Here is a 56036-nt window from a genome sequence, read left to right as displayed (position 1 = left end):
TGGACCGGAAAACCTCCTCCTGCGAGTCCGTGTCCAGAGCGAGAGCATCGGGTCGCTCGGCGAGCACGTGCGCTGCAATGTCGGCAATGTATTCGCCCGCGTAGCCGTTGTCGGGTGCCGGATCACCCTTGGCCGCGGCGATGAGCGACTGAGTGAAGCGCGCGATCTGAGCGCCGTGATCGTTGAAGAAGTACTCGCGGGTGACCTCTGCACCATGGGCGGTCAGGATGCGACCGAGAGCGTCACCGACGGCCGCCCACCGAGTACCGCCGAGGTGTACCGGACCGGTCGGGTTGGCAGAGACGAACTCGAGGTTGACTTTCTTGCCTGCCATCGACGATCCGTCACCGAATGCCGCACCGGCAGCCAGCACACGCGCAACGATTTCACCCTGAGCTGCGGCAGCCAGCTTGATGTTGAGAAATCCGGGTCCTGCCACGTCGGCGCTGGCGATCGCGGCATCGGCTGCGAGCGCTTCGGCGAGCCAGCCGGCGAAGTCGCGGGGATTGGCTCCCGCCTTCTTCGCAACCTGCAGCGCCACGTTGGTCGCGTAGTCGCCGTGCTCGGGATTGCGGGGACGCTCGACGGTCAGCTTCGCAGGTAGAACGGATGCGTCGAGCCCACGGTCGGCGAGCACCTTCGCGGCGGTCGCGTGCAGTAGTTCGGCAAGATCGGCGGGAGTCACAGGTAGCCATCCTATTGGCTGGTGTGCGGCGTACTCGCATGCACTGCCCGTCCGCCTTCGAGCCCACGCGGTCGATCCGGTCGTTGCAGGCTCTGAGCACGCTCTCAGGCAGAGAACGTACAGTAAGGGCGCTCTGCCCGGACGGTGCGTCGTCACCGCCGTCACCAGCAGATACGCACCACCAGCGCTACCGACGACCAACTTTCCCCGACTGAGAGAGCAACTACAGCGATGCCAACGGGTCCCGACAAAGGCAATCAGAACAAGTCGGCTGCGAAGGCAGACAAAGCCATCAACGCAGCCAACAAGAAGTCAGCTCGTAAGAAGAAGGGCGGCGTGCCCGTCGCCAAGGGGAGGCAGATTCCCTGGCTGACGGTTGCCGGTGTCGTTGTCGTGGTCGGCCTCGTCGCGGGGCTCGGAATCAACCTCTATCCGAAGTACCAGGATCGTGCCGAGGCGCAGAAGTTCGCGCCCAGCGAGAGCAATCAGGATCCGTCGACCGGAATCGACGGCGTCACTGTCAACGAGTATCCGGCGGCGCTACACGTCGCGCGTTCGCAGCGGGTCGCCTACGACCAGTCGCCGCCCTTCGGCGGACCGCACGATGCCGTGTGGGCCACCTGCACCGGAATCGTCTACCCCGAGGCCATTCGCACCGAGAATGCCGTGCATTCACTCGAGCACGGAGCCGTCTGGGTCACGTACAACCCCGACGAACTGGACGCAGATCAGATTCAGACGCTGGCCGATCGCGTCGACGGCGAAACCCAGATGATGATGTCGCCGTACCCCGGTCTCGACCACCCGCTGTCGCTGCAGTCCTGGGGTCACCAGCTCAAGCTGGACAGCGTGGACGACGAACGCATCAGTCAGTTCATCTCCGCCCTGCGCCTGAACCGTTTCGAGTACCCCGAAGTCGGTGCCAGCTGCGCGTCGGTGCCGGGAACGGGTGACAACGCCTTCGACCCGGACAACCCACCCCTGTTCGACGCCTCCGCACCCGGACCGGACGCGGTACCGATGGACGGCGGCGGCATCACCCCCGACACGAGCGAGACCAGCGGAGCAGGCGGAATGCAGCTCCCCAGCGATCTCCAGATCCCGTCGAACTGATGACCGACTCGACAACGCCCGACAACGCGACCACGAACACCGAAACGGCCAAGCCGAGTCAACGCACCGCGCTGGTGGCGCTGGCACTGATCGCCGTCCTGGCGATCGGTGTCGCGGTGGGCTTTCTGATCCAAAGTCCGTTCCGGGACGGCGACAGCGCACCCGCAGCGGACTCGGTGGACGTCGGCTTCGCTCAGGACATGACCGTGCATCACAACCAGGCGATCGAGATGGCGGCGGTGGCGTTGACCAATGCCCCCGATCAGGCCGTCAAGAGCTTGGCGTTCGACATGCTCACCTCACAGCAGAACCAGGTAGGGCAGATGCAGGGCTGGTTGGCCCTGTGGGACCGGGCCCCCATCGCAACAGACGGCTACATGACGTGGATGACCGAGGACGACGCCCACGGCCACTCGACGGACGGTATGTCCATGGATCCCGGATCTGCCGATCCCACCAGGGCGATGCCGGGCATGGCCAACTCGACCGAACTCGCAGAGCTTCGTCAGGCCACCGGCTCGGACGTCGACGTACTGTTTCTGCAGCTCATGCTCCGCCATCACGAGGGCGGCTTGGCGATGATGGAGTACGCCCAGGCCCACGCGCAGTCGCCTGCGGTGATCAACTTGGCGAAATCCATGGTCGAAACCCAGAGCAGCGAGGCGACGCTGATGAAGCAGATGCTCGCAGCGAAGGGTGCGCAGCCGCTGCCCATGGGGTGATTTCGGCTCCGGTCACGCATGCGCTAGTCTTTCGTACAGCCCAACAGGCACACCGGTTCGCCGGTGCGCCCCCGTAGCTCAGGGGATAGAGCGTTCGCCTCCGGAGCGAAAGGCCGCAGGTTCGAATCCTGCCGGGGGCACACATCTTTCACGCACGTCACTTCTCGAGGTGACTGCTCGAATGAGACGGTGGACCCCGATGTCCGAGGATCTCCCGCACATCGACACCGTCGTCGACGACCTCTATTCGTTGACACCCGCCGAGTTCGTCTCGCATCGGTCGGGGTATGTCGCCCAGTTCAAGAAGTCCGGCGACAAGGCCGGAGCCACCCGCATCGGGGCTCTTCGCAAGCCCACGGTGGTGGCATGGTTGGTCAACGGTCTCGCCCGACGGGACGAATCGGCCTTGGCGGAACTGTTCGACGTCGGCGAGCAACTCGAACGAGCTCAGCAACGCGGCGATGGCCACCGGTTGCGCGAGTTGTCCACTGCTCGAAGCGCTTCGATACGCACGCTTACCGACAGGGCCGTCTCGATGGGACGCGAACTCGGCATAACCGTCGGCGACAATGCCGCGCGCGAGATTGCCAACACCCTGAACGCGGCGATCGCCGATGTAGATATACGCGACCGCGTCCGTGCGGGCCGAACCGTGGTGGCCGAAACCTACAGCGGCTTCGGACCTGCTCTGCTCACGCTGGTTCCGGACGCCCCCGACGATGACGGAGTTGCCGACGGCGGGCCGGAAACCGGCGATGACGCACCCGAGGACGAGGACACCGCAGACGTCCAGGGGATGCGCGAGGCCGAACGTAACAGACTGCTTGCCGAGCTCGAGTCCGCCGAAAACGAGTTCGATGCTGCGCGCGCTGCGGCCGACGCAGCCCAGTCCGAATCGAAGCAGGCCGAGTCCGAAAATCGAAGCGCTGCAGCAGAAGTCGAGCGCATCGAGGCCGAGCTGGATGCAGCCAGGGCGAAGGCAAAGTCGGCGCGGGCAGCGGAGAAGACAGGTGTCGAGCGAGCGCAGTCGACAGCGGAAGCGCTCGACACCGCCCGCACTCGGGTCACCGAAGCCCAGGCGGCTCTCGACGCGCTCACCTGACCGACCCTGACCTGACTTACCCTGACAGGGTGACCACACGATGGCAGGCCGAGAACTCAGCAGACGATTCCGAGCGTTACATCGAACGATTCGACCGCCTGGCCGAGCAGGGTGTGGACCTGCACGGCGAAGCCCGCATGGTCGACGCGTTGGTCTCCCCCGCGTCGAGCATCCTCGATGCCGGATGCGGGACCGGCCGGCTCGGTGCCGAACTGGCCCGACGGGGGCACCGGGTGACTGCGGTGGATCTCGATCCGGTTCTCGCCGAGGCCGCCCGGGCACGTACCGAACTCGAGGTACATGTCGCAGACCTCACGACACTGGATCTGGGCCGAACCTTCGACGCGGCCGTCGCTGCGGGCAACGTACTCGTCTACATGAATCCGGGCACCGAACGCGCAGCGCTCGAACGTATTTGGGCGCACCTGACCGAGGGCGGGGTGTTCGTGACGGGCTTCGCCACCGATCGCGAATACACCGTCGACGCTCTCGACACCGATCTCGAGGCGGTCGGATTCGCCGTCGAACATCGTTTCTCCACCTGGGATCTGAAGCCCTGGCGCGCCGACGCAGACTGGGCCGTGACCGTGGCACGAAAGCCTGCACTGCTGGCTTGACCCAACATGGATCGAGCGTCGAAGATCGACGACCGCGTCATTCGGTAGACGCACGAACCGGACATCGTGGGAGGATGGTGTGTATGCCAGCACCGTCTCCGCTTCCACTCGATCCCATTGCAGAGGCCCACCGCCAGTGGACCGAGCACGGGTGGTCCGAGGCCGCCGACGGTATGGCGGCGGTGACGTCGTTGATGCGTGCGCAGCAGATCATGCTGGCTCGGGTCGAGGAAGCGTTGAAGCCGACGGGACTGACTTTCTCGCGCTACGAGTTGTTGACGCTGCTGACGTTCACCAAGAACGGCGCTCTGCCGATGGCGAAGGCGAGTGCGCGTCTGCAGGTGCATCCCACGAGCGTGACCAATGCTGTCGACCGCCTCGAGTCCGTTGGATACGTTCGCCGCATTCCGCATCCGAGCGATCGACGCACCACGCTGGTCGAAATCACCGAGCAGGGACGCACGTTGGCAGTGCAGGCGACCGAGCGCTTGAACTCGCTGGTGTTCGCCCGTCCAGGCCTCGCGCGAGACAAGATGCTCGCGCTGATCCGCATCTTGGCGGAACTGCGTTCGGATGCAGGCGATTTCGACAGTGACGACATAACAACATCGTTCTGAGTTCAGTCGTGACTCGTCACAACCCAATGGCACACCCGTACCGTTCGTGGTGGAATAACTCTGCGGACGGAGCGGAGTCGTTCTGCTGAAGGGCGGGTCTGGGTGCTGGTATTGGGGGTCGGGGCGGGTGCACACGGTGCACGCGCGATTCTGACGTATCTGGACAGCCCCCACCGAACACCCATCGTGTCGCGAACGGTGCGCCGCGCTCCCGGGCAGTCGTTGGCCACCACGATCGCGACGGGCGTCGATGCCATCCACTCCATCGCTGCAACCATGTCACTGCCGGTGCAGTTCTCCGCCATCGCGTACCGAGTTGCTACCGATCCAGGGTCGGTCGCCACCCAGGGAACGGCCCGCAGTGCGTCGTTGGTACCGGAAACCGCTGCGCAAGTGCGCTATCTACGTTTCATCGGGCTGGTACCCAAGCACGGTGTCACCGTGCTGTGCGATATCGGCAGCACCGGAACCACTGTCACCGTCATCGATCTCGCGTCCTCCCGGACGCTCATGACGCGCCGAACGGCCACGTTCTGCGGCGACGATCTCGATCACTCGGTTCGCCGGCTGCTCTCGTCCAACGGCGTCCGCGTCGACATCGATGCCAGCCGAGCCTTCAAGGAGCAACTCAGCGTCGACTCCGTCGTCAGCACAATGGATCCCACCGGCGCAGCGCGGCATGTACTGACCCGGCGCGACTTCGACGATCTCATTGCCGGGCCGGTGCGGTACGCGGGCATGCTCGTGGAGCAGACCCTCCAATTGTCCGGTGCGAGAGCTCAGTCCATCGTCGTGGTCGGCGGCGGTGCGAACATCACCTCGATAGCGCGGTCGCTGGAGAAACGAACGGGCTTGACGACGCTGGTGCCGCCGATGCCCGAGCTGGTCTCCGCGCGCGGAGCCGCCCTCCTGTCTCCGGACAGGTAGGACGGCCTGGCACCTGCCTACCGATGCGCGAAGTTCGGCGTCCGCTTCTCGATGAACGCCGACATACCTTCCTTCTGATCCTCGGTTGCGAAGGTCGAATGAAACGCGCGGCGCTCGAACAGCACACCCTCACGCAGGCTGGACTCGAACGATCGGTTCACCGCTTCCTTCGCCATCATGGCGACCGGCAGTGACATCTCGGCAATGGTGGTCGCTGTCGCGACGGCGTCGTCGAGAAGGTCCGCTACCGGCACGATGCGCGAGACGAGCCCCGCCCGCTCGGCCTCGTCGACCTTCATGTTGCGACCGGTCAGACACATCTCCATCGCCTTGGCTTTGCCTACCGCACGGGTCAACCGCTGCGACCCGCCGATTCCCGGGATGACGCCCAGCTTGATCTCCGGCTGCCCGAATACCGCTGTGTCCGAGGCAATCAGCACATCACACAGCATCGCGAGTTCGCATCCTCCACCGAGCGCGTAACCGGACACTGCCGCGATCAACGGAGTACGGGCCGAGGCCAACCGATCCCATGCCGCGAAGAAGTCGTCCAGATACACGTCCATGTACGACTTCGGCTGCATCTCCTTGATGTCGGCTCCGGCGGCGAAGGCTCGCTCGGATCCGGTGATCAATATGGCACCGATCCCGGAATCCGCTTCGAGTTCCTCGACCACCGAGACGACCTCACGCATCAGCTGAGAATTGAGCGCGTTCAACGCCTTGGGACGGTTGAGCGTGATGATGCCGACGCGTCCCCGACGCTCGAGCAGAATCGTCTCGAAATCACTCACTGGTCTGCTCCGTTCGAGCGTTCACGAATGTCGTTGATGATTGCCGAGAAGTCGACATCGGTGCCGCCCCCGGACGTTCCCTTGAATCGTGCGTACAGCTCGGCAGCCTGTAGGCCGAGAACACCCTCGACGCCGTTGTCGCGCAGTGCATTGGCAGCCAAGCTCAGGTCCTTGTCCATGAGCGCCGCAGCGAACCCGGGCTTGTAGTCGTTGTTGGCCGGACTCGTCGGAACGGGACCGGGCACCGGGCAGTTGGTGGTCAGTGCCCAGCATTGACCGGACGCCGTCGACGCCACATCGAAGAGCGCCTGGTTGCTCAGACCGAGCTTCTCCCCCAGCACGAACGCCTCGCTGATGGCGATCATCGATACGCCGAGGATCATGTTGTTGCAGATCTTGGCGGCCTGGCCGTTGCCGGCCGACCCGCAATGCACGACCTTGCGGCCCATCACGTCGAGAACTGCGGCGGCAGAAGCAAAATCGTCCTCGGAACCGCCGACCATGAAAGTCAGCGTCCCGGCTGTGGCACCCCCGACACCGCCCGAGACCGGCGCGTCGAGACTGCGGTGGCCGGCCTCGTCGGCGAGCTGGTGCGCGGCATGGGCGTCGGCGACGTCGATGGTCGAGGAGTCGATGAACAACGTTCCCGGTGCAGCCTCGGGCAGCAGGTCTGCGTACAACCCGAGTACCAGCCTGCCGTTGGGCAGCATCGTGATCACGGTGTCGGCACCGGCGACGGCAGCGACGGCCGATTCCATGACGGTGACACCGTCCTTCGCGGCCTGTTCGAGCGCCGCAGGCACCAGATCGAAGCCCTGCACCGTGTAACCGGCCGCGGCCAGATTGGCGGCCATGGGCCCGCCCATGTGGCCCAGGCCGATGAAGCCGATCGTCTTCTCGCTCATGACTGCTCACCTTCTGTGTGTGCGTTCGACAGGCCGAGCTCCGCGTCCCCGAGTGGGGCGAAGTACCGGTCGATATCGTCGGGCGTGACGTCCGCCAACGTACGCGGTTGCCACTGCGGGTTGCGGTCCTTCTCCACCACCTGCGCCCGAATTCCTTCGACGAGGTCGTGGCTGCTCAGCGACGCGACAGACACGCGATACTCCTCGTCGAGCACGGCCTCGAGCGACGGCAACGTCGCGGCCCGGCGCACAGAGCGCAGCGTCACCGCCAGCGACACGGGCGATTTGGACGCAATGTCCTGCGCCGCCTGCTGGGCCTCCGGTACCGAGCTGGCAGCGAGCGCATCGATGATCCCCTGAACATCGTCACCGGCGTAGCACTTGTCGATCCATTCCTGCTGACCGACAACGGCGGAGTCCGGTGCAGGCTCACTGAACGTCGAGACGGCCTCACCGACACTGACGGTCCCGAGTGCCGAGTAGAAATCTTCGAGCTTGTCCGACGGGATGTAATGATCGGCGAAGCCGGCTGCGATGGCGTCGGCGGCGTTCATCCGTGCCGTGGTGAGCGCGAAATGAGTGCCGATCTCACCGGGAGCGCGCGAGAGCAGGTAAGTGCCGCCGACATCGGGGACGAAACCGATTCCGACCTCGGGCATCGCGATCTTCGAGCGTTCCGTGACGATGCGTGTGTTGGCATGCGCCGAAAGGCCGACGCCCCCGCCCATGACGATGCCGTCCATGATGGCCACGAACGGCTTCGGAAACCTGGCTATCGCGGCGTTGAGGATGTACTCGTCGCGCCAGAAGTCCTTGCTTCCGTTGCCACCGTCCTTGGCGTCGTGATAAATCGACACGATGTCGCCGCCCGCGCACAGTCCGCGCTCGCCGGCACCGGTCAGCAGAACGGCGTCGACGGCGTCGTCGGTCGCCCACTGTGCCAACGTCGGTGCGATCTCACGCACCATCGCGTGATCGAGTGCGTTGATGGCCTTGGGGCGGTTGAGGACGATCCGGCCGACACTGCCGGAGACCTCGAGAATCACGTCGCTCATGCCGCACCCACGATCGACCGAGCCACGACCACGCGCATTATTTCGTTTGTCCCTTCGAGAATCTGGTGGACCCGTAGGTCACGAACGATCTTCTCGACGCCGTATTCGGCGAGGTAGCCGTACCCGCCCAGCAACTGCAGCGCTCCGTTGGCTACCTCGAATCCGGTGTCTGTTCCGAAACGCTTGGCCATCGCGCACATTTCGACCTTGTCTGCAGTGTCGTTCTGCAGGGCGTCCGCGGCCCGCCACAGCAGGGTGCGCGCGGCCTCGAGCTCGGTCTTGAAATCGGCCAGCCGGAATTGCAGGGCCTGAGCATCGAGCAGTCGTGCCCCGAAGGCCTTACGCTCGGCCAGGTACGCGACGGCCTTGTCCAGAGCGGACTGCGCGCCGCCGATCGAACACGCGGCAATGTTGATGCGGCCGCCATTGAGCCCGTTCATGGCGATCCGAAAACCATCGCCCTCGTTGCCGAGTAGATTCTCGGCCGGGACACGAACCCCTTCGAGAACGACCTGCCGAGTGGGCTGTGCGTTCCACCCCATCTTCTTCTCGTTCGCTCCGAACGAGAAGCCCGGCGTGCCCTTCGGCACTATGAACGCCGAGATGCCTTTCGGCCCGGGTGCACCGGTGCGCGCCATGACGACGTACACCTCCGACGTCCCGGCACCCGAGATGAACTGCTTGACGCCGTCCAACACATACTCGTCACCGTCTCGAACGGCCTTGGTGCTCAGCTTCGCGGCATCCGATCCAGCGCCGGGCTCGGTGAGGCAGTAGCTCCCCAACTGGTCCATCGCGCACAGGCCCGGAAGCCAGTGCCGTCGTTGGTCGTCGCTGCCGTAGGTGTCGATCATCCAGGCGACCATGTTGTGGATGGAGATGTACGCCGCGATCGACGGATCACCGGTGGCCAGTTGCTCGAATATCCGCACCGAGTCGACTCTGGTCAGCCCTGATCCGCCCACGTCCTCACGAATGTAGATGCCGCCCATTCCCAGACCCGCCGCCTTGCGCAGGACGTCGACCGGGAAGTGCTTGGTCTGATCCCAATCGATGGCGTTGGGGGCCAGGAACTCGTCGGCGAATTCGCGAGCGGTCTCGTTGATCGCCCGTTCGTCCTCGTTGAGTGTGAACATCGCTCGATCAGTCCATGTTCGGAATGACGAAGTGATTCTGCGCAGCTGCCTCTTTGGTGCCCGACGGCCAGCGCTGGGTGACGGTCTTGGTCTTGGTGTAGAAGCGAATCGAGTCGGGTCCGTGCTGGTTGAGATCGCCGAATCCCGAACGCTTCCAACCACCGAACGTGTGGTAGGCGATCGGCACCGGAATCGGCACGTTGACGCCCACCATGCCCACCTGCACGCGGGAACAGAAGTCGCGAGCGGTGTCACCGTCGCGGGTGAAGATGGATACGCCATTGCCGTATTCGTGCTCGGTGGGCAGGCGGAGCGCGTCCTCGTAGTCCTTGGCGCGGACGACGATCAGGACGGGTCCGAAGATCTCTTCCTTGTAGATCCGCATATCGGTGGTCACTTTGTCGAACAGTGTTGCGCCGGCGAAGAATCCGTTCTCGTGGCCGGCCAGACTGAAGCCGCGTCCGTCGACAACGAGCTCCGCGCCCTCGTCGATACCGATCTGGGTGTAGTCGTTGACCCGCTTCAGTGCATCGCTACCCACGAGCGGACCGAAGTCCGCGTTCTCGTCGTCGGAGCGGCCGATCTTCAGCTTCGCCACCCGCTCGGTCAGCTTGGCGACGAGCGCATCGGCGGTCTCCTCACCGACCGGAACCGCGACGGAAATCGCCATGCATCGCTCGCCGGCCGAACCGTAGGCAGCACCGAGAAGTGCGTCGGCGACCTCGTCCAGATCGGCGTCGGGCATCACCAGTGCGTGATTCTTGGCTCCGCCGAAGCACTGTGCGCGCTTGCCGTGCTGCGCTGCCGTCTCGTAGATGTACTGCGCGATGGGCGTCGAGCCCACGAAGCCGATGGCCTTGACGCGGTCGTCGGTGAGCAGCACGTCGACGGCGTCCTTGCCACCGTTGACCACGTTGAACACGCCGGGCGGGAGTCCGGCTTCGAGGAAGAGCTCGGCGAGCTTGAGCGGAACGGACGGATCACGCTCGGACGGCTTCAGGATGAAGGCGTTGCCGCAGGCGATGGCCGGTCCGGCCTTCCACAGCGGAATCATCGCGGGGAAGTTGAACGGGGTGATTCCGGCGACGACGCCGAGCGGCTGACGCATCGAGTAGACGTCGATGCCGCCGCCCGCTCCCTCGGTGTACTCGCCCTTGAGCAGGTGCGGAACACCGACGGCGAACTCGACGACCTCGACGCCGCGCTGCACATCGCCCCGCGCGTCCGCGATCGTCTTGCCGTGCTCGGAGGACAGCAAGCGCGCGAGTTCGTCCATGTCACGGGTGACCAGAGCAAGGAATTTCATCAGTACGCGGGCCCGACGCTGAGGGTTCCAGGTGGCCCACTCACGTTGCGCCTGTTCGGCATCGGCGATCGCGGCCTCGACCTCGGAGACGTCGGCCAGAGGTACACGGGCCTGCACCTCACCCGTGTTGGGATCGAAGACGTCCCCGAACTTTCCGGAGGTGCCGGCGACATGCTTGCCACCGATGAAGTGCGTGAGTTCGCGAGTCATGGAGTTCGTCCGTCCTGGAGCGTGAAAGTGAAGTACGCCCATCCTATAGTCGGATGTCCATGTAAGTCCACACCGCACTACATCCGGTCGTAGAACTGTCTCAGGTCGGCGCAGGCCGCACTGACCTCGGCCTCGTTGGAGCCGTCGGCCCGGAAGATTCGACGCAGGATCAACGGGTCGAGATCGTCCATTGCGGGAGCGAACGACACCTGGGGAAGTTGGGGGAAGGACGCGTGATCTGCGAACCAGTCGTCGGCATCGAACTCGTCACCCCCGTCTCCGACCCCCTCGATCAGCTGATCGAGATCGACCCCACGAAGTGTCAGGATGGTGGCCGCAGACGCGTCGATGTGTTCTGCTGCGATGTACATCAGCGCCGCCGCGTGCTTGCACGGCCAGCCATCGTCGGGGCACGTGCAATCGAAATCGAGCTGTCCCTTGTCGTGCGGCAGCAACATAGCCGCCAAAGCCTGCGGAATGGCATTCGATGCCAACTCGGCCAGCATTCCAGGATTCGATCGAACCCGGTCGACGAGCGCGGCAACCTCACCCTGCGAGAGCGGATCGACGGTGACCGAGGCCGAGAACGGCTCGAGCTGACTGCCCTGCACCTCGCCGTATATCTGCCCGCGCTCGACGCCGAGATTGAGCACCTGCCCCTGGCGCGCATAGGTTCTGCCCCGTGCAATACGACCCGGATCCGCCAGGTCTTCCATCGCAGCGACGAAGTGTCTACCCCACCAGGTCTGCCCGAAGGCTCCACGTTTGTTTCGGGACTCGATTCCGCCCTTGGCTTTTCGCCGTTTTCCGTACTGCGAGAAGTCTGCCATCACTCCCCCACCGCATCCTCACTGAGACGGAACAGTTCCTGCAGTTCCGCAGTGTCCATTTCGGTCACCCAACTCTCGCCGGTGCCCACCGCCAGATCAGCCAGGCCCTGTTTCGAGACGAGCATCGAGTCGATCCGCTCCTCCACGGTGCCCACACACAGCAGTTTGCGCACCTCGACGTTCTTGCGTTGTCCGATCCGAAACGCCCGGTCCGTCGCCTGATTCTCCACCGCTGGATTCCACCAACGATCCAGATGCACAACATGATTGGCAGCCGTAAGATTCAATCCGGTACCACCGGCCTTGAGTGAGAGCATCATGATCGGCGGACCGTCCGCGCTCTGAAACTTCTCCACCATTGCATCGCGCTTGCTCTTGCTCACACCGCCGTGCAGGAACGGCACCTCGGCTCCGAACCGGTCCGCGAAGTACGGTGCCACGAGCTCGCCGAACTCCCGGAACTGCGTGAACAGCAACACCTTCTCGTTGTCGCCCAGAATCGAATCGAGCATGTCCTCCACCAACCCGATCTTTCCGGACCGGTGCTGGCCTCTCTTGAGCACAGGCGAGCCGTCGGACAGGAAATGAGCCGGGTGGTTGCACACCTGTTTGAGGCGAGTGAGCGCGGACAGCACCGCACCCTTCCGCTTCATCCCCTTCGCGTCCGCGATCTGCGCCATCATCTCGTCGACGACCGCCTTGTACAGCGCTGCCTGCTCGGCTGTGAGGTTGGCGCGCACTGTCATTTCGTTCTTGTCGGGCAGATCCGAGATGACCGTCGGATCGGTCTTGACGCGGCGCAGAATGAACGGTGACGTAATGGCACGCAGCCGCGAGACGGCGTTCTCGTCGTTCTCACGCTCGATCGGCACGGAAAATCGTTTCCGAAAATCGGACGGCCGACCCAACATTCCCGGATTGGCGAAGTCGAGAATCGATCTCAGCTCGTCGAGACGGTTTTCCACCGGCGTTCCGGTGAGCGCCAACTTGTGTTCCGCAGGAATGGCTAGCGCGGCCTTGGCTTGCACGGTGCCCGCATTCTTGATGTGCTGAGCCTCGTCCAGTACCACGCGCCGCCATGTCTGCTCCGACAATTGCGCACGATCCTTGGCCATCAGCGCATACGTGGTGACGATCAGATCGTGTTCGGCGATCGCCTGATCGAGCTCGTCCCCCTTCGACCGAGCCGGACCGTGGTGCACGAGGACGCGTAGTGCGGGCGTGAACTTGTGCGCCTCGCGCTGCCAATTGCCCACCACCGACATCGGTGCCACCAGCAGCGTCGGCTTCGAGCTTCGTTCGTGGGCAAGCAGTGTCAGCACCTGCAGCGTCTTACCGAGCCCCATGTCGTCGGCCAGCACCGCCCCGAGTCCGAGCCGACTCATGAACGCGAGCCAGTCCAGTCCTCGCTGCTGGTACGGCCGAAGAACTGCGTTCACGCCGTCGGGCACCGGGATCGACTCCGGCACCGCCCCGGGCTCGAGCAGCGTGGCCGCCCATCCGGTGGCGCGGATGTCCTGAACCGGTGCCGGGGGTGGATCGGCCAACGTCATCTCACGCATCAGCGTGCTCAGCGCAGTCCCGTCGCCGTGATGCTCGGCGACGTACCTCGCAGCCCGGGCGAGCTGTCCGCCGTCGGCCAGCACCCATTGACCACGCAGCCGTACGAGATCGCCCTTGGCGACGGCGAGCTTGTTCATCTCCGCCTCGGTGAGCACCATGTCACCGAGTTGGAGCTGCCAGTCGTAGGACACCAACTCGTCCATGCCGACCGCGCGGTCAGCGGCAGCTTTCGTCACCGCAGGGGACTCGACTCGCAGCCGCATCGACGGGTCCAACCGAGTCCAGGCCCGCGGCAGCAACACCGTCGTTCCGGCGGTCGCCAATGCCGTGGCGCCATGTTCGACGAGATCGATGACGACCGAGGTGGGGAGCAGCAGATCGAGGGTGCCTTCCTGGGACGGCAGATCCCGCAGCCTCGGGTAGGCCGCGACGGCCTCACCGAGCTTGCGCACGGCGATCGACAGCAGGGCCGCATCGACCTTGCGGCTCATCGGAACCGGACGTGGCGCTTCACCGTCCGCGCGCAGACACACCTGGAGCGTCCAGAACGACTCCACCGACTCGGTGCCCTCGGGTTCGTTGTCATCGGTTTCGTCGTCATCGGGTTCGAGCAGACGCAGCACCAGAGACGGCTCGTCGACGGTGAGACTTCCGCGCCAGTTCTCCAGTAACGTCGAGATCTGTTGGGTGCCGTCTGCATACGGGTCGTCACGAATCAGAGCAGACAGCAGCGGATGCTCCGAGTCCGGTCTACCCAGAAGCGATCTGACTATCGGATCGGTGAGCTCCTCGACCACGTCGTCGAGGACCTTCTTGGGCCGCTCCGACGCACGCTGCACCGACGGCATCGACACGGCGAGTTCGCTGAGCCAGGCGCGTTGACGCTCACCGCCGACCAAACGCCAGCGCGGCCACCATTGCCCGTCCATCAATTTCAGCGCAGGAACCACCCGGCCGCCGCGGACCCAGCGTTCGATTCCACGCGCGACGTGCGCCAGGAACAGCAGATCACCGGAGATCAGCGCGTGGTCGGGTGGCGTCCGCAACAGCAGGTCCGCTGCATCGTGCGGGGCGAGTGCGATCGCCGGAACCTGAACGGGTGCCCGCGCGGTCGCGCTGTGGCCGGCCGACGGAAACGACACCGACGCACGGTGCCGAAACGTCCTGGTGAGGATCTGAGAGTGAGTTGGAGGGAGATCGGGTTCGTCGCCGGTGGTGACCTCGTCGTCCCACAGCATCAGCCCCGCACCGGGAGACCACAGACCGTGCAACATCGGTCCATCCAACCAGGACGCACCGACATCTCCTCGGCGAGGCAGTCCGACGCCACCGCTCGGTCCGGTCCGTAGGGCACAGTGTTCACATGATCGCGTACGGCTTCAGCGAATACGGCGGACCCGAGACCGAGTCCCTGCTCGACCTACCCATCGCAGAGCCCGGGTCCGGGCAAATTCTCGTCGCGGTGCACGCAGCCGGGGTGAATCCCGCCGATTGGAAGGTGCGGGCGGGCAACCGCAAAGACACCGTGCAGATCACCCTGCCCGCGGTACTGGGGCGGGAAGTGTCGGGCACCGTCGTCGGGGCCGGCTCCGGTGTGGCCGAGTTCTCGGTCGGTGACGAAGTGTTCGGGGCGACCGCGTCGGGATACGGCGGCTACGCGCAGTACACCGTGCTGAACGCGTCGAGCACTGCGCACAAGCCCGATTCGGTGTCCTGGGCAGCCGCAGCCACTCTGCCGGTTGCGGCCGGGACCGCCTACGACTCTCTGCGCGGGCTGGCGTTGGTTTCGGGCAACACGCTGCTCGTGCTCGGCGCTGGAGGCGGGGTCGGATCGTCGGTTCTGCAGCTGGCGCGCGCCGATGACATCGACGTTCTCGCCGTCGCGAGCCCCGGCAAAAGGGAATGGATCGAGAGCCTCGGTGCCGAGTTCGTCGCCGCCGGCCCCGACTACGTCCATTCCCTTTCGCGACCGGTCCACGGCATCGTCGACCTCGTCGGCGGTGACACGCTGCGCGCGGCCGCGTCCAATGTGCACTCGGGGACACCGATCGTCAGCGTCGCCGACCCGACGCTGGCCGCCCGGTGGGGCGGGTCCGGAGCACAACGTGATCGCACCACCGCCGCATTCACTCGGTTGGCAGATCTGGTGACGAACGGCGTGCTTCGACCGCGCATCGACCACGTCTTCCCACTCGACCGCGCCGGTGAGGCTCTCGCTCTCGTCGAGAACGGGCACGCTCTCGGCAAAGTCGTCGTCGAGGTTCGTTGACTCCGGCTGTCAGCGTGCGGAGTCACTGTCGGTACCGTCCGGCACACTGCTACCCCGAAGGCCGAATGCACAGATCGAAGATGGGGTGTGTGTGAAAAAAGTGTGGGTAGCCGTGGCGCTGGTGATCGCTGCGGTGGTGATGGCCGGCTTCGGGTCGTGCGACCGGCCGGTGATCCCGGGCTTCGCTCCGGCCGCGCCTGCACCTGGTAGCCCTACCCGAGTGCAGATCGACGAGCTGCTCGCCCAGGTACGCGTGGTCGCTGCCCGGCCCGACGCCCTCGGGTACGAGCGCGGATGCAAGAGCGGTGAAGGGTGCGTTTTCGGGCCTGCGTGGACGGACGACTACGACGGGCCGGGCGGCCACGACGGCTGCGGAACTCGCGACAATGTGTTGGCGCTGTCGATGACCGAGGTCGAGTTTCGAGAGCGCACCCACAACTGCGTCGTGCTGTCGGGCATGCTCTCCGATCCGTATTCCGGTGAGCGACTGCAGTTCACCAAAGCCGATGCCGGGCAGATTCAGATCGACCACGTCTACCCTCTGTCCGCCGCGTGGGACATGGGAGCGAACACATGGTTACCCGACAAGCGCATCAGATTCGCCAACGACATCACCTTCAACCTCTTGGCGGTCAACGGAGCCGACAACCAGAGCAAGAGTGACAAGACACCCTCACAATGGATGCCGCCGAATGCGGCCTACCACTGCTTCTACGCGGGTAAATACCTCTCCGTTGCCGCTCAGTACGAGCTACCGATCACCGAGGCCGACAACAGTGTTCTCGGCTCGGTCGCGTCGACGTGCCAAGGGTAAGGTCAGAACGATGTCAACGGCACCGTCGCGCAGCTTCCTCAACCGTGAGACGCAGCTGTGCATGTCTCTGTCCGGCCGACCGAGCAACATCGGGACGCGCTTCCACAACTACCTGTACGACGAGCTGGACCTGAACTTCGTCTACAAGGCATTCACCACCACCGATCTTGCCGCCGCCGTGGGTGGCGTTCGCGCGCTGGGCATTCGAGGCTGCGCCGTCTCCATGCCGTTCAAGGAAGATGTCATCGACCTGGTCGACGTCATGCACGAGTCCGCGAGCGCGATCGAATCCGTCAACACCATCGTCAACGAGAACGGCGTTCTGCACGCGTACAACACCGACTACCAGGCCATTGCGAATCTGCTCGCGACACAATCCTTTCCGCCCGATTTGTCGGTGGCCGTCACCGGAAGCGGCGGCATGGCCAAGGCTGTCGTTGCTGCACTGCGCGATTCGGGTTTCACCCGTGGCACCGTCGTCGCCCGTAACGCGAACACCGGCTCTGCCCTCGCCGAGAACTACGGCTACGCCTGGTCTGCCCAGGCAGTGGCCGCAGACCTATTGGTGAACGTCACCCCGGTGGGGATGGCCGGTGGACCCGACGCAGATTCCGCACCGTTCACCGACGAACAGATCGGCGCGGCACACGCGGTGATCGACGTCGTCGCCATGCCGTCGGAGACGCCGCTGATCGTGGCCGCCCGCGCGGCGAACAAACCGGTGATCACCGGCGCGCAGGTCATCGCCCTGCAGGCGGCCGAGCAATTCGTCCTCTACACCGGTGTGCGGCCGTCGGACGAGCAGATCGCGCGCGCATCGACGTTCTCTCGCAGCTGACTCAGAGGTGTTGCCACCGAGGCTTGTTGGCGTAGGCGTAGCGGTAGTACTCCGCCAACGCCAGCGACGACGCCGCGGCCTCGTCCAGCAGCACGCTCACGTGCGGGTGCCACTGAATTACCGATGCAGGGCAGTGCGCCGACAACGGCCCCTCGACGGCGGCAGCCACCGCGCGCGCCTTCGACTCCCCCGTCGCGATCAGCACCAAGTGACGTGCCTCGTCGATGGTGCCCAGGCCCTGCGTCAGTACGTGGTGTGGCACGTCCTCGGGTGCGTCGAAGAAGCGGGCATTGTCTGCGCGCGTCTGTTCGGTGAGCGTCTTCACCCGAGTCCTGGACCGTAGCGAGGATCCGGGCTCGTTGAATCCGATGTGCCCGTCGGTGCCGATTCCCAGGATCTGAACGTCGATACCACCGGCTGCTGCGATCGCCGCGTCGTACCGCTGCGCCTCCACCGAGATGTCGTCGGCTTCGCCGTCGGGAGAGAACACCGCGTCGTCGTCCAGATCGACGTGGTCGACGAAGTTCTCCCGAATGAACGAGAAATACGACTGCTCAGCACTTTTCGGCACGCCGATGTACTCGTCGAGCAGAAAGGCCCGACAGTGCGAGAACGACAGCCCCTCGTCGCGATGCCGTCTGGCCAGTTCGCGATACGTGCCCACCGGTGTGGATCCGGTCGCCAATCCCAATACCGTCTGCGGGGTACGAACCGATCGCTCGACGATGTCTGCGGCGGTGCGGTCCACCTCGGCGACCCCATCGTGGATCACGATCTCCATCTACTTGTCCTCCTCGATCGCAGCTCCACCTTTGATGACGTGCACCGGTTCGAAGTCGGAGTCGACTACGACTACGTCGGCTCTCATTCCCTTCTCCAGGCGGCCGATCTGGGAACCGAGGCCGATCGATCTGGCCGGAGTCGACGCCCCTGCGCGCACCGCCTGGACCAACGGCACACCGGCATTCTTCACGGCCCGGCGCAGCAGATCCAACGCGGTCGCCGTCCCACCCGCAATCGGCGCCGTCTCGGGATCTGCGTCGCGGGACAACCGTGCGACCGAGTCGTGCACGGTCACGTCCAGTGGTCCGAGTCGATATCGCCCGTCCGACATACCGGCCGCAGCCATCGCGTCGGACACCAGTGCGATCTGCGCACCACCGACGAGATCGAACACCGCACGCACGGTCTCGTCGGCAAGATGCACTCCGTCACCGATCAGTTCGAGCACCATCACACCGCGGGCCGCGGCTGCCAAACACTCGCTCACCGGCCCCGGTGCACGGTGGTGCCAGGTCGGCATTCCGTTGAACAGATGGGTGGCCGTGATCGGCCCGTTTCCCAGCGACTCGATACCGCGGCGGGTGGTGAGCGCGTCGGCGTCCGTGTGCCCGATGCTCGGCAGTATGTCGTTCTCCCGCAGCACCTCTGCGACAGCGTCGAAACCGTTCACCTCGGGCGCGAGAGTCATCGACCGCACCGCGCCACGGCCTGCGCCCAGGATGTCACGCAGCAAGCCAGGGTCACCGCTGCGGAGCGAGGCCGGATCCTGAGCGCCGCAGCGAGCGACGGAGAGAAACGGCCCCTCGATGTGCACGCCGGCGATGTCGCCGGACTCGTACAGATCGGCCAAGAGCGACGTCTGCCCGATCAGCCGTTCCGGCGGTGCCGACACCAGCGAGGCGAGCATCGTCGTGGTGCCGCGCGAACGGTGATGCCGCACCGCAGTCATGAGATCGGCGGCTGCGGAATCGGGGAACGACGCCCCTTTGCCGCCATGGCAGTGCACATCGACCAAGCCCGGGAGGATCGTCGAATCCGATTGCGATACCGCCTCCCCCGTCCAGCGTCTACTGGGTCCGACCCACGAGATCCGATCTCCGGTCAGTGCGACGACGCCGTCCTCGATCACCTCCTCGTCCGTGACGACGCGACCTCGCAGCGTTCTCGTTGTCGACCCGGTCATGCCTGGGTCGGTTCGGCTGCCACATCGTCCTCGCGGCCCGGGGTGCGCAGGTTCCACTTCTTGATGACGAAACTGAACAGGAAGTAGTAGATCACCGCATAGACAAGGCCGATCGGAATCAGCAACCATGCCTTGGTGGCAATCCCGTAGTTCAGCAGGTAGTCGATGCCACCGGCGGAGAAGAAGAACCCGTCGTGAATTCCGAGCGCGTTGCACAGCGCCATCGAGGTTCCGGTCAGCACAGCATGGATGATGTAGAGCGGCCAGGCAACGAACATGAACGAGTACTCGAGCGGCTCGGTGATGCCGGTGACGAAGGCAGTCAGGCCGGTGGACAGCATGATTCCGCCGACGATTTTCTTCTGTGACGGCTTGGCGTTGCGGTAGATCGCGAATGCCGCGGCCGGAAGCGCGAACATCATGATCGGAAAGAATCCGGTCATGAAGACTCCGGCGGACGGGTCACCGGCGAAGAACCGGTTGAGGTCACCGCGCACCAACTGCCCGCTCGCATCCTGGTAGTCGCCGACGAGGAACCAGACGACCGAATTCAGAATGTGGTGCAGCCCGGTCGGAATCAGCATGCGGTTGGCGAACCCGTAGATGCCGCTGCCCACCACGCTGTGATCGGCGACGGTATTCCCGACCCAGTTGAGCGCGCTGTAGAAGATCGGGTAGACGAACGACATGATCACGGCAACAACGAGACCGGTGATCGCGGTCAGGATCGGCACGAGCCGACGGCCGCTGAAGAATCCGAGGTAGTCGGGCAACTTCTGCCGGTAGAACCGCTGCCAGAGGATGGCAGAGAGCAGGCCGATGACGATACCGGCCAGCACCCCGTAGTCGATCACGGCCGGGTCGCCGTTGGCGTCCACCTTGCCCTCGAGGACCACCGGCGACATTGCCGTGAAGACACCGTTCATCACCATGTATCCGACGACCGCGGCGAGCGCCGTCGAACCGTCCGACTTCTTGGCCCAGCCGATGGCGATACCGACGGCGAAGATCAGCGGAAGCCACGTGAACACCGCCTGACCGGCGGCAGAGATGACCGCGGCGGCGGTCCCCAGCGCGCTGAATCTGCCGAGCAGGTCGTCTTGGCCGAGCCGCAGCAGAATTCCGGCGGCGGGCAGAACGGCGATCGGGAGCATGAGACTGCGCCCGAATCGCTGCAATCCGGCCAGTGACCGGGATTCCTTCTTCGACTCGGTGTCGACCGAATCCGTTTTCTTCGGGGTCATGGCGACCTTCTCTTCGAGGCTGGTCCTTCGAGGATGAATTCTGTTGTTGTGACCGGGTGCCATCAGGGGTACTGTCCGGTCATTACCAGTTGTAGTTTGACCAGGTGGCAGGCTCATGTCAACCCAGACGTGTGATCCGGCCGACAGGAAATACGGCCAACAGAGAGTAGGAACAAACCATGTCCAAGGCGGATGCAATCGTGAAGGGCCTCGGCGGCGCCGACAACATCGTCGAGATCGAAGCATGCATCACTCGGCTCCGTACCGAAGTGAAGGACGGCTCGTTGGTCGACGAAGCAGCCCTCAAAGCGGCAGGGGCCCATGGCGTGTTCCACAAGGGCACAGCCGTGCAGGTCATCGTCGGCCCCGAGGCGGACACGCTCGCAGAAGACATCGGCGACATTCTGTGAACGGCAGCCGGACTGTCCTCAGTCCCGTGGCCGGCCAGGTGTTCTCGCTCGCCGACGTGCCGGACCCGGTGTTCTCCGCGCAGATGGTGGGTTCCGGTGTGGCAGTGCGCCCGGCCCCCAGCAACGGACCCGTCGAGGTTCGTTCACCGGTCGAGGGCAAAATACTCAAGCTTCATCCACACGCGTTCGTCGTCTTCACCGACGACAAGGCGGGCGTCCTGGTACATATCGGTATCGACACCGTGAAGATGAAGGGCGAGGGCTTCGAACTCGTTGCGGCCGAGGGTGATCGTGTGCAGGCGGGTGACCTCGTCGTCACCTACGATCCCACCGCGATCGCGGCAGCGGGCTACTCGGATGTGGTTCCCGTGGTGCTGATGGACTCGAAACCGGACTCGATCACGAGCACACAAATCGGCAGCGACGTGACAACGGGTGATCCGCTGTTCGAGCTGCCCTGATCTCACCGACGCGGGGTGGTGCGGCGTCGGCCTTCCACCTCCATCGACAGCTGATACCGATCACATCGGTACCAGCTCTCGGTGTGTTCGAGGGGCTCGTCGCCGCTGAAGGAGACACGGTCGAAGTACAGCACCGGGGCGCCGCGCTTGGTGCCCAGCAGAGTGGCGGTATCACTGTCGGCCGCAGTCGCTTTGACGGTCTGCTCGGCCCTGTCGATGGTCAGCCCGTAATGGGTGTGCACGGCCTCGTACACCGACTTGCTCAAATCGTGGTCGATCAGACCGGGAAGCAGCGACGCGCGAAACCAGCCATCGTCGACGCTGACCGGTTCGGCGTCGGCCAATCGTAGACGCTTGACGTGGTAGGTCTGCTCCCCGTCGGCCAGACCCAGAGCACGAGTTGTTGCGGCGGAGGGGTTTTCGAGCCGCGCAAAGAGCACCACGGTCGTGGGGGTCAATCCTTGCGCGCGCATCTCCTCCGAGAACGATGCCAGGTGCAGACGCGATTGCACGGTGCGACTGGCAACGAAAGTACCTTTGCCGCGGACCCGCACCAGATGTCCGTCGTTGACGAGCTGTCCGATGGCTTCCCGGACGGTGATGCGGCTGACGCCGTAATCCTCCATCAACTTCCGCTCGCTCGGCATCAAGTCGCCCGGTTGGAGCTCTTTGGTGCAGCGATGCAACAGAATTGCGCGCAGTTGTTCGTGCTTGGGGACCTGACTGTCCCTCAGATGTACGGGCATCACCACTGCGCCGGCCTTTCGGTCACTCGCCGGACCAGCGGTACGGACTGGTCCGGTCCAACCAAAGACTACGTCACGCCGGTGGTGGTCCGACAGAATTCCGCTCCCGAGAGGTGCCGGAGAATCGAAGCGATGGGAAACAGCGCGACAGACGTCTGCCCACAGTGCATCATCGACACTCGTGACCACTGCCGACGCCACCGACAGACCCACGCCGCTCTCGACCCCCATCAGTGCTGGAATCGTGGCCTCACTGGTGGGTTTCACCAGCTCCTTCGCCGTCGTCCTGACCGGCCTGCGTGCGGTGGGTGCCACCCCGGCCGAAGCAGCCTCGGGATTGTCGGCGCTGTGCGTGACACAGGCCCTGGGCATGATGTGGCTCGCGCGCCGATACCGACAGCCCATCACTTTGGCATGGTCGACTCCCGGTGCGGCACTGCTGGCCGGAACCGGCGTGGTGGTGGGAGGATGGCCCGCCGCAGTGGGCGCGTTCGTCACGGTCGGGGTGCTGATCGTTCTGACGGGACTGTGGCCCACGCTGGGCGCGCTGGTCTCGAAAATACCGATCCCCCTGGCCCAGGCGATGTTGGCCGGGGTTCTCTTGCCTCTGTGCGCGGCACCGGTGGCCGCGTTCGCCGGCTCCCCCGCGCAAATCGCGCCGGTGGTGGTGCTCTGGCTCGTCGTTCTGCGTTTCAGCCCACGCTGGGCCGTGCCCGCCGCGTTCGCTGCCGCCGCTGCGATCATCGCCGCGGACATCATCGCCAACGGCACCCCGATCGCGGTATCCGACCTGATTCCCCGAATCGACTGGACGGTTCCGCACTGGACCTGGCAGGCGACGATCGGTATCGCGGTGCCGCTGTACATCGTCACGATGGCGTCGCAGAACATCCCGGGGACCACGGTCATGGCGTCGTTCGGTTTCCGAATCCCGTGGCGGGCGTCGATGACCGTCACCGGAACCGGCACCGTCCTGGGCGCGTTCGCCGGTGGTCACACGATCAATCTCGCTGCGATCAGCGCTGCGCTGTCAGCCAATCCCGGTGCCCATCCAGACCCCAAGCGTCGATGGATCGCTGCCTTCACCGCCGGCTGCTCGTATCTGGTGCTCGCATTGCTGGCCACGGCGCTGGCTACCCTGGTCGCCGCGGCACCTGCCGGAGTTGTGGAAACCGTTGCCGGACTTGCTCTGCTCGGGACACTCGCGGCGTCGTTGTTCGGAGCGCTCGAACACAGCTCGGACCGGGAAGCGACCGTCCTGACGTTCCTCGTCGCCGCATCCGGCTCGACGTTCGCAGGCATCGGATCCGCGTTCTGGGCGTTGGCCGTCGGACTTGTGGTGCGGGCAATCCTGCGACGGCAGTCCCCGACGCCGACCGCTCCCGAGAGCACTGATTAGTGTCACGTTCATGACGGATCAGGCGAACGAGAGTGTAGAGTTGTCCCTTGCGTCGGATTTTCCGGCCTTGTGGCCGGTGCCGACCCGGTGGGACGACAACGACCATTACGGCCACGTCAACAACGTCACGTATTACGCGTATTTCGATACCGCAGTCAATGGTTGGTTGATGGAGACGACGGGTGTTGATATCCGAACCCTTCCGGCAATCGGCGTCGTGGCAGAAACATCGTGTCGCTACCTGTCGGAGTTGAGTTTTCCGGATCGCCTTCAGGTGGGGCTGGCGGTGGAGAAGCTGGGCACACGCAGCATCGTGTACTCGCTCGCATTGTTCCGGGAGGCCGCGGACGATGCACTCGAACTGGCTGCTCGGGGGCGTTTCGTGCATGTCTACGTCGACGGCACCACTCGGAGGCCGGTCCCGATCCCACCCGAAATCGAGAGCGCCGCACGCACTCTGGTCATCGGAACCTCGGCCGACTGACTCTCCTACAGGCCGATTTCGTCGGCCCTGTTCAGTGCCCGGCCGACGATGTCGTCGATGAGGGTCGTGGTCGGCCCGCCCGCCACGGCCCGGTTCCGCGAGTCCGCCTCCATCCGCCGCATCACGCCCTCGGCGATGATAGCGAGCTTCCACAGCGCCAACACCTCCCAGAATCCGACATCGGATACGTCGCGCCCGGTGTTGTGCGCATACGAACCGACCAACTCGGACCGAACCGGAAAACCGGGAAGCGTCGATGCCATGAACGGGCCGGCGACCCCGTCGTCGGCTTGCGGCCAATAGGCCAGCAAGCCGCCGAGATCCGCCAGGGGATCTCCGAGTGTGCACAATTCCCAGTCCACGACCGCGGCGACCCGGCCATCCTCGCGGTCGGTGATGACGTTGCTGAGGTGGAAATCTCCGTGCACCAGGGTCACCTCGTGCTGCTGCGGAATGTTGGCGGTCAGTCGCGTTGCGAGCGAATCGATACCCGGCACGTCTCGAGTACGCGAGGATTCCCATTGCTTGGTCCACCGGGCGAGTTGACGGGCGGCATAGGGCTTCTGACTGGCCAGGTCGGCGAGACCCGAGGAGTCCAGGTCGACGCGGTGGATGTCGGCCAGCGCCACGGTCAAACCGAGACCGACGCGACGTCTGTGGTCGATGTCCAACGCCTCTGCTGCGGCAACCGAGTCGACCACGATGCCGTCCACGAAACTCATAAGCACGAGGGGGACGTCGGAGATCGACGAATCCTCGGTGATTGCAATCATTTTCGGAACCGGCACCGCGGTGTTCTGAAGCCCCGACAGAATTCGATGCTCACGCACCACATCGTGCGCAGACGCCAAAAGGTGTCCGAGCGGTGGACGACGTAGCACCCAGGTACCAGAGCCCGCGTCGCGCACCTCGTAGGTGAGATTCGACTGTCCGTTGCCGATTCGCCGAAAGGTCAGCGGAGACGTTGCTCCGATCCCCAATCCCGCGATCCAGGTCGACACCGCATCGTCGTTCAATCCCACTGTGCCCATTCGGTGCCCTCACTTCGTTGTGCGACAAACCATCGTCGACTGCCGTAATCGGAGTCGACCGATCGTAGCGAAGTGGTGCCCGGACACCGCGGGGAAACAGGTCAGCTGGCGCGACCGAAAGCGGAAATCAAAGCCGGAGTGGCTATTGCGGCGGCAGGTGCCGATGCGCCGTGACGCCTGACGGCGACCTCGTCCACTTCACCGACGAGCAAGGCAACCAGCGCGTCCGGCTCCGCAGCCCAGACCGAGGAAATGTTGCGCACCTCGGCGGGCGCGAACAGTCCGCTGGTGGCCAATGCGTCGATCCACTCGGCAACTGCGTCGGCAGTAGGATCCGGGATGCTCGTCCGATCGAGGGAGTCCGCTTGGAACTCGTTGCAAAAGAACGCGCGGACCATATCGAGCTGTCCCTGAGACATTGCGGTCATGTTCTTCTCCTTCGAGTTTCCGGCGTACGTAGGTCTCGAGCACCCGCCGTCGAGAGGCTCCGACGGGCACCAAATACCGTGTTCGAATCGTTACCATTCTGGATGTAACGATGAAACACAGCTTTCCGATGGGCCTGAAACTACGCTCATTTCGACGGTCTCGCCCAGGGTGAACTGGCTTCTGTGACTATCGTCACACACTTGGACCCATCCAATCAACATCTCGCAACGAAGTTCTAGTTCGGTTCGCGAAATATTGTGATCATGAACAATGTGCGCACAAACTCCCAGGTAGAAGACCCGGAGAGCGAGCGGACTCGAGTTCCCGCCGCCGAAGAGCCGTGACCACGGTGTCGCGTCGCTCGAATTCGTTTCAGGTCGCAGGACTGCCGGGATGGGTAAAAACAATCCAAACACCCGAATTGGTGGCATGTCGCCGACTCTCGGCCTGTCTCGGAGAGTTCGTCCTCGTCGCACAGTCACCCGTCGCAACCAGGCACGACGTCGTAATCGAATCGTTATCGAGGAAACCTTCAGGGGGTTCCCAACGTCCTCACATCCAGCGTTCAGCCGGATCGGGCACAGTGACGGTCATGTCACCACCGAGTATCGACAGCGGACCGATGCGAACAACCCCTCGACCTGGAAAAGCTGAAGTTTCGGGCGGCGACCCGACCGCGTCGCGCCGGCGAGCGATCGTCACACGGGCGGCGGTATCAGGATGCTCCGCGAGTCTGCTGCTGGTGTTGCTGCTGTCGGCAGCGCACGTGGAACCGTTCGTGTCGGCCGACGCAACCCGCGCCTCGGCACTCGCTGCGCTCGCGCTCGGTGCGATCGATGTGACCACCGTGCTGACCGCGGTCGCGGTCCTCTCGGTAGTGGCAGTGCTACGCAAGCTGCCCTACGGAATCGGCGCGGTGATTGCCTGCACCATCGGGGCCGTGCTGACCGCTGAGCTCGCTCGTGAGGTCTTCGGATCGACCATGTCGTCCACAGACCTGCCGTATGGGCAGCTCGTGGCGGTGGTAGCTGTGCTCGGTGCAGCATCCATGGTGGCCTCTACCGCGTGGCGGCCCGCGGTCCTCGGGCTGGGGACGGTTGGGGTCTTTGCGGTGGCAGCGTCCGCCCTGCTCGTCGGTTCTGCGTCGATCGTGGGGATCGTTGGTGCACTGACGGTGGTGTTCGTGTGGTGGCCGGCGTGCTCGATCGTCATGCTCTACTCCCCCGACGCCGCGGACCGTGAAGCTCGCAACCCGTTCGATACCGCCGCTATGGCGGTCCAACGCAAGATGGGACGCTCCCGTTGATATCGGAAGCGCCCCATCGTGGCTGTCGAGAGGTCGGAATCAGAGGGCTTTGAGTTCCTCGGTGACCTCGGAGACCGACTTCTTGGCGTCGCCGAAGAGCATGGAAGTGCCCTCGGCGAAGAAGAGCGGGTTTTCGATGCCGGCGAAGCCCGAGGACATCGAACGCTTGAGCACGATGACCGACTTGGACTGATCGACGTTCAGGATCGGCATTCCGTGAATCGGGCTCGACGGATCGTTGCGCGCGGCGGGGTTGGTGACATCGTTCGCGCCGATGACCAACGTGACGTCGGTGCGGGAGAACTCGTCGTTGATGTCGTCCATTTCCTTCATCGCGTCGTATGCGACGTCGGCCTCGGCGAGCAGCACGTTCATATGCCCGGGCATACGGCCGGCGACGGGGTGAATGGCGTACTTGACCTCGACGCCCTTGGACTCGAGCAACTTCGCCATGTCCTTGACCGCGTGCTGCGCTTGGGCAACGGCGAGCCCGTAGCCGGGTACGACGATGACCTGGTTGGCGTAGGCCATCTGAATCGCCGCATCGGCTGCCGAGGTTGCTTTCGCAGTACCGCCGCCCGCGCCTGCGGGTCCGGCCGCCGCGTCGCCGCCGCCGAAGCCGCCTGCAACGATCGCCGGGATCGACCGATTCATCGCTTTGGCCATCAGGTTGGTCAGAATCGTGCCCGAGGCACCGACGATCATGCCCGCCACGATCATGGCGGTGTTGTTGAGCGCCAGACCCGCAGCGGCAGCCGACAACCCGGTGAGCGCATTGAGCAGTGAGATCACCACCGGCATGTCCGCTCCGCCGATCGGCAGCACCACCGTCAACCCGAGGATGCCCGCCAGGACGAGGACTGCGACGATCCACCACTGCGATACTCCGCCGCCCGGGGTGGCGTTGATGCCGATGACGACCGCGGCTGCGATCGCACCGATCAGCAGCAGCGCGTTCAGTGGTTGCTGCAGCTTGCCGATGGTGATCGGCGATCCGGGCAGAGTCTCCTGGAGCTTGAGAAACGCGATCAGTGATCCCCAGAACGAGATCGAGCCGATGATCGCCGCGAACAGTGAGCCGATGACGATGTGCACCGTCGGTGATTCACCGTGATTGAAGTGCGAGAACCCGGAGGTGTCGAGGAACTCGGCCCAGGCGATGAGTGCAACCGTGCCGCCGCCGACACCGTTGAACAGTGCCACGAGCTGCGGCATCGCGGTCATCTTGACCCGGCGAGCCGGTGGGATTCCGAGCGCGACACCGACCACGAGTCCCACGATGATCAGGATCCAGTTTCCGGTCTCACGCACGGAGATCAACGTTGCGACGACGGCGATGAACATGCCGACCGCGGCGATCTGGTTGCCGCGTACTGCGGTCTTGGGGCCGGTCAGCCCCATCAGACCGTAGATGAACATGCCGAACGCGACGACGTAGAGAATGTTGACGAGATTGTCCATCAGGAATCAGCCCCCGTCGAGGTCTTGGCGGGGACGGGCTTGGATTTGAACATCGACAGCATGCGGTCGGTGACCACGAATCCACCGATCACGTTGACGGTGCCGAAGACCAGGGCGACGAACAGGATGACCTGCAGGCCGATCGAGGGATCCTCGACCTTGCCGAGGACGACGAGCGCACCGAGGACCACGATGCCGTGGATGGCGTTGGTTCCCGACATCAGCGGGGTGTGCAAGGTGTTGGGCACCTTGGAAATCACCGCGAAGCCCACGAACCCGGACAGCACCAGGATCGCGATGTTCGCCAGCAGAGGGGTGTACATCAGTTCTCCTTCTCACGTGTCACGCAGGCACCGGCGAGGACCTCGTCCGAGAAATCGGGGGCGAGCCTGCCGTCGACCAACATCAGTTCGAGCAGCGCCGAGATGTTCTTCGAGTACAACTCGCTGGCATGCTCGGGCATCGAGGCCGGCAGATTCAACGGCGAACAAATCGTGACGTCGTGCTTGACGACGGTCTGACCGGGCTCGGTCAATTCACAGTTGCCGCCCGTCTCACCTGCGAGGTCGACGACGACGCTGCCAGGCTTCATTCCCTCGACAGCCGCGGCCGTGACCAGCCGCGGTGCCGGACGACCCGGCACCAGGGCCGTGGTGATGACCACGTCGAAACCCTTGATGGCATCTTCGAGTGCCTTCTGCTGCTGCACCCGCTCGTCCTCGGTGAGCTCGCGTGCATAGCCGCCCTCGCCCGCGGCGTCGATACCCAGATCGAGCCACTGCGCGCCGACCGAACGGACCTGATCGGCGACCTCCGGGCGAACGTCGTAGCCGGTGGGGCGACCGCCGAGACGCTTGGCCGTGGCCAATGCTTGTAGACCCGCCACCCCGACGCCGAGCACCAGTACCGTCGCGGGCTTGACGGTGCCTGCGGCGGTGGTGAGCATCGGGAAAAATCGAGTCGATTCCGACGCTGCCAGCAGAACGGCCTTGTAGCCGGCGACATTGGCCTGAGACGACAGTGCGTCCATCACCTGCGCGCGCGAAATACGCGGAATCGCTTCCACTGCAAAGGCCTGCACGCCTGCCGCCTTCAGTGCGCCGATGCTGTTCTCCGCATTGCGCGGTGCCAAGAAACCGATCAGTGTGGAACCCGCAGACAACTTGGCGATCTCGGCGTCGGACGGCGGCGCGACCTTGACCACTACCTCCGCCGACCACGGATCACCGATCGTCGCCCCGGCAGCGGTGTACAGCTCGTCCGGAATCAAGGCACCGAGTCCGGCACCCGACTCCACGATCACCTCGACGCCCTTGCCTGTCAGGGAGGCAACGATCTTGGGCACCAGAGCGACGCGACGCTCACCCTCCCCCGATTCCCGAACCACACCGACGACCGTCGTGGATCCCGAACCCTTCTCAGTGCTCTGCGTTGTATCCAAATCTCCGTCTTCCTGCGTTGAATGGTGCCCACTCGGCGTTCATCGGTGCTCACTCGGCGACCGACGGCCCCGAGCTTGCGACGAGTGGACGAAGCCATGCGACAAGGCACAAGGTCCCTGATAGTAGCCAGAGGAGATAGACCGCGGGTAGCTCGGAACGCTGTCCGATTCGTTCTGAATCGAGTCCGTTCGGCGTTCCGGGACTACGGGACACGCATTTGTGGTGCACGTCACACAGGCCTATCACTGATGATCGGACCCTACAGTGACAGCCGTGGAACCTTGCATCTTCTGTGCCATCGTCGCCGGCGACGCCCCCGCCCACCGAGTGTTCGAGAACGACCACGCCGTCGCCTTTCTCGACATTCGGCCGATCAGTCGCGGCCATCTGCTCGTCGTTCCGCGTGAGCACACCACCGACTTGAACTCGACCCATCCGGGGCCCGCCGCAGACGTCTTTCGCGTCGGGCACACCCTGGCGCGCGCGGTGAGGGAATCGGACCTGCGCGCCGACGGGGCAAATCTCGTGATCAACGACGGCAAGGCCGCGTTCCAGACCGTCTTCCACTTGCATTTACACGTGGTGCCGCGCTGGCATCGGGATCGGCTGCGGTTCGCTGCCGGTTTCGTTACGCGGCGCCTGCGTGAGCCCGATCTCGTCGCAGACGCCGTCCGCGTCGGGCTGACTCGGCTGAATGGGGAGCCGACGCCGTGAAGCTGTTCCTGTCGTCGTATCGATTCGGCGGGCACTCCGATGCTTTCGTCTCACTCACCGGCCCGCCTTCCGATCTCGCCGTCATCGCGAACGCGTCCGACGCATGGCCGGCTGCCGCTCGCGAATCCTCACTCCGCAGCGAATTCGGTCCGCTGCGTGCCCTCGGTTATCGGCCGGTGGAGTTGGATCTGCGCCGATATGTGGGACGGCCCGGCGCATTCGAGCGCTCTCTCGAAGGATTCGGCGCGGTGTGGGTGCGCGGAGGAAACACCTTCGTCCTACGCGCCCAGCTCGCCCGCTCAGGTGCAGACGACATTCTGCGCGAGCGCGTTCGCCGCGAGTCGATCGTCTACGGCGGCTACAGCGCGGGCGCGTGCGTGGCAGCCCCGTCGTTGATCGGAGTCGAGGATGCTGACGATCCAGGCGAGGTTCGTCCCACCACTGGCATCGAGACGGTATGGAACGGCTTGGGTCTGGTGAACTTCTCGATAGTGCCGCACCTGAATTCGGTTCTGGACGAGAATAATTCGGGTGGATCAACCCTGCAACGCCTACGTCGCGAGGGCATCCCCTGTCACGGTTTGACCGACGAGCAGGCCATCGTGGTCGATGAGACCGGGACGCGATTGCTCGGTGTTTGAACGTCCATCGGCCCAGGCGAGATCGATCAACCCAGGCGAGCCAAGGGCGCAAGCCGGTCCAGTGAAGACCATGCCAGCGAGCACCGCCGCGCGGTCATTTCGTCCGCATCGAGGACGAGCATGTCGAACAGCTGACGGGGTGCCTCTCGCCACGAATCCGCTATCTGCAACACAGTGGCTCGATCGAACAGACCGGACTGCGTCAATGCCTGGACCCACTCGTCGAGCTCGCCTCGATGAATTCGCTCGATGGTGTCGTATTCGACTCCGCCGCCGAGGAATTCGTACGAGAACATCGCCGCCACGTAGTTCCAGGAGTCAGTTCCGGGGTCGATCATGGTGCAGCCTCCTTGTCGACTCGCACCGCACGGGGTGCGAGGTTCGCTGCGCTGGACGCTAGCGTGGCGAACTACAAGATTGCGTGTCGACGACGCATCGATCCGGTAACGCCTGAGGCTGGTGTTACTGATGTGACGCACTGACCGGCCTCCCCGCTGCCCCCGCACAGGTCGTGACAGACTCGGTGGCGACGGTCACATTGTCGACGTGAGGAGACCGAGATGTCGGTGACGAACGATGCGGATGTCCGGCTGGCCGAGCTCGAATCTCTGCTACCGGCGGGTGCCGTGGTCACCGACCCGGACATCACCGAGGGCTACCGACGCGACTGGGCCAAGGATCCTGACGCCGGCACTCCCCTGGCCGTAGTGCGTGCTCAGTCCACCGACGATGTCAAAGCCGTCATGAGGTGGGCCACCGAACACGGTGTGGCCGTCGTCCCCCGCGGTGCCGGCTCGGGCCTGTCCGGTGGAGCCACCGCCGTCGACGGCGGAATAGTGCTCACCACCGAGTTGATGCGGGAGATCACCGTCGATCCGGTGACCCGCATCGCCGTCGTGCAACCCGGACTGCTCAACGCCGAGGTCAAGAAGACCGTCGCCGAACACGGCCTGTGGTACCCACCCGACCCCTCGTCGTTCGAGATGTGCTCCATCGGAGGCAATGCGGCCACCAACGCGGGCGGTCTGTGCTGCGTGAAGTACGGCGTCACCACCGACTACGTCCTCGGCCTCGAGGTCGTCCTGGCCGACGGGACTGCCGTCCGGCTGGGCGGGCCTCGCCTGAAAGATGTTGCGGGACTCTCTCTTGCGAAGCTCTTCGTCGGATCCGAGGGCACATTGGGCATCATCACCGAGATCACCCTGCGGCTGATTCCGGCGCAACCTCCGGCCAGCACCGTGGTCGCCTCGTTCGCGTCCGTGCACGATGCGACAACCGCCATACTCGCGATCACCCGAACGTTGCGGCCGTCCATGCTCGAGTTCATGGACCGCGCGTCCATCGGCGCTGTCGAGGACGCCATGAACATGGGACTCGATCGCAACGCCGCGGCGATGCTGATCGCCCGCTCCGACTCTCCTGGGGCCGATCGAGGGCGCGAGATCGACATCATGGCGGCCGCCTGCACCGAGGCCGGAGCATCCGACGTCTTCACCACCGATGATCCCGACGAAGGCGAAGCTTTTGCAGCTGCACGGCGATTCGCGATTCCCGCCGTCGAGCGGCTCGGCAGCCTACTGCTCGAGGATGTCGGTGTTCCACTGCCCGCGCTACCCGCACTCGTCGACGGAATCGCCGAGTTGTCCACGAAATACGACGTCCTGGTCGCCGTCATCGCCCACGCCGGCGACGGCAACACCCACCCACTGATCGTCTTCGACCCCGAGGATGCCGACATGAGCCGCCGCGCCAACGTCGCCTTCGGAGCGATCATGGATCTGGCAATTTCTTTGGGCGGCACCATCACCGGTGAACACGGAGTCGGTCGGCTCAAGAAGGCGTGGTTACCCGATCAAGTAGGGGAAGACGTCATGGAACTGACCCGCCGCATCAAGACCGCACTCGATCCAGCCGGCATCCTCAACCCCGGTGCTGTCCTCTGAGGAGAACCTTCGGGTCGAAATTCCTCGCACGACCTCCCGTCAGACGGTGAATTCGTCCGCCACTGTCAGCACCTCGTCGAGGATTTCGAGACCCTGACGAATGTCGTCCTCGGACGTGGTCAACGGCGGTGCGATCTGCAGTCGGTTGCCTGATACGAAGGGCCACAGGCCACGCGACTTGGCCGCGGCGGTCACCTCACCCATCGCCGCCGCATCCTCGCCCGACGCGGCGAACGGAACCAGTGGCTCTCTGGTGGCACCGTCCTTGACCAGTTCGACGGCCCAGAAGAACCCCTTGCCCCGCACCTCGCCCACGCTCGGATGTGATTCGGCAAGCTTCGACAGGCCCGCACCGAGCACCTCCTCGCCCACGGTCCGCACGTGCGGAAGTATCTTCTCGCGTTCGAACACTCCGATGGACGCCACGCCGGCCGCACACCCGAGCACATGCCCTGAGTAGGTCAATCCGCCGGGATAGGCCTTGTGGTCGAACTGCGAGGCGATCTTCTCCGAGATGACGACCCCGCCCAACGGGACGTATCCGGAGTTGACCCCCTTGGCGAACGTGATCAGATCCGGCGTCACATCCCAGGCCTGGCACGCGAACCATTCGCCGATACGCCCGAATCCGACCATCACTTCGTCGGCGATGTACACGATCCCGTACTTGTCGCACAGTGCACGAACCCCGGCCAGGTATCCAGGCGGCGGGATCAACACGCCGTTGGTACCGACGACCGATTCGAGGATGAGACCGGCGATGTTCTGCGCGCCTTCGAGCACGATGACCTGCTCGAGATGGGCCAGGGCCGCAGCCGCCTCGTCCTCGGGAGTCGTTGTGCCCCAAGGTGACCGGTACGGATATGGCCCGAAGAACCGCACCACGTCCACATTCGTCGGCTCGGTTCCCCATCGCCGCGGCTCCCCGGTCAGCCCGATCGCGACGCCGGTTCCGCCGTGATACGACCGGTACGCGGCCAGCATCTTGGTGCGTCCGGTGTGCTGACGCGCCAACCGCACCGCATGTTCGACGGCCTCTGCGCCACCGGTCGTGAAGAACACTCGGTCGAGATCACCCGGTGCCCGCTCGGCGATCAGCGCAGCGAGTTCGCTCCGTTTGTTGTTGGCGATGGTCGGAGAGATGGTCGTCAATATCTGCGCCTGCTCGACGATGGCGGCGACGACGTCGGGGTGTTGATGTCCGAGATTGACGTTGACCAACTGTGAAGAGAAGTCCAGGTATCGGTTTCCCTTGTCGTCCCAGAACCACGACCCCTTCGCACCCTCGACGGTGATCGGGTTCAGTTCGGCCTGCGCCGCCCAGGAGTAGAACACGTGATCCATCTACTTGCCGCCTTCCTCCAGAGTGACGTCCATCGGAGCGTACGACTCTCCGGTGACGTCTACACCGTCGGCCTTCAACAAATCCAGCGCTTTGCTCACGTACTCGTTGGTGTACGCATCGGCATCGGGATCGGTGGTCAGCACCGTCGAGCCCTCGGCGTTCCTGGTGGACTTCGCCACGTCGACCGTTTGCTGCCAGGCCGCCTCGTCGATGGTTCCGATGCCCTCCTCGGACGGCCAGATCAGCTTGTTGACCTCGTTGATCTGCCAGAGCTGATGACTCGCGCCCAGTGTGGAGCCGGCTGCGACCGTGATGTCGCGGCACTTCTCGACGTTGTCGCGGCAGAAGATCCAGCCCTTCAGCGAGGCGGCGACGAACTTGACGGTCCGATCCTGGTACGCCTCGTCGGAGAGCTTGTCGGAATTGGCCCAAATCGCGTCCTGCAACATGGCAACACCGTCGTCGTTCCAGTTCAGAGACGTGAAATCGTCCGTTGTGTAGAGCGCACCGGTGGCCGGGTTCACCGTCTCGAGCAACTGCGCGTATTCGTTGTACGACATCGCCTGCGCGGCAGCGATATCGCCGGACAACAGGCCGTTCATGTCGAACTGCTGCTGCACCAATGTCACATCGGATGGGCTGACACCGGCCTTGGTCATTCCGGCGAACAGCTCGAATTCGTTTCCGTAGCCCCAGTTTCCGACCGTCTTACCGCGAAGATCTGCGGGTGAGGCGATGTTCTGATCCTTGAACGAGACCTGCAATGTGCCGGACTTCTGGTAGATCTGGGCGACGTCGGTGATGCCCGCTCCGGCCTCACGGGAAGCGAGCGCTTTGGGCACCCACGCCACGGCGTAGTCGGCCTGTCCCTGCGCGAGCACGGTCTGCGGAACGATATCCGTTCCGCCGTCCAGGATTTCGACATTCAAGCCCTGGTCGGCATAGAACCCTTGATCGACGGCAGCGAGATATCCAGCGAACTGACCCTGTTTGAACCACTGCAGTTGCAGCTTGATCGTGGTGTTCCCGTCCGCACTGGTTTCGGTGTCGGTCGTGGTGGTGCTGCAGGCCGAGGCAACCACGGCCAGCGCCATCACGGCGGCAACAAGCGGTCGAGGGGTGCGGGTGATCTTCACGTTCATCTCCTAGGTACGACGCCGGGACACGAGTTTCTCGAGCAACAGAACGAAGAAAAAGAAGAGCAACCCGACTGCAATGGCACCCATCACGTAGGCCCACGCCCGGGGGTAGGCCGTGTTCGCCGCGGCGGAGGTGATCCGCGACCCCAAACCGTTCTGCAGTCCACCGAAGTACTCGCAGATGATGGCAGCAATGACAGCATTCGGAGCCGCGACCCGCAACCCGGTGAAGATGTGCGGAACGGCGGACGGGAGGCGGACGATTCGAGTGAGCTGCCAGCCGCCGACCGCGTAGGACGTCATCAGATCATGGTGCACGGCGGATACCTGCCGCAATCCTTTGGCGGCACTGACGAATACCGGAAAGAACACGACGATGGTCACCACGAGGCGTCGCGGTAGATCCGTGGTCGAGGAGAACATCGAGTTGAACACCGGTGCGAGGGCGACGATGGGAACGGCCGCCGCACCCGCTGCCAGCGGGGTGAGCAGCTCGTCGACGACCCGAAGACGAACAGCTGCCATCGCCGCGACCAGACCGAGGACCGACCCTGCGATCAGTCCTACCAGAGCGTTGGTTCCTGTTGCCACACTTGCCGATCCGATGTTGCCGACGTTGCGAACGAACTGCTCGGCAATTGCACTGGGCGACGGCAGCAGAAATGACGGTACTCCTGCGACGACTGTGAGCAGCTGCCACAGCCCGAGCAGCACGACGCCGAACACGACCGGGGGCAGCCAGACTTTCATCGAACATCCGCACTGGGAATTGTGCTTACGTGCAACGCATCTCGAACCGAGGTGATGGCAGCGAAGAATCCGGCCGATTCGCGCGGGTCCCCGTCGGCGTCGAACGAGTCGATCGAGTCGATCGAGAGCGTGTCGACTACCCGGCCTGGTCGAGAAGACATCACGACCACTCGATCGGACAGGTACACCGCTTCGGGAATCGAGTGGGTCACGAAAACCACTGCCGCGCTGGACTCCTCGGCTATGCGCAGCAGGTCGTTCTGCATCTTTTCGCGTGTCATCTCGTCCAGGGCCCCGAACGGTTCGTCCATCAGCAACAGCCCCGGCGTTCTGGCCAGCGCCCGGGCGATCGCGACGCGTTGCTGCATGCCGCCGGACAGCTGAGTGGGAAAGTTCTCCGCGAAGTCGGTCAGTCCGACGAGATCGAGCAATTCACGTACCCGGTCCGCGCGTTCACGCTTGGGTACCTTGTGCAGCTCGAGCGGCAACGCGACGTTCGATTGCACCGTGCGCCAATCGAGCAGCCCTGCCTGTTGGAACGCAATGCCGTATTTCTGCTCGACGCGTGCTCGGCGAGCAGTGAGTCCGAATACCGACACCGCACCGGACGTGGGTTGCTCGAGATCGGCAATGATGCGAAGCAACGTCGACTTGCCACAACCGGATGGCCCGATCAGGGAAACGAATTCGCCGGCCCCGATAGTGAGCGATACGTTCTCCAAGGCTGTGACTCCCCCGTCGAAAACCTTTCCGACCTCTTCGACGAGGACTGCGCGCTCCGTCATACCTCCGTCCTACGAGCAGGTGTGCGCCCCACGTACCGGCCCAGAGCAATTTCGAGCAACGACACCAGTCCGGTTACCACCAGGCCGAGCACCGCTGCTCCGAGAACAGCTGCGTACAGACGTGATGCATCTCCCGTCGCCTGCTGAGAGAACACGATGATCGTCCTGCCGATACCGCCCGTCGTTCCGGTGGAGATCTCGGCGACCACGGCACCGATCACGGAAGCAGCCGCAGCCAGGCGGAGAGCCGGAATCAGGTGCGGCACCGAGGCGGGCAGGCGTAGCCGAACGAGGGTGGTCCACCATCCGCAGGCGTAGCTGTGCATCAGATCCAGTGCTGCCCGGTCGGGTGAACGCAGGCCACGCAGCATCCCCACTGCCATGGGGAAGAACGCGAGATACGACGCGATGACGGTGATGCTCATCCACGGCTGCCATGCATATCCGCCGATGGCGATCTTCCCGCCCCAACCCGCGACGAGCGGTGCCAACGCGATGAGCGGAACCGTCTGCGAGACGATCACATACGGCAACACGGACCGCTCTACCCACACGAATCGTTGCATCGCCACTGCCAGCACCAGGCCGACGACTGCGCCGAGGGCGAATCCGAGCACCGCCAGACCGAAGGTGAACAGGCCGCTGGAGACGATCGCGGCACCGACGCTGCGTGCTCCGGCGACGTTCACTTCCGGCTCGGCCAAAGCCGCCAGCACCGACCACACGTGCGGCAGTGCACCGTCGTCGGTTCTCGGTAACACCCGCACACCGGCGACACTCACACCGTTCTCGGGAACGAGCACTTTCACCAGCTCCCACAGCACCAGCAACGACGCGACCGCCGCCACTGCCATGAGCGGACGACGAAGTCGGGCCGGACGGATGGGGGCCGGGGCCACCACCTCGGGCCGATCCAGAACAGTCGTCACGACGTAGCCGTCACGGACTTACGGATCTGCGGAATGATGCTTTCTCCGTACGATTCCAGCGTTGCGGTTTTGGCGTCGTGCTGGAGGTAGACCGAGAATTGATCGACGCCGAGAGCCTCGAGATCTTTCAATTTGGCGATGTGATCGGCCGGGGTGCCGAGCAGGCAGAACCTGTCGATCACCTCGTTCGGGACGAATTCGGCATGCGAGTTTCCTGCGCGGCCGTGCTCGTTGTAGTCGTACCCGGTGCGCGCGGCGATGTAGTCGGTGAGAGCCGCAGGAACACCGCTGCCGTCGCCGCCGTAACGCGCGACGATATCGGCGACGTGATTGCCGACCATCCCCCCGAACCAACGACACTGATCGCGGGCATGTTCGAGTCCTGCCTCGGTGCCGTCGGTGACGTAAGCGGGAGCTGCCACGCAGATCGAGATCGAATTCGGATCACGCCCGGCCTGCTCGGCAGCTGCCCGCACCCTGCCGATCGTCCACGCGGCGATGTCGGGATCGGCCAATTGCAAGATGAAACCGTCCGCCACTTGCCCGGTGAGCTCAAGTGCCTTTGGCCCGTACGCCGCCACCCAAACCTCGAGGCGCGAGTGCTCTGCCCAAGGGAACTGCACGGTCGTCTCACCGACTCGGGCACTACGCCCGTTGGCCAGACTGCGGATCACCTCTATCGATTCTCGCAGCGAGGCAAGCGTTGTCGGCTTCCCCCCGAGAGCGCGGACGGCGGAATCACCGCGCCCGATACCGCAGACGGTGCGATTGCCGAACATGTCGTTGAGTGTCGCAAACGTCGATGCGGTCACCGTCCAATCGCGCGTGGCGGGATTGGTGACCATCGGGCCCACGGTCACCCGTCTCGTTGCGGCCAGAATTTGACTGTAGATGACGTACGGTTCCTGCCACAGCAAATGTGAGTCGAACGTCCAGACATGCGAAAACCCATGTGTCTCGGCCTGCCTGGCCAGATCGACCACACGCGACGCCGGCGGATTGCACTGCAGCACTACCCCGATGTCCATGGCTCAGACCAGATTCTGCGACAGGTCGCGGCGGACGAAGCGCCCGTGTCCCGCAGTGCCGGAATAGGATCCGTCGTCGACGATGATCCGCCCACGAGAGATCACGGTGTCGACGTGCCCGTCGATCTCGAAACCCTCGTACGCCGAGTAGTCCATGTTCATGTGATGGGTCTTCTCGACTCCGATGCTGGTGTGTCCGTTCGGGTCGTAGACCACGATGTCGGCGTCGGCTCCGGGACTGATGACACCCTTCCTCGGATACATTCCGAACATCCGAGCCGGGGTGGTGCAGCACACGTCGACCCACTTCTCGAGCGTGATCTTGCCGCTCTTGACGCCCTGGAACATCAGATCGATGCGATGCTCCACCGACCCGATACCGTTGGGAATCTTGGAGAAGTCGCCGATACCCATCTCCTTTTGGTCCTTCATGCAGAACGGGCAGTGATCGGTACTGACGGTGGCAACGTCTCCGGTACGCAGGTAGCGCCACAGTTCGTCCTGATGCCCCTCCGCCCGCGACCGCAGAGGCGTCGAGCAGACCCACTTGGCTCCCTCGTAACCCGGTGCACCGAGTTGTTCCTCGAGCGACAGATAGAGGTACTGCGGGCACGTCTCGGCAAACACGTTCTGCCCGTTGCCCCGCGCCTGTGCGATCTGCTCCAGAGCCTGCTTGGCCGATACGTGCACGACGTAGAGCGGTGCGCCGGTCACGTCGGCCAGCATGATGGCTCGATGCGTCGCCTCCTCCTCGAGTTGCCACGGCCTCGACGTGCCGTGGAAGTACGGGGCGGTGTCGCCGCGCGCGATCGACTGCGCCACGAGAACGTCTATCGCGATGCCGTTCTCGGCGTGCATCATCAGCAGAGCACCCGTTTCGGCTGCGGACTGCATGGCGCGCAGGATCTTGCCGTCGTCGGAGTAGAACACACCCGGATAGGCCATGAAGAGCTTGAAGCTCGTGACGCCCTCGGAGACCAACTCGCTCATGGCCTTCAAGGAATCATCGGTGACGTCACCGATGATCTGATGAAAGCCGTAGTCGACAGCGCACTTCCCTGCCGCTTTCTCGTGCCACTGCGCAAGAGTGTCCTGGACGCGCTGGCCGGGGGTCTGAATTGCGAAGTCCACAATGGTCGTCGTGCCACCCCACGCCGCCGCACGCGTTCCGGTCTCGAAAGTGTCCGAGGCGAACGTGCCGCCGAACGGCATCTCCATGTGTGTGTGGCCGTCTACCCCGCCTGGAATGACGTACTTGTCCGTGGCATCGACGACAATGTCCGCCGTGGTTTTCAAGTCGGCGGCCAACGACACCGATCCGGGTGCCAGCACTGCGACGATGGTCTCACCGTCGATGAACACATCCAATTTCTGTGCGCCGGTGGTGGATACCACCGTTCCACCGTGCACGAAGGTGGTGGCCATCAGGGCTGCACCAGTGGTCCGTATGCATCGGGTCTGCGGTCGCGATAGAAGGCCCATCGATCGCGGACCACTTTGATCAGATCCATGTCGAGGTCGCGCACGATGATCTCGGGCTCCGAATCCGACGCTACCTCGCCGACGAATTTGCCCTCGGGGTCCACGAAGTAGCTGGTTCCGTAGAAATCGTCGTCACCGTATTCGGATTCGATTCCGACCCGGTTGATCGCGCCGACGTAGTACTCGTTGGCAACAGCCGACGCGGGTTGTTCGAGCTTCCACAGATAATTCGACAGTCCCCGTGAGGTGGCCGAGGGATTGAAGACGATCTCGGCACCGGCGAGACCGAGTGCCCGCCACCCTTCGGGAAAGTGCCTGTCGTAGCAGATGTACACACCGATTCGGCCGACCGCGGTGTCGAACACCGGCCACCCCAGGTTGCCGGGTCGAAAGTAGAACTTCTCCCAGAACCCGTTCACGTGCGGAATGTGGTGCTTTCGATACTTGCCGAGATAGGTACCGTCGGCATCCACGACGGCCGCCGTGTTGTAGAGCAGCCCGGGCTGCTCCTGCTCGTACACCGGCAGAATCATCACGATGCCGAGTTCTTTCGCGAGTGCGGCGAACCGGTCGACGGTGGGACCGGGCACCGATTCGGCGTACTCGTAGAATTTGGCGTCCTGCAATTGGCAGAAATAAGGTCCGTAGAAAAGTTCTTGGAAACAGACGACTTTCGCGCCCTGTTCGGCGGCGGAACGAGCAAACCCCTCGTGTGCCGCGATCATCGATTCTTTGTCACCGGTCCACTTGCTTTGGACCAATGCAGCTCGAACTGTGGACATCATCGGCACTCCATCTCTCGCTGGCTTGCACCCTCAAGATATTTTGCGCCGTGTTACGAGATCGTTCTCCCGGTTTCGTACGTATTAATCGTGCAGGCGGAGCCGAGGTGGGACGCCGATCAGTTGGAGCGGACAAGAAGTGCGCGCAGGGCGTCGATGGTGTCTGCAGATGCGAGGTCCTTGTCGGGTCGATACCGCAGTACTCGTGCGAATCTCAGGGCGACGCCGCCCGGGTAGCGCGAGCTGACCTGCACACCGTCGAGTTCGATTTCGACGATCAGATCAGGATGCAGGTAGACGGTGTGCTCGTCGCGGACTCGTTCGTGTTTCGGGAATTCCTCCGTCTGCCACTGCAACAGAACGTCCGTCAGACCCTTGAACGTCTTGCCGACCATGATCGGTTCCCCGCCGTCGGGGTCGCGAGCTCCCAAGTGCAGATTGGACAGGTATCCCGTGCGGCGGCCGTAACCCCATTCGGCACCGAGCACGACGAGATCGAGGGTGTGCTCGGGTTTGACCTTCTGCCAGCTCTTTCCGCGTCGGCCGGCGGCGTAGGGGGCAGCAAGATCTTTGAGCATGACACCTTCGTGTCCGGCGTCGAGTGCCGCGTCGAAGTGGGCGGCTGCCCCGTCCGCATCGGGACGCACCACCCTGGGGATTCGGTGCCCCGGCGCCACTCGGTCGAGCGCGGTCAGCCGCTGCTCGAGCGGCGCATCGAGCAAGTCGACGCCGTCGAGGTGCAGGCAGTCGAAAAAGTACGGCTGCAGCAGTAGCTCGTGCGCGCTTTCGGCACCGAACCGGCTCATCGTTTCCTGAAACGGGCGGGGACGCCCACTGTCTTCGAGCGCGAGTGTTTCTCCGTCGAGCACCACCGAATCGCACGGGAGAGCGAGTACCAGCTCCACCAATTCGGGCACGCTCGCAGTGATGTCACGAAGGGTTCGCGTGTAGATGCTCACGTCGGTTCCGGAGCGGTGTACCTGAATTCGAGCGCCGTCGAGCTTGTATTCGACGGTGACATCGCCGGCCAGTTGCTCCCAGGCACCACGCAGAGATTCTGCGGGCGAGGCCAGCATCGGCCGGACCGGCCGACCCACCTCGAGCCGAAACGCATCCAACGCCTCGACGCCGCCCGTGATGGCTGCGATTGCGGTCGCCGGCAGGCGGCCCGACAACATGAAGGCACGCCGCACCGGAGCCTGTGGCAAGTTCGTGGCGGCGGCGACGGCATCGACCATGATTCCCTCGAGCGCGCCCTGACGCAGCTCGCCGGTGACGAGCCGGATCAGAAACCGACGTTCCTCGGCGGTACTCCGAGAGAACAGGTCCGTCAGCAACGCGATGCGCCGTGCTGCCGAGCCCGTGCCCGATGTCGAGGCAATACGAGACACTGCGGCGTCCACCTCTGCGACCGTCGAGGTCGACACCTCGGCAGACTGCACGTCGAGATCGGCCAGAGTGCGCCAGCCGACTCCTATCCGACCCTGGGGCAGCTCCCCCGACAGCCACGACACAGCAGGCTCGATGTCACCGACCTCCGCCTCGGCCAGCAGCGCGCTCAATTGCTCGATCTTGACCTTGCGCGAGCGCGTAGCGGCCACCGCACGGGACGTCTCGACGATCCTGGACATCAACACACATCGAAGATAACGCCACCCACCGACAGATCGCTGACATCCAATTGTTACCGGTGCAACTCCTGCGGCTGGTGTTATTGCTGTTACGTTCGATTGATGTCTGCAACGTCGGCGCGATAGCGCATGACAGACACCTCAGCTGAATCCCAGAACGCGATCGCCCCACGCCGCGCGCATATCGCCGTCGGGATCGTCCACGAGGGTGTCGGATGTATCGATCACCAGCGTCCACCGCGACCTCTCGCTGTACGGTGCCCAATGCTTGGACGCATCCAAAGCGGCGGGCACGCCGTGCCGCGCGAAAGCGAGCCAGCGTCTCTGTATTCGCGCCGATACCGCCATGGCCGGTTTCCGGCCGCCGAGCCAGAATGTCGGATCGCGGTTCAGCGTTCCGAAATTACCGAAGACGTAGGGCAACTCCGTGGCGTGTCCGGCACCCACACGAGCGGCCTTGAGCATCGGCGTTGCGTGGTCGAATCGATACATCCACGTCGGCGAGTGCCTGCTGTGCGCGTCGGCGATCCACAGACTCGGCATGAGAAACCCCGCGTCGCGCGACATGGCTTGCGCGCCGGCAGGTTTGTCCCGATCCGGATATGCCGCCATGATCTCGGCGACGCGATAGGCCGGGAGATCGGCATGATCGTGGGCGATGGCCCGGAACATCTCCGAGACGGTGTCGGAGGTGATCGGCATCAACGGGGACTTCATGAAACGGAAGATCGACGGCTCGTCGTGATTGGTGCCGATGATCAACGGGATCCGATGCGAGAGTCCCTTCTGAAACGCCGCCACGGGATAACGGGGGACGATGTCTCCATCCACGACCGGCGAAAGCCCAAGTGTGCCAGGAACTGTCGTTGGAATTTCATAGCACAGCGTGTCACCTGCTGTGACCAGCCTGGTGAAATGCATGTCGAGCAGTTCGCCGATATCCGCTGGGGCGACTCCCACCAACTCCAGGAATCGCGACGCCACCGCGGCACCTCGGTCGGGGCCGTACACCGACGTCGCAGGAGCACTCTGCACGATGGCTCGCTGAAACAGGCCCTCGGCCTTCGGGGACGTCATCAATGTGGTGACCGATGCACCCCCGGAGGATTCGCCGAACAGGGTGACCTGACCGGGATCACCACCGAAGGCGGAGATGCACTCACGTACCCATTCCAGGGCGGCGATCTGATCCCGCAGTCCCAGATTGGTCTCGAACGTGTGCTCGTCGGTCGAGAACGACGAGAGGTCGAGGAATCCGAACGGACCGAGGCGGAAATTGACGGTCACCACCACCGCGTCACCGTTCTCGCTCAGATTCTGCCCGTCGTACACGCGCTGAGCAGACGATCCGAGCGAGTACGCACCGCCGTGGATCCAGACCAGCACCGGACGCAGTTCACCGTCGGGACGAGGTGCCCAGACGTTGAGCGAGAGGCAGTCCTCGGAAATCGACAACGACGGATCGATCGGCACCGGACTGTCGCGGCCTTGGGGAGCCATCGCGCCGAACTCGAGCCCGTCGAGCACTCCGGACCAGGGCTGCAGCGGCAGCGGCGCTCTGAACCTGAGTTTGCCTACCGGTGGCGTCGCGTACGGAATGCCTCGCCAGGCCACGATCGGCGAGGTCTCGGCTGCGACGGGATAGCCCAGGACGTCGCCGTACGGCGTGCTCACGCTCACTGTGGAGCCAGCTGGGGTGTCCATCGAGCCTCCTGTTCGTTCACTGCCCAACGTACCAACAGCATCCAACGAATCGGCGACGTCGTGTACCGCGCCGATACCCTCGACAGAAGGAATCGGCGATGAAGAAAATCGGATGTGCCGCACTGGCAGTCGCGACACTGGGCCTGCTGTCCGCCTGCGGTTCGGGTGGCGGAGGAAACGGCCCGATGGCCACGGTCATCACCGACCGCCCCACCGCGATCATCGCAGCCCCGTCCTCGACCCGCGACGCGGCGACGTCGTCACCGCCATCATCGCCCACCACCACTACCACCACGACCACGACCACGACGGTCTCTCCGGCGAGTTCCGCTGCTGCCCAGGCGAAGCCACAGGACTACGCCGGCAAAGCACCCGGCTGGTACTACTTCTCGAGCCCCAGCGGAAAATTCGAGTGCGGTATTGCCGTACTCGACACCTCGATCGCCGGATGCCACGGGTCGTTGCCGGATTCGGCACCGAAGGTTGCTGGCATCGGGGCATCGCGCACGGCAGTCGAACCCAATGCCGTGCAGTTGATCGCAGGATCTCCGGCCAAGTTTCAGAGTTTGGGCGATCCCAAATTTCATCGTTTCGACGGCCCGGCCGCGGCGCTGCCGTACGGCGAAGTACTCACTGTCGCCGGAAGCGGCTCCACCAACGGCCTGCAATGCAGCGTCGACGAGCAGACCGGCGTCACGTGCACCGATCAGGTCGGCCATGGATTCACCGTCTCGACCCGAGGTTTCGATCTTCGCTGAAGGTCTCGGTCGGGCCGCACATCCCCAGGCGTAATGTCCCGAGACGGTACGACAATCCCTGCCGTACGGTCTCCCCAGCGGCCGACGCGCGTGCGCACGGCCGGAAGGTGCGTCACACATGAATCAGACCTCGGACCGCCACGCAGCGAAGGTGATCGGCGTCAGCATCGCCGCTGCTGTAGGCGGATTCTTGTTCGGCTTCGACAGTTCGGTCATCAACGGAGCCGTAGACTCCATCGAGCAAAACTTCTCGCTCGGTTCGTTCACCACAGGCTTCGTGGTTGCGATCGCTCTGCTCGGCTGCGCAGTCGGTGCCTGGTTCGCCGGAACCCTCGCCGATAGATGGGGCCGCAAAAAAGTAATGCTGCTGGGCTCGGCCCTGTTCACCATCTCCTCGATCGGCTCGGGATTCGCTTTCAGCGTCCCCGATCTCATGCTCTGGCGGGTACTCGGCGGGCTCGGCATCGGCATCGCGTCGGTGATCGCACCGGCTTACATCGCCGAGATTGCCCCGGCCAAGTGGCGCGGCTCGCTGGCCTCGCTCCAGCAATTGGCCATCACCATCGGCATTTTCGCCGCCCTGCTGTCCGACGCCCTTCTCGCCGGTGCTGCAGGCAGCGCCTCCAACGACCTGTGGTTCGGTGTCGAGGCATGGCGTTGGATGTTTCTGGTCGGCGTAATTCCAGCACTGGTCTACGGCGTACTCGCGACCTTGATTCCGGAATCGCCTCGCTATCTGGTGGGTCAGCATCTCGACGAGGAAGCAGCCAGGGTTCTGGCCGAGATCACCGGCGTACTTCATCCGGACGAGCGCGTGCACGAGATCAGGCTGACACTGCGCAAGGAGAAGAACTCGTCCTTCGCCGATATCCGGGGCCCGAAGTTCGGTCTGCAACCGATCGTCTGGGTCGGCATAACGATGGCCGTGCTGCAGCAACTGGTCGGCATCAATGCGATCTTCTACTACTCGACGACGCTGTGGCGCTCGGTCGGCTTCAGTGAGGATCAGTCGTTCACCACCTCGGTCATCACCGCTGTGATCAACGTGGTCATGACGTTCGTGGCGATCCTGTTCGTCGACCGCATCGGCAGACGCAAGCTGCTGATGTCGGGTTCGATCGGCATGTTCGTCGGGCTCGTCATGGCGTCCGTGGCCTTCTCACAATCGATCGGCACGGGCGACGACGTGACCTTGCCGGCTCCCTGGGGTGCGATCGCGTTGGTCGGTGCCAACCTGTTCGTCATCTTCTTCGCGTCCACCTGGGGTCCGATCATGTGGGTCATGCTCGGTGAGATGTTCCCCAACCGTATGCGAGCCATGGCGCTGGGCATCGGCACCGCAGCGAACTGGATGGCCAACTTCGCTGTGACGCTTGCATTCCCGCCACTGACCTCGTCCGTCGGACTGTGGGTCATATACGCCGGCTTCGCGCTGTTCGCCGGGATCTCGTTCTTCTTCGTCAAGGCCAAGATCAACGAGACCAAGGGTATGGAACTCGAAGACATGAAGGGGTGATACCGGACCGCAGATACAGGGGCGGCGGCATCGACACCGAGTGACCGGTGTTACTGTCGCTTTCGTTCTGACACGGGGTGTGTCCGCCGATGCGGATGCTGAGATCAAACCCGCCGAACCTGATGCAGGTAATACTGACGAAGGGATGTCAAGGCGATGACGCCTGTTGTATCTGCGGACTCGGTCCGCTTCACCGATCTGCTGTGGGATGCCTCCAAGGCCATCCACACTGCGATCGAGGAGCTCGAATTTCTCCGGCTGCTCGGAGCGGGGACCCTTCCGCTCGATGCGTTCCGTCGGTACCTCGAGCAGGACTCGCTCTACCTGGGCGGTTACGTGAAATCGCTGTCTTTGTTGGCGGCACATGCACCGACCCCGGCCGCCGGAGCATTCTGGGCCAGCGCCGCAGCGAGCGCCATGGACGAAGTGGCCTCGCACGAGACCATGCTGACCGGCGGTGCACTGCCGCCGTCGACGCAGACCCCTGCGCCCTCACCTGCATGTCTGGGCTACACGTCCTATCTGACGGCGACTGCAGCGACCGAACCGTATCCCGTGGCGGCCGCTGCCGTGTTGCCGTGCTTCTGGATCTACGCCGACGTCGGCCGCTCCCTCGCCCGCGCTGCGAGGGAGGTCCTCGATCGCGATCCCGAGCACCCTTACGCGCAATGGGTGGCCACCTATGACGCACCTGAATTCCACGACATCGTCGACGCCGCGAAGAATTTCGTGGACGACGCCGCAGCAGCTGCCACGTCCGCTCAGCGGGAGCAGATGATCGATGCCTTCCTCGTCGCGTCTAGGTACGAATTGATGTTCTGGGACAGCGCATTACATCCCACTCCGTGGCCCCTGACCGAGAGTGCGGTGTACGCGTGAGAACTATTCGAAATCTCGCCGCAGTGGCGGCGGCAGTCGTTGCGACGACGGGTGTGGTCGGCTGCTCACAATCGACCGATTCCGACACGATTCGGTTCGCCCTCGACTGGACCCCGAACACCAACCACACCGGCCTCTACGTAGCTCTGCAAGAGGGCTACTTCGCCGATGCCGGATTGAACGTGGAAGTTCTGCCCTACAACAACACCGCGGCCGACACACTCGTCGACGCAGGCAACGCCGAATTCGGCATCAGCACGCAGAGTTCAGGAGTGTTCGCCACCTCGGCGGGCGCTCGAACGGTCTCGGTTCTGGCACCGCTGCAGCACTGGGCGACCGGCATCGGAGTGCGCGCAGATCGAGACGACATCCCGAGCCCCAAGGCACTCGACGGAAAAGTCTATGCCGGTTTCGGTGAGGCCGGTGAACAGGCCGGGCTCGAGAAGGTCATCCAGAACGACGGGGGCACAGGCGAATACGAGACCGTGGTGCTCGGAACCTCCGCGTACGAGGCGGTGTATTCCGGTACCGCGGACTTCACCGTCTCCTACTTCGCATGGGAGGGCATCGAGGCCGAACACAGCGGAACACCCATGAAGTACTTCGACTACACCGACTACGGCTTCCCCGACGCCTACGCAATCACGATCAGCGGCAACGAACCCTGGCTCGCCGCGCACCCGGACGAAGCGAAGAAGTTCGTGCAGGCACTGCAGCGCGGTTACCAACTCGCCGCCGACGATCCCGACAAGGCTGCCCAGGATCTGATCGACGCCAATCCCGGAACCTTCACCGACGAATCTCTGGTCTTCGAGAGCCAGGAAATGCTCGCGGCGAACTACATGAAGGACGCATCGGGAGAGGTAGGACGGCAAAGTCTCGACAAGTGGACCGCGTACTCCAAGTTCCTGTACGAGAGCGGCGTGTTGGCCGATCAGAACGGCGCACCTCTGGCTGCGGAGCCCGACTGGTCGACCTACTTCACCAATGACTACCTCGGCGATCGATGAGACAGGTGCCGCTGACCGAGGCACCTACTCGTTCAGCGGCATCCGAGCCTCGGTGCGTTGGGCCTGGCCGGCGGTCACAGTCGTCGTTGCGCTGATAGCGGCCTGGCAGGTCTACGTCGAGCTCAGCGGCATCCGGCCGCAGGTGTTGCCATCGCCCGGCCGAGTCGTCGTGCAGGGTTGGGCGCAACGTGACGCGATCGCCGAGAATGCGGCCGCGACCCTGCAAGTGACACTCATCGGCTTCGCGGTCTCCTTGGCCCTGGCCTGGTTACTGGCAGTCGCGGTGGACTTCTCTCCGTGGTTGCGGCGCGCGTTCGTGCCGCTGTTCGTCGTGTCGCAGACGCTTCCGATCATTGCGATCGCACCGCTGTTGATCATCTGGTTCGGCTTCGGATTGCTCCCGAAGATTCTGGTGATTGCCCTGGCCACGTTCTTCCCGATGTCCATCGGACTCATCGAAGGCTTCGCGGCGGCCGACCGCGACGCGCGATCACTGTTGGCCAGCATGGGTGCCTCACGCTGGCAGCAGTTTCGTTATGTGCGGCTACCGTCTGCACTCCCACGGTTCTTCACCTCCTTGCGCATCGGAATCACATACGCCGTCGTCGGCGCGATCTTCGCCGAATATGCCGGAGCCAGTGCCGGGCTCGGCATCTACATGAGCCAGCAGAAGAACTCGTTTCGGACCGATCTGGTCCTCGCCGCGGTTGCCGTCACCGCTGTGATCAGTGTGGTCCTGTTCGTTTCCACTTTCGTGGTGGAGCGTTTCGTCGCGCCCTGGGCCCGCAGCGGTTCGGTGGGCCTTCATGTCTGACCCCACCGCCGACAACTGCATCGACGTCCACGACCTGACGAAATCGTTCGGCGAAAAACCTGTGCTCGACGGCGTCTCGTTCGGAGCACGGACCGGTGAGTTCGTGTCGATCATCGGGCCCAGCGGCTCCGGCAAGAGCACGGTGTTCAACATGCTGGCCGGGCTCGATCGGCCCGATTCCGGCTCGGTTCGAGTACCGCCGTGCGCCTACATGCCGCAAAAGGATCTGCTGTTCCCGTGGCGCTCGGTTCTCGACAACACCACCCTCGGACTGGAAGTGCAGGGCGTCGCGAAGAAGGAGGCTCGGGCACGGGCACTGGAGCTGTTCCCGGTATTCGGGCTCGACGGGTACGAGTCGGCCCGGCCGTCCGAGCTCTCCGGCGGTATGCGTCAACGAGCTGCTCTACTGCGCACAGTGGTGCAGGGACGGACGGTGCTACTGCTCGACGAGCCGTTCGGAGCGCTGGACTCACTGACCCGCAGCGACATGCAGGCGTGGTTGCAGCAGGTCTGGTCGGAGTTTCGGTGGACGGTGCTGATGATCACGCACGACATCCGCGAAGCGGTCTACCTCTCCGATCGCGTGATCGTTCTCTCCCCCCGCCCGGCCCACGTCCGTCGCCAGGTCGAGGTGCCGCTGCCTCGTCCACGCGGACTCGACATCGTGACGACCCCCCAGTTCGCGACCGTCGAGAAACAGCTGATGGATGTCCTGCTGAGCGCATCGCCGCGATGACCGCTCCGGTCCGTCGGGACCGCCGCGAATTCAATCGACGCAGGGAATTCCGCCGTCGCTGTGCACACCCTCATCGGGTGCCGCAGGTAGATCCTGGGCGGGATTCGGTGTGGCGACCTCGAGCGGTGGCGGTGGCGGTGTCGTAGTCGGGGTGGGTGCCGCGGTGATCGACGACGCGGGCGGCGCAGAGTTGCCGATCAACCGCGCAGCCTCGGCCTCGATTGCAGCGACGTCGACGAGATTGACGTCTTGGCCGTCGATGGTCTCGTAGCCCGTGATCGGCAGCGTGTAGAAGTCGATGTCACCGTGCATCACGGCACCGGCCTGACCCGCGAGCGTCATCGGATCCAGTGACGCGTCGATGACGATGTCATTCTTGGTGCCTGCTATCAGCGCCCGCAATTCGCCGATGTTCGCGAGGGTGCCGGAGGAGCTGAGCTTTGCCATCACTCCTGCCACGAAGGCCTGCTGTCGTTTGGTTCGGTCGAGATCGCCGTTGCCGAGGCCGTGGCGTTGCCGTACGAACGACAACGCCTGTGCAGCGCTCAGCTCTTGTGCGCCTGCGGGAAAGTTCGCCCCCGAATAGCTGTCGTCGACTGGATTGTTCAGGCACACCTGAACGGGGCCGACGGCCGTCGCGACATCGTAGAAGCCCAGTAGGTTCACTTCGGCGAAGTGGTCGATCGGCACGTCGAGAAGATCACGAACCGCGGTCAACGTCGATCGCCGGCCCGCTTCCCTTGCTCGCCGCTCACGCTCGGCCGGATCGGTGACACCCTCGTCGAGCAACTCCGTGTCGGCATCGGCCTTGGCAAGCCCGTACGCTTCTTTGATCTTTCGCTTGCCGTATCCGGGTACGGCGACATAGTCGTCACGAGGTATCGACAGCGCAGTCGCGCGACCACCGTCGACCGGAAGGTGCACCAGCAGCAGGGTATTGGTGTTGTATCCGCCAACATCGCTGTCTCCCGCATGCAGCGCATCGGTGACGAACTCCGCAGGCAGGTCGTTTCCGTCCATATCCTTGCGGCTGTCGAGACCGATCAGCAGGATGTTTGTGTCTCGGCCGTTGCCGTTGGCATTGCTGTTCTCGATGCCGTCGAGGGCGTCGGAGGTGGTCAGTCCGGTGGTGGCTTCGCGGTACACCGCGAAGCCGATTCCACTCACCACGATCGAGGCGAGAGCGGCCGTGGCGACGAGTACCCGTCCGATCCGCAGCACGAGACCACGATCACCCGAAGGCGCGTGGATGCGATGGCGACCCGATCCGCGGTTGCCGCGGGTGATGTGGTTGCCTGGGCCGTTCGGTAGCACCTCGCCAGGCTACTCGGCTCTCACCTGGGTAAAGCTCTGCCCAGCTGGACCGCTAGTTCGTCCACAGCCGAGAACACCGCCTCGAGATTGACTCGGGCCTGCGGAATCTGCGCTGCCAGCGCCGGCACTCGTTCGGCCAGCGTCAGGTCGATCGGGACGAAGCGGACGTCCATTCCGAGTGCGACTTCGAGAACCTGCCGCAACTGTGCTGTGGTGTGGTCGGCGGAAGCGCCGTCGGTACCGGGGGTGTAGTCGTTGCCGCGGCTGGTCACCACTACTACTGGCTTGCCGACGAGAGGAGCCGTGTCCTTGTCGAACGGCACGGTGATGCCGGGCACGTGTACGTAATCGATCCACGCCTTCAACGTCGACGGGATCGACCAGTTGTACATCGGAGCGCCGATCAGCACCACGTCCGCCGAGATCAATTCTTCGATCAGTTCGATCTGCAATGCCTCCGCGGATGCCTCGACCGTTTCGTCGTCCGTTCGCAGATGGGGTGCCCAGTGCAGCGCCGATGTGGGCAGGTGCGGAAGCGGATTCAGATGCAGGTCTCGATGGATCACGGAATGGTCGGTGGTGATCGCATGCCAGCCGTCAGAGAAGCGCGACGTTACCCGGCGGCTGATCGAACGAACCGGGTCTGCGGACGAATCGAGATGCAACAACTGCGGCACGGAAACACTCCTCGTGGGTGGGCTGTAGGCGAGCCTATGTGTACCGCCCGCTTCTATCCTGGAGGAATGGACTTCCGATTTGTCATGCCGGCTCTCCCCTCGCGCTCGGCCACCCAGCTCTCGGCCGTTGTGCAGTCGCGGACCGGGACGGACGTCGATGTCAGCATCGGGGGTTCGGTAGTGCAACTCGACGACGCCGGCCGCGCAGCCGTTCTAGAACTGCTCACTCAACTGGCGACCGGCCGAGCGGTAGCGATCGGAACGGTGGACGAGTTGCTGACGACTTCGCAGGCCGCGGAGGTGCTCGGGGTGTCCGACACCTACGTCCGACGGTTGGCCGATGCAGGCGATCTACCTATCGAAATGCGCGGCACCCACCGGCGGTTCCGGCTCGAAGATCTACTGCGTCAACGCGATCGATTCCGGTGACAATCGCCCTGGATCTCAGCCGGCCTCGCGCTCGAAGTGCTTGGACTGCACGGTCATCAGATCGCGGAACGCCTGCCCGGCGGCCAACCACAGTTGTTCGGAGTCGATGTAGTCGACTCCCCGAAGCTCGACGTCACCCAGGTACGCGCCGACGTCGACCGACAGCATTCCGATGACGGACGACACGTCCGCGTCGAGGTAGGTCGATCGACTGTTCTGCAACTCACGAAACTGGGCCGAAAAATGCTCGGCTGGGATTCTTCGATCGACGAACTGCGCGATGAGAAACAAGAATCGGGAGGTATGGGCTGGGCCCGATCCGAAGGAATGTTGCATGGTGAATACCTCTCCCCACGGTCGACAGCACCCCTCGCACTGTCGACCGTTGAGCTCGCTGATACTCGAATATCGATGTGAAGACGAACTCTCGATCATCGATTCGACCCAGTAGCTAAAACAGGGAGCTCGTCCTACAGGGGCCAGATTAATCCGGCTATTGTCCTGTTTCGTCCTGTTGGAACAATTTGGTGAGCAATCACAATCAAATAGTCCTGGCCTGCGGTTCTCTACTGAAACGAACCCAGTGGAGCGCGGCCCGGACTGTCCAACTGCCAGAAATGCCAACCGTCACGCTCTTCGACGTCACCGCTGATATGTGTGGCCACAGCACTGGCAGCGACGGAAGGATTGTCGAAACGCCGACCCTCCATCGGCCCCGCCGTGATCTCGAGCCGCTGAGTTGCTGGATCATAGCGACCACTCAACCGGTAGCCCTCGCAATCGGCGACCACGCGCACACGATTGTCGATTACTTCCTCTTCCACGGCCACCTTGGATTTTCGCACCGCTTTGACTCGAGGTGTGCGTACCCACGTCTGCTCGGGACCGACGTCGACCGAGGTGTCCAGAGTCGCGCTCAGTCCCAGCAACTCCCATCGCTCGCTGCCGTGAGCGACCCTGTCGACCGCGATAGCATGATGGCCGGTCCTGGTACGCAGGGGTGAGTCCTGCACCCACAAATCCACTTCACCTCGAATATCGGTGGCCATTTCCTCCGAGGAGACCATGTAGAAGCGAGGAGTTTCGTTCGCGAGATCGACGAACACCCAATACGAGGATCCGGTGTCGTCGCTTTCGAGCGACTCGTCCTGCCTGCGCGCCTTCCAGTCCCCGGTCACCTTCGATCGCACTCGAACGATGCACGACGACGTGCCGTCCATCGACCAGACCTGGACGGGGTTACGGCGCGATGTCGTCAGCCGCTCCGCACGGCCGCCGCGCTGTGCAACGGTTCGAATGAATGCCTTGATTCCCCGGTCGGATGTGTCTTCCACGGATTGCCACCTTCAGCGTCGAGAGCGCCCCGTACGTATGAAGAGCGGTGATGCGACGGGTGGCGCTGGCACGACTCGGTTTCCCTCACCCTACTGCTTGGACCACCTTCGAGGAACCGCAGAAAATACCAGCGCACGAGTGCCGGTTACGGTGGAGTCACCGAAACTCGGCCAGGAGGCACCTCATGTCGGTGACGATCACCCACGACCATGCCCAGAATCGGTTCGAGATCTACGTCGGCTCGGAAGTGGCCGGCCACTCCGAGTACCTCGAATCGGACGGAATCAGAACGTTCCATCACACCGTGACGCTTCCGAAATTTCGGGGCCGCGGACTCGCCGCTGCCCTCACCGAGTACGCCCTCGACGACACCAGGACGCAGGGACTTCGCTTGGTCCCTGCGTGCTGGTTCGTTCGCGACTTCATCGAAGCGACGGGCGATCGATACTCCGATCTTGTCCTGGAATGACCGTCAGCGCGCCGACGACGCCACCTCGATGCCAACCTCGGATTCGGTCTCGAGCAATTCGCTACTGTTCGACTTACCCTCGTCCACAACCGCACTGACACATGGGTTCGGTTCACTGACAGACTTTTTCATCAACCGTTCAGCTGCAACGCGGAGCCGTTCGTAGTTCTGCGCGCCGCGCGCAACCCGTTGTCGATGTTCGTTCATAATCTGTTCGTAGTGGTACATCTGTTCTCCTACAGCAGTTTTGGACGCCGACCAACGACAGATGCCGTGCGGCGAAGAATTCACGGGCCGCGTCATCGACAGCCCTGAGCTCCACTCAGAGAGCGCTATTGGCGTTAACCACAGACCGAATGCAGACGATGCGACGGCCTCGATACGTCGATTCTGCTGTCACTGTCCACCTCCACGGTCTCTGCGATTGGCCTGTGCCATGATCATGCACGGCGTCGGCGATGAACTCCAACGAATTAAATTCTTCGCGTACGAGGAATTGCGCCCAGATGTCACTTTTGTTGCGTCAGAACTGATTTCGCTTGATCCACCGGCACGAATCGTTCCGAACATTCCACCAGAGTGCGTGCCCCCCCTTCCCGGAACCCATGCGGGGAACTGACCCGATGAGCGCAGTCGATCCGACCGACGCCGATAGCCGCGACGGCAAAATCGTTCATAGAGGCGGGGTGGCAGAAGCAGTTCAGCGGTAGGCCCGCGCCGGTCCCCTCATCCGCTCCGACGATCTGCAAATGCGCGCGCGTTCGTCGGGTGCGTGCGGAATGGTGCCCGGTGGTGTGGCAATTCTGAACGCGAATGGCGAATGCGCACGCGTTCGTGTGGGGATCTCCGCGCCGGTCCCCTTCACCTGGTCCGCGGATTCGCAGGTGCGTGCGCGTTCGTCGGAGGCGAGCGGAATAGTGCCCGCCGGTGTGGCGATTGTGGACGCGAACAGCGACTGCGCGCGCGTTCGTGTGGGGATCTCCGGTGATCTCCGCGCCGGTCCCCTTCACCTGGTCCGCGGATTCGCAGGTGCGTGCGCCTTCGTCGGGTGCGAGCGGAATGGTGTCCGCTGGTGTGGCAATTCCGAACGCGGATGACGGATGCGAGCGCGTTCGTGTGGGTATCTCCGCGCCGGTCCCCTTCACCTGGTGGAACGATTCACAGGTGCGTGCGCGTTCGCCAGGTGCGAGCGGAACAGTGTCCGCTGGTGTGGCAATTCCGAACGCGGATGACGAGTGCGCGCGCGTTCGTGCAGGGGATCTCCGGGCCGGTCCCCTGCACCGGGTCCGACGATCCGCGAATGCGCGCGCGTTCGTGGAGGTGGCGGGGACGGGTGTCGGGTGG

General features: G+C 63.8%; 58 protein-coding genes, 1 tRNA gene and 1 riboswitch (1 of these 60 running past the window's edge). Of the genes, 26 read left to right on the top strand and 33 right to left on the bottom strand.

Annotated features, from left to right (window positions below; all coding sequences use genetic code 11):
• Positions 1 to 685 carry the 5' end (the start) of an arginine--tRNA ligase gene (argS, locus tag RHODMAR_RS12555; protein ID WP_008715070.1) on the bottom strand. 968 nt of this gene lie to the left of the window's left edge, so the window shows 685 of its 1653 coding nt (coding positions 1-685); it begins with the start codon at positions 683 to 685; the stop codon falls past the left edge of the window.
• Between the two features lie 231 nt (positions 686 to 916).
• Between argS and RHODMAR_RS12550 the strand changes: the two genes are divergently transcribed.
• The 7 genes from RHODMAR_RS12550 (at position 917) to RHODMAR_RS12520 (ending at position 5783) form a co-directional block, all read left to right on the top strand.
• A complete protein-coding gene (locus RHODMAR_RS12550; protein ID WP_008715069.1) occupies positions 917 to 1798 on the top strand; it encodes a DUF3105 domain-containing protein in 882 nt (293 codons plus the stop codon).
• Entirely contained in the window at positions 1798 to 2520 is a 723-nt protein-coding gene (locus RHODMAR_RS12545; RefSeq protein WP_008715067.1) for a DUF305 domain-containing protein, read from the top strand. The genes RHODMAR_RS12550 and RHODMAR_RS12545 overlap by 1 nt, the downstream gene beginning before the upstream one ends.
• 67 nt (positions 2521 to 2587) lie before the next feature.
• Positions 2588 to 2660 (top strand) — tRNA-Arg (locus RHODMAR_RS12540).
• A 59-nt stretch (positions 2661 to 2719) separates the two neighbouring features.
• The gene (locus RHODMAR_RS12535) at positions 2720 to 3622 is read left to right on the top strand and encodes a hypothetical protein (protein WP_008715065.1); all 903 of its coding nucleotides are present in this window, start codon (positions 2720 to 2722) and stop codon (positions 3620 to 3622) included.
• Between the two features lie 29 nt (positions 3623 to 3651).
• Positions 3652 to 4239 (top strand): class I SAM-dependent DNA methyltransferase, encoded by a 588-nt coding sequence (locus RHODMAR_RS12530; protein WP_051047993.1) that lies wholly within the window; start codon positions 3652 to 3654, stop codon positions 4237 to 4239.
• Positions 4240 to 4322: 83 nt separating this feature from the next.
• A complete protein-coding gene (locus RHODMAR_RS12525; RefSeq protein WP_008715063.1) occupies positions 4323 to 4856 on the top strand; it encodes a MarR family winged helix-turn-helix transcriptional regulator in 534 nt (177 codons plus the stop codon).
• Positions 4857 to 4958: 102 nt separating this feature from the next.
• Positions 4959 to 5783 carry a hypothetical protein gene (locus RHODMAR_RS12520; RefSeq protein WP_008715061.1) on the top strand — a complete coding sequence of 275 codons (825 nt, stop codon included), beginning with the start codon at positions 4959 to 4961 and terminating at the stop codon, positions 5781 to 5783.
• A 17-nt stretch (positions 5784 to 5800) separates the two neighbouring features.
• Here RHODMAR_RS12520 and RHODMAR_RS12515 read toward each other — a convergent pair whose 3' ends face one another.
• The 7 genes from RHODMAR_RS12515 to RHODMAR_RS12485 form a co-directional block, all read right to left on the bottom strand.
• Positions 5801 to 6577: an enoyl-CoA hydratase gene (locus RHODMAR_RS12515; protein WP_008715058.1), complete on the bottom strand. Its 777-nt coding sequence runs from the start codon at positions 6575 to 6577 to the stop codon at positions 5801 to 5803.
• The gene (gene mmsB, locus RHODMAR_RS12510; RefSeq protein ID WP_008715056.1) at positions 6574 to 7482 is read right to left on the bottom strand and encodes a 3-hydroxyisobutyrate dehydrogenase; all 909 of its coding nucleotides are present in this window, start codon (positions 7480 to 7482) and stop codon (positions 6574 to 6576) included. The genes RHODMAR_RS12515 and mmsB overlap by 4 nt, the downstream gene beginning before the upstream one ends.
• Positions 7479 to 8537, bottom strand: a complete 1059-nt coding sequence (locus tag RHODMAR_RS12505; RefSeq protein WP_008715055.1) for an enoyl-CoA hydratase/isomerase family protein — start codon at positions 8535 to 8537, stop codon at positions 7479 to 7481. The genes mmsB and RHODMAR_RS12505 overlap by 4 nt, the downstream gene beginning before the upstream one ends.
• Positions 8534 to 9673, bottom strand: a complete 1140-nt coding sequence (locus tag RHODMAR_RS12500; protein ID WP_008715053.1) for an isobutyryl-CoA dehydrogenase — start codon at positions 9671 to 9673, stop codon at positions 8534 to 8536. The genes RHODMAR_RS12505 and RHODMAR_RS12500 overlap by 4 nt, the downstream gene beginning before the upstream one ends.
• 7 nt (positions 9674 to 9680) lie before the next feature.
• A complete protein-coding gene (locus RHODMAR_RS12495; protein WP_008715052.1) occupies positions 9681 to 11189 on the bottom strand; it encodes a CoA-acylating methylmalonate-semialdehyde dehydrogenase in 1509 nt (502 codons plus the stop codon).
• Between the two features lie 77 nt (positions 11190 to 11266).
• Positions 11267 to 12019, bottom strand: coding sequence for an SWIM zinc finger family protein (locus RHODMAR_RS12490; RefSeq protein WP_042938979.1), 753 nt, complete (start codon positions 12017 to 12019; stop codon positions 11267 to 11269).
• Positions 12019 to 14856: a DEAD/DEAH box helicase gene (locus RHODMAR_RS12485; RefSeq protein ID WP_008715048.1), complete on the bottom strand. Its 2838-nt coding sequence runs from the start codon at positions 14854 to 14856 to the stop codon at positions 12019 to 12021. The genes RHODMAR_RS12490 and RHODMAR_RS12485 overlap by 1 nt, the downstream gene beginning before the upstream one ends.
• Before the next feature lie 89 nt (positions 14857 to 14945).
• Between RHODMAR_RS12485 and RHODMAR_RS12480 the strand changes: the two genes are divergently transcribed.
• The 3 genes from RHODMAR_RS12480 to RHODMAR_RS12470 all read left to right on the top strand — a co-directional run bounded on the left by RHODMAR_RS12480 (position 14946) and on the right by RHODMAR_RS12470 (position 17503).
• The gene (locus RHODMAR_RS12480) at positions 14946 to 15851 is read left to right on the top strand and encodes an NADP-dependent oxidoreductase (protein WP_008715046.1); all 906 of its coding nucleotides are present in this window, start codon (positions 14946 to 14948) and stop codon (positions 15849 to 15851) included.
• A 139-nt stretch (positions 15852 to 15990) separates the two neighbouring features.
• Positions 15991 to 16665, top strand: a complete 675-nt coding sequence (locus tag RHODMAR_RS12475) for an HNH endonuclease family protein (protein WP_081605987.1) — start codon at positions 15991 to 15993, stop codon at positions 16663 to 16665.
• A 10-nt stretch (positions 16666 to 16675) separates the two neighbouring features.
• Entirely contained in the window at positions 16676 to 17503 is an 828-nt protein-coding gene (locus tag RHODMAR_RS12470; protein WP_008715041.1) for a shikimate 5-dehydrogenase, read from the top strand.
• A gap of 1 nt (position 17504) precedes the next feature.
• Here the strand turns inward: RHODMAR_RS12470 and nagB are convergent, their stop codons facing one another.
• From nagB to RHODMAR_RS12455, 3 genes are read right to left on the bottom strand one after another with little or no spacing between them, the layout of a single operon-like run.
• Positions 17505 to 18284: a glucosamine-6-phosphate deaminase gene (nagB, locus tag RHODMAR_RS12465; protein WP_008715040.1), complete on the bottom strand. Its 780-nt coding sequence runs from the start codon at positions 18282 to 18284 to the stop codon at positions 17505 to 17507.
• Positions 18285 to 19469: an N-acetylglucosamine-6-phosphate deacetylase gene (locus RHODMAR_RS12460; RefSeq protein ID WP_042938977.1), complete on the bottom strand. Its 1185-nt coding sequence runs from the start codon at positions 19467 to 19469 to the stop codon at positions 18285 to 18287.
• Entirely contained in the window at positions 19466 to 20713 is a 1248-nt protein-coding gene (locus RHODMAR_RS12455) for a PTS transporter subunit EIIC (RefSeq protein ID WP_008715036.1), read from the bottom strand. Before RHODMAR_RS12455 ends, RHODMAR_RS12460 begins: the two co-directional genes overlap by 4 nt.
• A 179-nt stretch (positions 20714 to 20892) precedes the next feature.
• Between RHODMAR_RS12455 and RHODMAR_RS12450 the strand changes: the two genes are divergently transcribed.
• Positions 20893 to 21123, top strand: a complete 231-nt coding sequence (locus RHODMAR_RS12450; protein ID WP_008715034.1) for a glucose PTS transporter subunit EIIB — start codon at positions 20893 to 20895, stop codon at positions 21121 to 21123.
• A complete protein-coding gene (locus RHODMAR_RS12445; protein ID WP_008715032.1) occupies positions 21120 to 21584 on the top strand; it encodes a PTS sugar transporter subunit IIA in 465 nt (154 codons plus the stop codon). Before RHODMAR_RS12450 ends, RHODMAR_RS12445 begins: the two co-directional genes overlap by 4 nt.
• Before the next feature lie 2 nt (positions 21585 to 21586).
• On the opposite strand, the gene RHODMAR_RS12440 is transcribed toward RHODMAR_RS12445, so the two are convergent.
• Complete coding sequence (locus RHODMAR_RS12440; protein WP_042938994.1) at positions 21587 to 22333, bottom strand: GntR family transcriptional regulator; 747 nt, start codon at positions 22331 to 22333, stop codon at positions 21587 to 21589.
• A gap of 178 nt (positions 22334 to 22511) precedes the next feature.
• On the opposite strand from RHODMAR_RS12440, the gene RHODMAR_RS12435 reads away from it, so the two are divergent.
• Together RHODMAR_RS12435 and RHODMAR_RS12430 are read left to right on the top strand one after the other, a co-directional pair.
• Positions 22512 to 23729: a benzoate/H(+) symporter BenE family transporter gene (locus RHODMAR_RS12435; protein ID WP_008715028.1), complete on the top strand. Its 1218-nt coding sequence runs from the start codon at positions 22512 to 22514 to the stop codon at positions 23727 to 23729.
• A 10-nt stretch (positions 23730 to 23739) separates the two neighbouring features.
• Complete coding sequence (locus RHODMAR_RS12430; RefSeq protein ID WP_008715027.1) at positions 23740 to 24213, top strand: acyl-CoA thioesterase; 474 nt, start codon at positions 23740 to 23742, stop codon at positions 24211 to 24213.
• A gap of 5 nt (positions 24214 to 24218) precedes the next feature.
• Here the strand turns inward: RHODMAR_RS12430 and RHODMAR_RS12425 are convergent, their stop codons facing one another.
• Positions 24219 to 25244, bottom strand: a complete 1026-nt coding sequence (locus RHODMAR_RS12425; RefSeq protein WP_008715024.1) for a phosphotransferase family protein — start codon at positions 25242 to 25244, stop codon at positions 24219 to 24221.
• A gap of 101 nt (positions 25245 to 25345) precedes the next feature.
• Entirely contained in the window at positions 25346 to 25672 is a 327-nt protein-coding gene (locus RHODMAR_RS12420; RefSeq protein WP_008715022.1) for a hypothetical protein, read from the bottom strand.
• 743 nt (positions 25673 to 26415) lie between these two features.
• Here RHODMAR_RS12420 and RHODMAR_RS12415 point away from each other — a divergent pair.
• Complete coding sequence (locus tag RHODMAR_RS12415) at positions 26416 to 26979, top strand: hypothetical protein (RefSeq protein WP_008715020.1); 564 nt, start codon at positions 26416 to 26418, stop codon at positions 26977 to 26979.
• 39 nt (positions 26980 to 27018) lie between these two features.
• On the opposite strand, the gene RHODMAR_RS12410 is transcribed toward RHODMAR_RS12415, so the two are convergent.
• The 3 genes from RHODMAR_RS12410 to RHODMAR_RS12400 are packed head-to-tail and all read right to left on the bottom strand — an operon-like array spanning position 27019 to position 29881.
• Positions 27019 to 28440, bottom strand: a complete 1422-nt coding sequence (locus RHODMAR_RS12410) for an NAD(P)(+) transhydrogenase (Re/Si-specific) subunit beta (protein ID WP_008715018.1) — start codon at positions 28438 to 28440, stop codon at positions 27019 to 27021.
• Complete coding sequence (locus tag RHODMAR_RS12405) at positions 28440 to 28763, bottom strand: NAD(P) transhydrogenase subunit alpha (protein WP_008715017.1); 324 nt, start codon at positions 28761 to 28763, stop codon at positions 28440 to 28442. The genes RHODMAR_RS12410 and RHODMAR_RS12405 overlap by 1 nt, the downstream gene beginning before the upstream one ends.
• Positions 28763 to 29881 carry a Re/Si-specific NAD(P)(+) transhydrogenase subunit alpha gene (locus tag RHODMAR_RS12400; RefSeq protein ID WP_008715015.1) on the bottom strand — a complete coding sequence of 373 codons (1119 nt, stop codon included), beginning with the start codon at positions 29879 to 29881 and terminating at the stop codon, positions 28763 to 28765. Before RHODMAR_RS12400 ends, RHODMAR_RS12405 begins: the two co-directional genes overlap by 1 nt.
• Before the next feature lie 265 nt (positions 29882 to 30146).
• Here RHODMAR_RS12400 and RHODMAR_RS12395 point away from each other — a divergent pair, with 265 nt between their 5' ends.
• Positions 30147 to 30596 carry an HIT family protein gene (locus RHODMAR_RS12395; RefSeq protein WP_008715012.1) on the top strand — a complete coding sequence of 150 codons (450 nt, stop codon included), beginning with the start codon at positions 30147 to 30149 and terminating at the stop codon, positions 30594 to 30596.
• Entirely contained in the window at positions 30593 to 31237 is a 645-nt protein-coding gene (locus tag RHODMAR_RS12390) for a Type 1 glutamine amidotransferase-like domain-containing protein (protein WP_008715010.1), read from the top strand. Before RHODMAR_RS12395 ends, RHODMAR_RS12390 begins: the two co-directional genes overlap by 4 nt.
• A gap of 26 nt (positions 31238 to 31263) precedes the next feature.
• On the opposite strand, the gene RHODMAR_RS12385 is transcribed toward RHODMAR_RS12390, so the two are convergent.
• A complete protein-coding gene (locus tag RHODMAR_RS12385) occupies positions 31264 to 31575 on the bottom strand; it encodes a hypothetical protein (RefSeq protein WP_008715008.1) in 312 nt (103 codons plus the stop codon).
• Positions 31576 to 31797: 222 nt separating this feature from the next.
• Here RHODMAR_RS12385 and RHODMAR_RS12380 point away from each other — a divergent pair, with 222 nt between their 5' ends.
• Positions 31798 to 33180, top strand: coding sequence for an FAD-binding oxidoreductase (locus RHODMAR_RS12380; RefSeq protein WP_008715006.1), 1383 nt, complete (start codon positions 31798 to 31800; stop codon positions 33178 to 33180).
• Between the two features lie 39 nt (positions 33181 to 33219).
• Here RHODMAR_RS12380 and RHODMAR_RS12375 read toward each other — a convergent pair whose 3' ends face one another.
• From RHODMAR_RS12375 to RHODMAR_RS12330, 10 genes are all read right to left on the bottom strand, one after another.
• Positions 33220 to 34524, bottom strand: a complete 1305-nt coding sequence (locus RHODMAR_RS12375) for an aspartate aminotransferase family protein (protein ID WP_008715005.1) — start codon at positions 34522 to 34524, stop codon at positions 33220 to 33222.
• Positions 34525 to 35667 (bottom strand): ABC transporter substrate-binding protein, encoded by a 1143-nt coding sequence (locus RHODMAR_RS12370; RefSeq protein WP_042938973.1) that lies wholly within the window; start codon positions 35665 to 35667, stop codon positions 34525 to 34527.
• A gap of 3 nt (positions 35668 to 35670) precedes the next feature.
• Positions 35671 to 36414 (bottom strand): ABC transporter permease, encoded by a 744-nt coding sequence (locus RHODMAR_RS12365; RefSeq protein WP_008715002.1) that lies wholly within the window; start codon positions 36412 to 36414, stop codon positions 35671 to 35673.
• Complete coding sequence (locus RHODMAR_RS12360; RefSeq protein ID WP_008715001.1) at positions 36411 to 37199, bottom strand: ABC transporter ATP-binding protein; 789 nt, start codon at positions 37197 to 37199, stop codon at positions 36411 to 36413. The genes RHODMAR_RS12365 and RHODMAR_RS12360 overlap by 4 nt, the downstream gene beginning before the upstream one ends.
• Positions 37196 to 38128, bottom strand: a complete 933-nt coding sequence (locus tag RHODMAR_RS12355) for an ABC transporter permease (protein WP_008714996.1) — start codon at positions 38126 to 38128, stop codon at positions 37196 to 37198. Before RHODMAR_RS12355 ends, RHODMAR_RS12360 begins: the two co-directional genes overlap by 4 nt.
• Entirely contained in the window at positions 38125 to 39156 is a 1032-nt protein-coding gene (locus RHODMAR_RS12350) for a TIGR03842 family LLM class F420-dependent oxidoreductase (protein ID WP_008714994.1), read from the bottom strand. The genes RHODMAR_RS12355 and RHODMAR_RS12350 overlap by 4 nt, the downstream gene beginning before the upstream one ends.
• A gap of 3 nt (positions 39157 to 39159) precedes the next feature.
• On the bottom strand, positions 39160 to 40581 hold the full coding sequence (hydA, locus tag RHODMAR_RS12345; protein WP_008714992.1) for a dihydropyrimidinase: 1422 nt from the start codon (positions 40579 to 40581) through the stop codon (positions 39160 to 39162).
• Entirely contained in the window at positions 40581 to 41420 is an 840-nt protein-coding gene (locus RHODMAR_RS12340; RefSeq protein WP_198289438.1) for a nitrilase-related carbon-nitrogen hydrolase, read from the bottom strand. The genes hydA and RHODMAR_RS12340 overlap by 1 nt, the downstream gene beginning before the upstream one ends.
• 119 nt (positions 41421 to 41539) lie before the next feature.
• Positions 41540 to 43057, bottom strand: coding sequence for an ATP-dependent DNA ligase (locus RHODMAR_RS12335; protein WP_008714988.1), 1518 nt, complete (start codon positions 43055 to 43057; stop codon positions 41540 to 41542).
• Between the two features lie 135 nt (positions 43058 to 43192).
• Positions 43193 to 44755: a carboxylesterase/lipase family protein gene (locus RHODMAR_RS12330; protein WP_008714986.1), complete on the bottom strand. Its 1563-nt coding sequence runs from the start codon at positions 44753 to 44755 to the stop codon at positions 43193 to 43195.
• Between the two features lie 98 nt (positions 44756 to 44853).
• Here RHODMAR_RS12330 and RHODMAR_RS29065 point away from each other — a divergent pair, with 98 nt between their 5' ends.
• The 6 genes from RHODMAR_RS29065 to RHODMAR_RS12300 all read left to right on the top strand — a co-directional run bounded on the left by RHODMAR_RS29065 (position 44854) and on the right by RHODMAR_RS12300 (position 50468).
• Positions 44854 to 45513 (top strand): hypothetical protein, encoded by a 660-nt coding sequence (locus RHODMAR_RS29065; RefSeq protein ID WP_008714984.1) that lies wholly within the window; start codon positions 44854 to 44856, stop codon positions 45511 to 45513.
• Positions 45514 to 45631: 118 nt separating this feature from the next.
• Entirely contained in the window at positions 45632 to 47029 is a 1398-nt protein-coding gene (locus RHODMAR_RS12320) for a sugar porter family MFS transporter (protein ID WP_008714981.1), read from the top strand.
• 63 nt (positions 47030 to 47092) lie between these two features.
• Positions 47093 to 47192, top strand: a riboswitch (TPP riboswitch).
• Positions 47186 to 47908, top strand: a complete 723-nt coding sequence (locus RHODMAR_RS12315; RefSeq protein ID WP_008714980.1) for a TenA family protein — start codon at positions 47186 to 47188, stop codon at positions 47906 to 47908. (Overlaps the previous riboswitch by 7 nt.)
• A complete protein-coding gene (locus RHODMAR_RS12310) occupies positions 47905 to 48918 on the top strand; it encodes an ABC transporter substrate-binding protein (RefSeq protein ID WP_008714978.1) in 1014 nt (337 codons plus the stop codon). The genes RHODMAR_RS12315 and RHODMAR_RS12310 overlap by 4 nt, the downstream gene beginning before the upstream one ends.
• Entirely contained in the window at positions 48896 to 49732 is an 837-nt protein-coding gene (locus tag RHODMAR_RS12305; protein ID WP_008714976.1) for an ABC transporter permease, read from the top strand. The genes RHODMAR_RS12310 and RHODMAR_RS12305 overlap by 23 nt, the downstream gene beginning before the upstream one ends.
• Positions 49725 to 50468, top strand: coding sequence for an ABC transporter ATP-binding protein (locus tag RHODMAR_RS12300; protein ID WP_008714975.1), 744 nt, complete (start codon positions 49725 to 49727; stop codon positions 50466 to 50468). The genes RHODMAR_RS12305 and RHODMAR_RS12300 overlap by 8 nt, the downstream gene beginning before the upstream one ends.
• A 30-nt stretch (positions 50469 to 50498) precedes the next feature.
• Here the strand turns inward: RHODMAR_RS12300 and RHODMAR_RS12295 are convergent, their stop codons facing one another.
• A complete protein-coding gene (locus RHODMAR_RS12295) occupies positions 50499 to 51782 on the bottom strand; it encodes an LCP family protein (RefSeq protein ID WP_008714974.1) in 1284 nt (427 codons plus the stop codon).
• 20 nt (positions 51783 to 51802) lie between these two features.
• Positions 51803 to 52459, bottom strand: coding sequence for an FMN-dependent NADH-azoreductase (locus tag RHODMAR_RS12290; protein ID WP_008714973.1), 657 nt, complete (start codon positions 52457 to 52459; stop codon positions 51803 to 51805).
• 66 nt (positions 52460 to 52525) lie between these two features.
• Here RHODMAR_RS12290 and RHODMAR_RS12285 point away from each other — a divergent pair, with 66 nt between their 5' ends.
• The gene (locus RHODMAR_RS12285) at positions 52526 to 52888 is read left to right on the top strand and encodes a helix-turn-helix domain-containing protein (protein WP_042938970.1); all 363 of its coding nucleotides are present in this window, start codon (positions 52526 to 52528) and stop codon (positions 52886 to 52888) included.
• A gap of 15 nt (positions 52889 to 52903) precedes the next feature.
• Here the strand turns inward: RHODMAR_RS12285 and RHODMAR_RS12280 are convergent, their stop codons facing one another.
• Positions 52904 to 53224 carry a hypothetical protein gene (locus RHODMAR_RS12280; protein WP_008714971.1) on the bottom strand — a complete coding sequence of 107 codons (321 nt, stop codon included), beginning with the start codon at positions 53222 to 53224 and terminating at the stop codon, positions 52904 to 52906.
• Between the two features lie 230 nt (positions 53225 to 53454).
• Positions 53455 to 54222, bottom strand: coding sequence for a hypothetical protein (locus RHODMAR_RS12275; protein WP_008714970.1), 768 nt, complete (start codon positions 54220 to 54222; stop codon positions 53455 to 53457).
• Positions 54223 to 54407: 185 nt separating this feature from the next.
• Here RHODMAR_RS12275 and RHODMAR_RS12270 point away from each other — a divergent pair, with 185 nt between their 5' ends.
• Positions 54408 to 54692, top strand: coding sequence for a GNAT family N-acetyltransferase (locus RHODMAR_RS12270; RefSeq protein ID WP_042938968.1), 285 nt, complete (start codon positions 54408 to 54410; stop codon positions 54690 to 54692).
• 3 nt (positions 54693 to 54695) lie between these two features.
• Here the strand turns inward: RHODMAR_RS12270 and RHODMAR_RS12265 are convergent, their stop codons facing one another.
• Complete coding sequence (locus RHODMAR_RS12265) at positions 54696 to 54920, bottom strand: hypothetical protein (RefSeq protein ID WP_008714968.1); 225 nt, start codon at positions 54918 to 54920, stop codon at positions 54696 to 54698.
• Positions 54921 to 56036: the final 1116 nt, after the last annotated feature.

Source organism: Rhodococcus sp. AW25M09 (genome assembly GCF_000333955.1).
Lineage (GTDB): Bacteria > Actinomycetota > Actinomycetes > Mycobacteriales > Mycobacteriaceae > Rhodococcoides.
Note: the sequence above shows the minus strand (reverse complement) of the source record. Positions and strands in the feature narration are given on the sequence as shown.

What these genes read in the sequence shown, in the direction of transcription:
- RHODMAR_RS12550 (WP_008715069.1), top strand. Translation starts at nt 917, where the DNA reads ATGCCAACGGGTCCCGACAAAGGCAATCAGAACAAGTCGGCTGCGAAG.
- RHODMAR_RS12545 (WP_008715067.1), top strand. Translation starts at nt 1,798, where the DNA reads ATGACCGACTCGACAACGCCCGACAACGCGACCACGAACACCGAAACG.
- RHODMAR_RS12535 (WP_008715065.1), top strand. Translation starts at nt 2,720, where the DNA reads ATGTCCGAGGATCTCCCGCACATCGACACCGTCGTCGACGACCTCTAT.
- RHODMAR_RS12525 (WP_008715063.1), top strand. Translation starts at nt 4,323, where the DNA reads ATGCCAGCACCGTCTCCGCTTCCACTCGATCCCATTGCAGAGGCCCAC.
- mmsB (WP_008715056.1), bottom strand. Translation starts at nt 7,482, where the DNA reads ATGAGCGAGAAGACGATCGGCTTCATCGGCCTGGGCCACATGGGCGGG.
- RHODMAR_RS12505 (WP_008715055.1), bottom strand. Translation starts at nt 8,537, where the DNA reads ATGAGCGACGTGATTCTCGAGGTCTCCGGCAGTGTCGGCCGGATCGTC.
- RHODMAR_RS12500 (WP_008715053.1), bottom strand. Translation starts at nt 9,673, where the DNA reads ATGTTCACACTCAACGAGGACGAACGGGCGATCAACGAGACCGCTCGC.
- RHODMAR_RS12495 (WP_008715052.1), bottom strand. Translation starts at nt 11,189, where the DNA reads ATGACTCGCGAACTCACGCACTTCATCGGTGGCAAGCATGTCGCCGGC.
- RHODMAR_RS12490 (WP_042938979.1), bottom strand. Translation starts at nt 12,019, where the DNA reads ATGGCAGACTTCTCGCAGTACGGAAAACGGCGAAAAGCCAAGGGCGGA.
- RHODMAR_RS12485 (WP_008715048.1), bottom strand. Translation starts at nt 14,856, where the DNA reads ATGTTGCACGGTCTGTGGTCTCCCGGTGCGGGGCTGATGCTGTGGGAC.
- RHODMAR_RS12480 (WP_008715046.1), top strand. Translation starts at nt 14,946, where the DNA reads ATGATCGCGTACGGCTTCAGCGAATACGGCGGACCCGAGACCGAGTCC.
- RHODMAR_RS12475 (WP_081605987.1), top strand. Translation starts at nt 15,991, where the DNA reads ATGGCCGGCTTCGGGTCGTGCGACCGGCCGGTGATCCCGGGCTTCGCT.
- RHODMAR_RS12470 (WP_008715041.1), top strand. Translation starts at nt 16,676, where the DNA reads ATGTCAACGGCACCGTCGCGCAGCTTCCTCAACCGTGAGACGCAGCTG.
- nagB (WP_008715040.1), bottom strand. Translation starts at nt 18,284, where the DNA reads ATGGAGATCGTGATCCACGATGGGGTCGCCGAGGTGGACCGCACCGCC.
- RHODMAR_RS12460 (WP_042938977.1), bottom strand. Translation starts at nt 19,469, where the DNA reads ATGACCGGGTCGACAACGAGAACGCTGCGAGGTCGCGTCGTCACGGAC.
- RHODMAR_RS12455 (WP_008715036.1), bottom strand. Translation starts at nt 20,713, where the DNA reads ATGACCCCGAAGAAAACGGATTCGGTCGACACCGAGTCGAAGAAGGAA.
- RHODMAR_RS12450 (WP_008715034.1), top strand. Translation starts at nt 20,893, where the DNA reads ATGTCCAAGGCGGATGCAATCGTGAAGGGCCTCGGCGGCGCCGACAAC.
- RHODMAR_RS12430 (WP_008715027.1), top strand. Translation starts at nt 23,740, where the DNA reads ATGACGGATCAGGCGAACGAGAGTGTAGAGTTGTCCCTTGCGTCGGAT.
- RHODMAR_RS12425 (WP_008715024.1), bottom strand. Translation starts at nt 25,244, where the DNA reads ATGGGCACAGTGGGATTGAACGACGATGCGGTGTCGACCTGGATCGCG.
- RHODMAR_RS12420 (WP_008715022.1), bottom strand. Translation starts at nt 25,672, where the DNA reads ATGACCGCAATGTCTCAGGGACAGCTCGATATGGTCCGCGCGTTCTTT.
- RHODMAR_RS12410 (WP_008715018.1), bottom strand. Translation starts at nt 28,440, where the DNA reads ATGGACAATCTCGTCAACATTCTCTACGTCGTCGCGTTCGGCATGTTC.
- RHODMAR_RS12405 (WP_008715017.1), bottom strand. Translation starts at nt 28,763, where the DNA reads ATGTACACCCCTCTGCTGGCGAACATCGCGATCCTGGTGCTGTCCGGG.
- RHODMAR_RS12385 (WP_008715008.1), bottom strand. Translation starts at nt 31,575, where the DNA reads ATGATCGACCCCGGAACTGACTCCTGGAACTACGTGGCGGCGATGTTC.
- RHODMAR_RS12380 (WP_008715006.1), top strand. Translation starts at nt 31,798, where the DNA reads ATGTCGGTGACGAACGATGCGGATGTCCGGCTGGCCGAGCTCGAATCT.
- RHODMAR_RS12375 (WP_008715005.1), bottom strand. Translation starts at nt 34,524, where the DNA reads ATGGATCACGTGTTCTACTCCTGGGCGGCGCAGGCCGAACTGAACCCG.
- RHODMAR_RS12370 (WP_042938973.1), bottom strand. Translation starts at nt 35,667, where the DNA reads ATGAACGTGAAGATCACCCGCACCCCTCGACCGCTTGTTGCCGCCGTG.
- RHODMAR_RS12365 (WP_008715002.1), bottom strand. Translation starts at nt 36,414, where the DNA reads ATGAAAGTCTGGCTGCCCCCGGTCGTGTTCGGCGTCGTGCTGCTCGGG.
- RHODMAR_RS12360 (WP_008715001.1), bottom strand. Translation starts at nt 37,199, where the DNA reads ATGACGGAGCGCGCAGTCCTCGTCGAAGAGGTCGGAAAGGTTTTCGAC.
- RHODMAR_RS12350 (WP_008714994.1), bottom strand. Translation starts at nt 39,156, where the DNA reads ATGGACATCGGGGTAGTGCTGCAGTGCAATCCGCCGGCGTCGCGTGTG.
- hydA (WP_008714992.1), bottom strand. Translation starts at nt 40,581, where the DNA reads ATGGCCACCACCTTCGTGCACGGTGGAACGGTGGTATCCACCACCGGC.
- RHODMAR_RS12340 (WP_198289438.1), bottom strand. Translation starts at nt 41,420, where the DNA reads ATGTCCACAGTTCGAGCTGCATTGGTCCAAAGCAAGTGGACCGGTGAC.
- RHODMAR_RS12330 (WP_008714986.1), bottom strand. Translation starts at nt 44,755, where the DNA reads ATGGACACCCCAGCTGGCTCCACAGTGAGCGTGAGCACGCCGTACGGC.
- RHODMAR_RS29065 (WP_008714984.1), top strand. Translation starts at nt 44,854, where the DNA reads ATGAAGAAAATCGGATGTGCCGCACTGGCAGTCGCGACACTGGGCCTG.
- RHODMAR_RS12320 (WP_008714981.1), top strand. Translation starts at nt 45,632, where the DNA reads ATGAATCAGACCTCGGACCGCCACGCAGCGAAGGTGATCGGCGTCAGC.
- RHODMAR_RS12315 (WP_008714980.1), top strand. Translation starts at nt 47,186, where the DNA reads ATGACGCCTGTTGTATCTGCGGACTCGGTCCGCTTCACCGATCTGCTG.
- RHODMAR_RS12305 (WP_008714976.1), top strand. Translation starts at nt 48,896, where the DNA reads ATGACTACCTCGGCGATCGATGAGACAGGTGCCGCTGACCGAGGCACC.
- RHODMAR_RS12300 (WP_008714975.1), top strand. Translation starts at nt 49,725, where the DNA reads ATGTCTGACCCCACCGCCGACAACTGCATCGACGTCCACGACCTGACG.
- RHODMAR_RS12285 (WP_042938970.1), top strand. Translation starts at nt 52,526, where the DNA reads ATGGACTTCCGATTTGTCATGCCGGCTCTCCCCTCGCGCTCGGCCACC.
- RHODMAR_RS12280 (WP_008714971.1), bottom strand. Translation starts at nt 53,224, where the DNA reads ATGCAACATTCCTTCGGATCGGGCCCAGCCCATACCTCCCGATTCTTG.
- RHODMAR_RS12270 (WP_042938968.1), top strand. Translation starts at nt 54,408, where the DNA reads ATGTCGGTGACGATCACCCACGACCATGCCCAGAATCGGTTCGAGATC.
- RHODMAR_RS12265 (WP_008714968.1), bottom strand. Translation starts at nt 54,920, where the DNA reads ATGTACCACTACGAACAGATTATGAACGAACATCGACAACGGGTTGCG.